This window comes from Achromobacter sp. JCM 18799 (assembly GCF_055395645.1).
The window spans coordinates 1,676,129-1,733,277 of record NZ_AP043866.1; the positions used below are offsets into that span (position 1 = coordinate 1,676,129).

General features: G+C 67.5%; 48 protein-coding genes (2 of these 48 running past the window's edge). 27 read left to right on the forward strand and 21 right to left on the reverse strand.

The annotated features are described in order from the left end of the window. The 10 genes from ACZ5YA_RS07980 to ACZ5YA_RS08025 all read left to right on the forward strand — a co-directional run. Positions 1-1,215: the 3' portion of a GGDEF domain-containing protein gene (locus ACZ5YA_RS07980; protein ID WP_251881471.1), read on the forward strand. The gene continues 387 nt to the left of window position 1, outside the view; 1,215 of the gene's 1,602 nt are visible here — the last part of the coding sequence; its start codon lies off the left edge, out of view; the stop codon is at positions 1,213-1,215. Between the two features lie 15 nt (positions 1,216-1,230). Continuing rightward, complete coding sequence (locus tag ACZ5YA_RS07985) at positions 1,231-2,013, forward strand: bestrophin-like domain (RefSeq protein ID WP_118932119.1); 783 nt, start codon at positions 1,231-1,233, stop codon at positions 2,011-2,013. A 60-nt stretch (positions 2,014-2,073) separates the two neighbouring features. Further along, positions 2,074-3,045: a hypothetical protein gene (locus tag ACZ5YA_RS07990; protein WP_165867804.1), complete on the forward strand. Its 972-nt coding sequence runs from the start codon at positions 2,074-2,076 to the stop codon at positions 3,043-3,045. Between the two features lie 145 nt (positions 3,046-3,190). Further along, positions 3,191-3,967 (forward strand): DUF899 domain-containing protein, encoded by a 777-nt coding sequence (locus ACZ5YA_RS07995; protein WP_464092339.1) that lies wholly within the window; start codon positions 3,191-3,193, stop codon positions 3,965-3,967. A 221-nt stretch (positions 3,968-4,188) separates the two neighbouring features. After that, a complete protein-coding gene (locus tag ACZ5YA_RS08000; protein ID WP_464092340.1) occupies positions 4,189-4,758 on the forward strand; it encodes a hypothetical protein in 570 nt (189 codons plus the stop codon). A gap of 102 nt (positions 4,759-4,860) precedes the next feature. Beyond that, positions 4,861-5,346 carry a nucleoside deaminase gene (locus ACZ5YA_RS08005; protein ID WP_280016550.1) on the forward strand — a complete coding sequence of 162 codons (486 nt, stop codon included), beginning with the start codon at positions 4,861-4,863 and terminating at the stop codon, positions 5,344-5,346. Positions 5,347-5,445: 99 nt separating this feature from the next. Further along, positions 5,446-5,934 (forward strand): hypothetical protein, encoded by a 489-nt coding sequence (locus ACZ5YA_RS08010; RefSeq protein WP_118932115.1) that lies wholly within the window; start codon positions 5,446-5,448, stop codon positions 5,932-5,934. Positions 5,935-6,019: 85 nt separating this feature from the next. After that, entirely contained in the window at positions 6,020-7,321 is a 1,302-nt protein-coding gene (locus ACZ5YA_RS08015) for a UDP-N-acetylglucosamine 1-carboxyvinyltransferase (RefSeq protein ID WP_059373348.1), read from the forward strand. 205 nt (positions 7,322-7,526) lie between these two features. Continuing rightward, the gene (locus tag ACZ5YA_RS08020) at positions 7,527-8,918 is read left to right on the forward strand and encodes an FAD-binding oxidoreductase (RefSeq protein ID WP_464092341.1); all 1,392 of its coding nucleotides are present in this window, start codon (positions 7,527-7,529) and stop codon (positions 8,916-8,918) included. Positions 8,919-9,041: 123 nt separating this feature from the next. Next, positions 9,042-9,959, forward strand: a complete 918-nt coding sequence (locus ACZ5YA_RS08025; protein WP_464092342.1) for a polysaccharide deacetylase family protein — start codon at positions 9,042-9,044, stop codon at positions 9,957-9,959. A gap of 14 nt (positions 9,960-9,973) precedes the next feature. On the opposite strand, the gene ACZ5YA_RS08030 is transcribed toward ACZ5YA_RS08025, so the two are convergent. Continuing rightward, positions 9,974-10,396, reverse strand: coding sequence for a DUF1801 domain-containing protein (locus ACZ5YA_RS08030; RefSeq protein ID WP_306637109.1), 423 nt, complete (start codon positions 10,394-10,396; stop codon positions 9,974-9,976). A gap of 136 nt (positions 10,397-10,532) precedes the next feature. Here ACZ5YA_RS08030 and ACZ5YA_RS08035 point away from each other — a divergent pair, with 136 nt between their 5' ends. Together ACZ5YA_RS08035 and ACZ5YA_RS08040 are read left to right on the forward strand one after the other, a co-directional pair. Beyond that, positions 10,533-11,930, forward strand: coding sequence for an HdeD family acid-resistance protein (locus tag ACZ5YA_RS08035; RefSeq protein WP_059373356.1), 1,398 nt, complete (start codon positions 10,533-10,535; stop codon positions 11,928-11,930). A gap of 27 nt (positions 11,931-11,957) precedes the next feature. Next, positions 11,958-12,995: an Lnb N-terminal periplasmic domain-containing protein gene (locus ACZ5YA_RS08040; RefSeq protein WP_464092343.1), complete on the forward strand. Its 1,038-nt coding sequence runs from the start codon at positions 11,958-11,960 to the stop codon at positions 12,993-12,995. Here the strand turns inward: ACZ5YA_RS08040 and ACZ5YA_RS08045 are convergent. Both ACZ5YA_RS08045 and ACZ5YA_RS08050 read right to left on the reverse strand, forming a co-directional pair. Next, positions 12,956-14,539 carry an FAD-dependent monooxygenase gene (locus tag ACZ5YA_RS08045; protein ID WP_118932110.1) on the reverse strand — a complete coding sequence of 528 codons (1,584 nt, stop codon included), beginning with the start codon at positions 14,537-14,539 and terminating at the stop codon, positions 12,956-12,958. The genes ACZ5YA_RS08040 and ACZ5YA_RS08045 overlap by 40 nt on opposite strands. Positions 14,540-14,698: 159 nt before the next feature. Then, positions 14,699-15,604, reverse strand: coding sequence for a LysR substrate-binding domain-containing protein (locus tag ACZ5YA_RS08050; protein WP_118932109.1), 906 nt, complete (start codon positions 15,602-15,604; stop codon positions 14,699-14,701). Between the two features lie 111 nt (positions 15,605-15,715). On the opposite strand from ACZ5YA_RS08050, the gene ACZ5YA_RS08055 reads away from it, so the two are divergent. The 3 genes from ACZ5YA_RS08055 to ACZ5YA_RS08065 are packed head-to-tail and all read left to right on the forward strand — an operon-like array spanning position 15,716 to position 18,836. After that, a complete protein-coding gene (locus tag ACZ5YA_RS08055; protein ID WP_464092344.1) occupies positions 15,716-17,398 on the forward strand; it encodes an alkaline phosphatase family protein in 1,683 nt (560 codons plus the stop codon). A 10-nt stretch (positions 17,399-17,408) separates the two neighbouring features. Beyond that, a complete protein-coding gene (locus tag ACZ5YA_RS08060) occupies positions 17,409-17,861 on the forward strand; it encodes a cupin domain-containing protein (RefSeq protein ID WP_054456254.1) in 453 nt (150 codons plus the stop codon). Between the two features lie 3 nt (positions 17,862-17,864). Then, the gene (locus ACZ5YA_RS08065; protein WP_464092345.1) at positions 17,865-18,836 is read left to right on the forward strand and encodes a Bug family tripartite tricarboxylate transporter substrate binding protein; all 972 of its coding nucleotides are present in this window, start codon (positions 17,865-17,867) and stop codon (positions 18,834-18,836) included. Between the two features lie 37 nt (positions 18,837-18,873). Here the strand turns inward: ACZ5YA_RS08065 and ACZ5YA_RS08070 are convergent, their stop codons facing one another. From ACZ5YA_RS08070 to ACZ5YA_RS08090, 5 genes are all read right to left on the reverse strand, one after another. Continuing rightward, complete coding sequence (locus tag ACZ5YA_RS08070; RefSeq protein WP_464092346.1) at positions 18,874-20,172, reverse strand: alpha/beta fold hydrolase; 1,299 nt, start codon at positions 20,170-20,172, stop codon at positions 18,874-18,876. Positions 20,173-20,181: 9 nt separating this feature from the next. Then, positions 20,182-21,168 carry a Bug family tripartite tricarboxylate transporter substrate binding protein gene (locus ACZ5YA_RS08075; protein ID WP_118932105.1) on the reverse strand — a complete coding sequence of 329 codons (987 nt, stop codon included), beginning with the start codon at positions 21,166-21,168 and terminating at the stop codon, positions 20,182-20,184. A 226-nt stretch (positions 21,169-21,394) separates the two neighbouring features. Continuing rightward, the gene (locus tag ACZ5YA_RS08080) at positions 21,395-21,952 is read right to left on the reverse strand and encodes a DUF1415 domain-containing protein (protein WP_059373378.1); all 558 of its coding nucleotides are present in this window, start codon (positions 21,950-21,952) and stop codon (positions 21,395-21,397) included. A gap of 69 nt (positions 21,953-22,021) precedes the next feature. Beyond that, on the reverse strand, positions 22,022-23,494 hold the full coding sequence (locus tag ACZ5YA_RS08085; protein ID WP_118932104.1) for a M20 family metallopeptidase: 1,473 nt from the start codon (positions 23,492-23,494) through the stop codon (positions 22,022-22,024). 224 nt (positions 23,495-23,718) lie between these two features. Further along, complete coding sequence (locus ACZ5YA_RS08090) at positions 23,719-25,344, reverse strand: methyl-accepting chemotaxis protein (RefSeq protein ID WP_464092347.1); 1,626 nt, start codon at positions 25,342-25,344, stop codon at positions 23,719-23,721. Between the two features lie 170 nt (positions 25,345-25,514). Between ACZ5YA_RS08090 and ACZ5YA_RS08095 the strand changes: the two genes are divergently transcribed. The 3 genes from ACZ5YA_RS08095 (at position 25,515) to ACZ5YA_RS08105 (ending at position 29,479) form a co-directional block, all read left to right on the forward strand. Beyond that, positions 25,515-26,021, forward strand: a complete 507-nt coding sequence (locus tag ACZ5YA_RS08095) for a sigma-70 family RNA polymerase sigma factor (protein WP_419343736.1) — start codon at positions 25,515-25,517, stop codon at positions 26,019-26,021. Further along, positions 26,018-26,980 (forward strand): FecR domain-containing protein, encoded by a 963-nt coding sequence (locus ACZ5YA_RS08100; RefSeq protein WP_464092348.1) that lies wholly within the window; start codon positions 26,018-26,020, stop codon positions 26,978-26,980. The genes ACZ5YA_RS08095 and ACZ5YA_RS08100 overlap by 4 nt, the downstream gene beginning before the upstream one ends. A 102-nt stretch (positions 26,981-27,082) precedes the next feature. Further along, a complete protein-coding gene (locus ACZ5YA_RS08105) occupies positions 27,083-29,479 on the forward strand; it encodes a TonB-dependent siderophore receptor (RefSeq protein WP_464092349.1) in 2,397 nt (798 codons plus the stop codon). An 82-nt stretch (positions 29,480-29,561) separates the two neighbouring features. On the opposite strand, the gene purL is transcribed toward ACZ5YA_RS08105, so the two are convergent. Further along, positions 29,562-33,611, reverse strand: a complete 4,050-nt coding sequence (gene purL, locus ACZ5YA_RS08110; protein WP_464092350.1) for a phosphoribosylformylglycinamidine synthase — start codon at positions 33,609-33,611, stop codon at positions 29,562-29,564. 358 nt (positions 33,612-33,969) lie between these two features. On the opposite strand from purL, the gene ACZ5YA_RS08115 reads away from it, so the two are divergent. From ACZ5YA_RS08115 to ACZ5YA_RS08125, 3 genes are all read left to right on the forward strand, one after another. Then, the gene (locus ACZ5YA_RS08115) at positions 33,970-34,518 is read left to right on the forward strand and encodes a TRAP transporter small permease (protein ID WP_059373394.1); all 549 of its coding nucleotides are present in this window, start codon (positions 33,970-33,972) and stop codon (positions 34,516-34,518) included. Then, a complete protein-coding gene (locus ACZ5YA_RS08120; protein WP_059373396.1) occupies positions 34,515-35,813 on the forward strand; it encodes a TRAP transporter large permease in 1,299 nt (432 codons plus the stop codon). The genes ACZ5YA_RS08115 and ACZ5YA_RS08120 overlap by 4 nt, the downstream gene beginning before the upstream one ends. Before the next feature lie 94 nt (positions 35,814-35,907). Then, on the forward strand, positions 35,908-36,936 hold the full coding sequence (locus ACZ5YA_RS08125) for a DctP family TRAP transporter solute-binding subunit (RefSeq protein WP_059373398.1): 1,029 nt from the start codon (positions 35,908-35,910) through the stop codon (positions 36,934-36,936). Between the two features lie 118 nt (positions 36,937-37,054). On the opposite strand, the gene greB is transcribed toward ACZ5YA_RS08125, so the two are convergent. From greB to ACZ5YA_RS08140, 3 genes are all read right to left on the reverse strand, one after another. Then, positions 37,055-37,606: a transcription elongation factor GreB gene (gene greB, locus ACZ5YA_RS08130; protein ID WP_059373400.1), complete on the reverse strand. Its 552-nt coding sequence runs from the start codon at positions 37,604-37,606 to the stop codon at positions 37,055-37,057. 71 nt (positions 37,607-37,677) lie between these two features. Continuing rightward, positions 37,678-38,523 (reverse strand): 3',5'-nucleoside bisphosphate phosphatase, encoded by an 846-nt coding sequence (locus ACZ5YA_RS08135; protein WP_059373401.1) that lies wholly within the window; start codon positions 38,521-38,523, stop codon positions 37,678-37,680. A 65-nt stretch (positions 38,524-38,588) separates the two neighbouring features. After that, positions 38,589-39,524, reverse strand: coding sequence for an alpha/beta fold hydrolase (locus tag ACZ5YA_RS08140; RefSeq protein ID WP_464092838.1), 936 nt, complete (start codon positions 39,522-39,524; stop codon positions 38,589-38,591). A 283-nt stretch (positions 39,525-39,807) separates the two neighbouring features. Between ACZ5YA_RS08140 and cfa the strand changes: the two genes are divergently transcribed. Further along, positions 39,808-40,992, forward strand: coding sequence for a cyclopropane fatty acyl phospholipid synthase (gene cfa, locus ACZ5YA_RS08145; RefSeq protein ID WP_118932097.1), 1,185 nt, complete (start codon positions 39,808-39,810; stop codon positions 40,990-40,992). A gap of 71 nt (positions 40,993-41,063) precedes the next feature. Here cfa and ACZ5YA_RS08150 read toward each other — a convergent pair whose 3' ends face one another. Further along, a complete protein-coding gene (locus ACZ5YA_RS08150) occupies positions 41,064-42,668 on the reverse strand; it encodes a GMC family oxidoreductase (RefSeq protein WP_306637091.1) in 1,605 nt (534 codons plus the stop codon). A 206-nt stretch (positions 42,669-42,874) separates the two neighbouring features. Here ACZ5YA_RS08150 and ACZ5YA_RS08155 point away from each other — a divergent pair, with 206 nt between their 5' ends. The 3 genes from ACZ5YA_RS08155 to nirD all read left to right on the forward strand — a co-directional run bounded on the left by ACZ5YA_RS08155 (position 42,875) and on the right by nirD (position 46,969). Continuing rightward, positions 42,875-43,762, forward strand: coding sequence for a LysR family transcriptional regulator (locus ACZ5YA_RS08155; RefSeq protein ID WP_059373670.1), 888 nt, complete (start codon positions 42,875-42,877; stop codon positions 43,760-43,762). A gap of 307 nt (positions 43,763-44,069) precedes the next feature. Continuing rightward, the gene (gene nirB / locus ACZ5YA_RS08160; protein ID WP_464092351.1) at positions 44,070-46,619 is read left to right on the forward strand and encodes a nitrite reductase large subunit NirB; all 2,550 of its coding nucleotides are present in this window, start codon (positions 44,070-44,072) and stop codon (positions 46,617-46,619) included. Beyond that, positions 46,619-46,969, forward strand: coding sequence for a nitrite reductase small subunit NirD (gene nirD / locus ACZ5YA_RS08165; RefSeq protein ID WP_464092352.1), 351 nt, complete (start codon positions 46,619-46,621; stop codon positions 46,967-46,969). The genes nirB and nirD overlap by 1 nt, the downstream gene beginning before the upstream one ends. Positions 46,970-46,986: 17 nt before the next feature. Here nirD and ACZ5YA_RS08170 read toward each other — a convergent pair whose 3' ends face one another. After that, positions 46,987-49,038, reverse strand: coding sequence for a transcriptional regulator (locus ACZ5YA_RS08170; protein WP_464092353.1), 2,052 nt, complete (start codon positions 49,036-49,038; stop codon positions 46,987-46,989). A 125-nt stretch (positions 49,039-49,163) separates the two neighbouring features. On the opposite strand from ACZ5YA_RS08170, the gene ACZ5YA_RS08175 reads away from it, so the two are divergent. After that, positions 49,164-50,012, forward strand: a complete 849-nt coding sequence (locus ACZ5YA_RS08175; RefSeq protein WP_464092354.1) for a class I SAM-dependent methyltransferase — start codon at positions 49,164-49,166, stop codon at positions 50,010-50,012. Positions 50,013-50,231: 219 nt separating this feature from the next. Here ACZ5YA_RS08175 and ACZ5YA_RS08180 read toward each other — a convergent pair whose 3' ends face one another. The 7 genes from ACZ5YA_RS08180 to ACZ5YA_RS08210 all read right to left on the reverse strand — a co-directional run bounded on the left by ACZ5YA_RS08180 (position 50,232) and on the right by ACZ5YA_RS08210 (position 56,476). Continuing rightward, positions 50,232-51,092, reverse strand: coding sequence for a D-amino acid aminotransferase (locus ACZ5YA_RS08180; RefSeq protein ID WP_251881513.1), 861 nt, complete (start codon positions 51,090-51,092; stop codon positions 50,232-50,234). A 25-nt stretch (positions 51,093-51,117) separates the two neighbouring features. After that, a complete protein-coding gene (locus tag ACZ5YA_RS08185; RefSeq protein WP_059373418.1) occupies positions 51,118-51,846 on the reverse strand; it encodes an amino acid ABC transporter ATP-binding protein in 729 nt (242 codons plus the stop codon). A 27-nt stretch (positions 51,847-51,873) separates the two neighbouring features. Next, complete coding sequence (locus ACZ5YA_RS08190) at positions 51,874-52,557, reverse strand: amino acid ABC transporter permease (RefSeq protein ID WP_464092355.1); 684 nt, start codon at positions 52,555-52,557, stop codon at positions 51,874-51,876. Then, positions 52,554-53,309, reverse strand: coding sequence for an amino acid ABC transporter permease (locus ACZ5YA_RS08195; RefSeq protein ID WP_059373422.1), 756 nt, complete (start codon positions 53,307-53,309; stop codon positions 52,554-52,556). Before ACZ5YA_RS08195 ends, ACZ5YA_RS08190 begins: the two co-directional genes overlap by 4 nt. Before the next feature lie 81 nt (positions 53,310-53,390). After that, entirely contained in the window at positions 53,391-54,299 is a 909-nt protein-coding gene (locus tag ACZ5YA_RS08200) for a transporter substrate-binding domain-containing protein (protein ID WP_251881518.1), read from the reverse strand. A gap of 101 nt (positions 54,300-54,400) precedes the next feature. Next, positions 54,401-55,300 carry a LysR family transcriptional regulator gene (locus ACZ5YA_RS08205; protein ID WP_059373425.1) on the reverse strand — a complete coding sequence of 300 codons (900 nt, stop codon included), beginning with the start codon at positions 55,298-55,300 and terminating at the stop codon, positions 54,401-54,403. Between the two features lie 114 nt (positions 55,301-55,414). Next, positions 55,415-56,476 (reverse strand): LacI family DNA-binding transcriptional regulator, encoded by a 1,062-nt coding sequence (locus ACZ5YA_RS08210; RefSeq protein ID WP_059373427.1) that lies wholly within the window; start codon positions 56,474-56,476, stop codon positions 55,415-55,417. A gap of 112 nt (positions 56,477-56,588) precedes the next feature. Between ACZ5YA_RS08210 and ACZ5YA_RS08215 the strand changes: the two genes are divergently transcribed. Next, on the forward strand, positions 56,589-57,149 hold the 5' portion of the coding sequence (locus ACZ5YA_RS08215; protein WP_054456226.1) for a TRAP transporter substrate-binding protein. Its footprint extends 459 nt past the window's final position; only the first 561 of its 1,020 coding nucleotides appear in the window; the start codon lies at positions 56,589-56,591; its stop codon lies off the right edge, out of view.

Genomic DNA, 57,149 nt, shown 5'->3' on the forward strand with positions numbered 1-57,149 from the left:
CTTGCGGATGCAAAGATCCTCCGTCTTGCCGATCTGGGCGTGAGCGCCCCAGGCTCGGGCGCCTGGGTGACGGAGATACCCGGCGCGCAGGCCGCGGTGCTTACCGTGGCCGAACCCGTGGAAGACGCGGCCGGCGCGCCCCAGGCCTATCTGGCCATTGCCATCACGCTGGATGCTGGCAGCGGCATGGACCGGATCATCGGCGACCGGGACGAAATCGCCGGCATGTCGGTGTTCCTGGTCGGCAGCAACGGCGACGTGCTGTACCGCCGGCACGCCGCGCCCGACACGCTCGATCTGGCCAGCATCGAATCGGCCCGGAACGTCGGCGCCGCCCTGCATCCGAAGGCGGACGGCGGCGCCGTATTGACCGGCTACGCGCCCTTGCCCAAGGGCAATTGGGCGGTGGTGGCGCAGCGTACGCTGGATCAGGTACTGTCGCCGCTGCGCGAATTGCTGGGGGATGCGCTGCGCTCCGCCATCCCGGCCATCGCGCTCACGCTATTGCTGGTGTGCGGCCTGGCCTATGCCATCGCATCGCCGCTGTCGCGCCTGACGCGCGCCATGACCGCAGGCAAGTCGGGCGGCGTGGACCTCGCGCGGCTCAACGCGTGGTACGCCGAGGCCGACACGTTGCGCGAGGCCGTCCGATCGACGCTGGACCAGCATCAGGACGAAGTGGGACGCCTGAACACCCAGGCGCTGACGGATCCGATGACCGGTCTGCTGAACCGCCGGGCCATGACCGAGGTGCTGAACGCCTACGCGGCAGACGGCGCATCCGTGGCGGTCATCGCCATGGATCTGGACCACTTCAAGCGCATCAACGACAGCTTCGGCCACATGACGGGCGACAAAGTGCTGATCGCGCTGACCGAGGTGATCCGCGCCGGCCTGCGCGACCAGGACCGCGCCTTCAGGGTGGGGGGAGAAGAATTCATCGCCCTGTTGCCCACCGGTTCGGCTGAAAAGGCTTGCGAGGTTGCCGAACGCCTGCGCACGGCCGTGGCCCGCCGTCTCATGCCGGACAGCGTGGGCCGCGTGACGATATCCATCGGCGTCGCGCTCTGGCCGCAGGACGGCGAGTCCGCTTCCGAAGTCATACGGCGGGCTGACGAGGCCCTGTACGCGTCCAAGCAGGCGGGGCGCAACCGCGTCACGCTGTGGCGCGACCAGGCCCAGGCTGTGCCGCCGTACCCGACCAACCGCAATTGAACGCGTGGTGACCTGATGAACTATTCCCTTCTGCTGGCGGGTCTGGCGGTCCTGTTCTTCGCGCTGCTGCTGCTTGCGATGCGCATCGGCAAGCGCCTGGGCCATCGCGCCGACGACAAGAGCGGCGCCGGCGCCGCCGCCATCGAGGCGTCCGTGTTCGCGCTGCTGGGCCTGCTGGTGGCTTTCACGTTCTCGGGCGCGGCGCAGCGCATGGCCGAGCGCCGCAACCTCCTGGTGCTCGAGGTCAACGCCATCGGCACGGCCTGGCTGCGGATCGACATGCTCAATGCCGCGGACCAGCCCAAGCTGCGCGAGCAGTTCCGGCGCTACGTGGACGGGCGCATCGAATACTACAGCCACGTTTCCGACCTGGGCCAGCGCGAAGCGATCGCAGGCCGGGTAGGCGCGCTGCAGAAAGAAATCTGGACCACGTCGATGAGCGCCGCCCGCAATACCGTGCCGCCCTTCGCGGCGTCGTACATCGGCGCGGTCAATGACATGTTCGACGTGTCCACCGCCCAGACCGTGGCGCAAAAGGTCCATCCCCCCGTCGCCACCTACGCGTTCCTGGTGTTTCTGGCGCTGGTGTGCGCCTGCCTCATCGGATCCAAACTGGCTGTCGCCCAGCGCGACAGCATGCTGCACCAGCTGGTCTATGCGGTGGTCATGACGGCGGCGATCTACATCATCGTGGATTTCGAATTTCCGCGGATTGGAACCATCCGCATCGACCAGAGCGACGCTCTGCTGGCAGCCCAGCGCCAATCCATGGTTGACCCGCCTGCCGCCGCCCCCTAGATTGCCTGACGCCCCAAGGCTGGCTGCCGCCATTGGACACGCATTCGTTCCGGAGATGACATGCCCCTGCCCCTGAGCATGGCGAAACGACATATGGGCTGGCTGCTTGCCCTGCTGGCCTGCGCAGCGGCTGCTCCCGCCCTGGCGCAGCAAGGCTTGCGCCTGAGCAAGGACGACCTGCAGAAGCGCGCCAACGGCGTGCTGGCCATCATGTCGTTCTCCATCGTGCCCGACATCACGACCAGCGCCCTGAACATCGGCGCCGGCACTGGATCGGTCTCCGGGTCCAGCGAATTCTCCATGTCGCAGCTGGGCGGCGGCGACACCATTTCCAAATCCGTGCCCATCTACCTTGAAGGCGTGCTGGCCTGGAGCCGCTACGATCCGACTTTCGTCGCCACGCAAGGGGCGGAGTCTCGCACCGTCCCCACCAAGTGGAACAGCGTATCCGCCACGGGCGGCATCGGCTGGGACTTCAAGCTCACGGACGAACTGAAACTGCGCCCCATCTTCAATTTCGCGCTGGGCAATGTCACCAGCGACCTGCGCGCGGCCAGTTGGTATGTGGGACGCCAGACTGGCAAGGACATCGATTTCCTGGACAAGGGTTCGCTCAACGCCTACGGCCTGGGCGGCTCGCTCATGTTGGATTACGAGCACTACCGACCCGGCTACGAGGTCGACGTGGAGCTGCGCTATTCGGACCTGCGCCTGCAGAGCTTCGACAGCTCCGCGGCCGTGCAAGGCCATGCCACGGCGCAATCGGCCAATCTGTGGGCGCGCTACCGCGCCCCCACGGGATTCGTCATGCTGCAACGGCCGCTGCGCTACGTGCTGGAACTGACGCACTCGGAGTTCCTCGGCGACCAGCGCGGCATCCTGGGCTTCGACCGGCTGACCTCGGTGGGCGCCGGCCTTGAGCTGGACTCCAGCGCCTACAACATGATCATCACCCGCACCCGGCTGGTGGGCCGCTATGTGTTCGGCAACAACGTGTCGGGCTTCTCGGTGGGCCTGGCGGTAAGTTTCTGAGCCCGCCGCCGGCGGAATTGCGCCGGATTTGTTACTCCCCCCTCTCTGCCCTGCGATGCCAGACTGTTTCCAGGCCACCGAGCAGCCAGTCTGCGCGCAGACCCTTGCGCCAGGGCGCCGGCCCGCGATAAGGAGGTAGGAAATCATGACTGCATCAAGCAATGGCATCCCCATGCGCACGCCCCCGGTCGTCTCGCCCCAGGACTGGGAAACCGCCCGCCAGCAGTTGCTGGTCAAGGAAAAAGCCCACACCCGCGCCCGCGACGCGCTGGCCGCCGAACGCCGGCGCATGCCTTGGACGGAAGTGGCCAAGACCTATGTGTTCGAGGGCCCCTCGGGCACGCTCGCCCTGCCCGACCTGTTCGATGGCCGCCGCCAACTGATCGTCTACCGCGCCTTTTTCGAACCGGGCGTGTACGGCTGGCCGGAACATGCCTGCCGCGGCTGCTCCATGGTGGCGGACCAGGTCGCTCATCTGGCGCACCTGAACGCCCGCGACACCACGCTGGTCTTTGTTTCCCGCGCGCCGCAGGCGGACATCGCGCGCTTGAAAGCGCAGATGGACTGGAAAATGCCCTGGTACACGCTGACCGACGGCTTCGATGCCGACTTCGGCGTGGACGAGTGGCATGGCACCAACGTGTTCTACCGCGACGGCAGCCGCATTTTCCGCACCTACTTCCTCAACAACCGCGGCGACGAGCAGATGGGCGGCACCTGGAACTACCTGGACATCACGCCGCTGGGGCGCCAGGAAGCCTGGGAGGACTCGCCCGAGGGCTATCCGCAGACGCCGACCTACAAGTGGTGGAACTGGCACGACAGCTATGTGCCGGACGCCGCGCCCGACAGGAAATGGGTCGAGATTTCCGATGCGGGCGAAGCCGCCTTCCGGGCGCAGAGCGCAGCCGCCAAACAATGAGTGGGCGGGGGGCATGGACTGGCGCGGCGTCTGGCGGTATTCATTGGTAATGCAAATAACCAATGGATACACAAGCTCAAACAACAGCAATTATCGGGGTCCGATGACCATGCTAAGTTATGCGCCCGCCGACCCTCGGCCCAGGCGCATCCCTGGCGGCGTCCCCGTCAGGTTGCCCGGACCGGGCGGCCGCGCCCTCCTACCCTTACTTGACGAGAACCATGCACAAGAACCTCGAGCGCGACACCCCCATCGCCCTGGGAAAAAAGCGGATGTCCAGCCTGCTGCTGGCGGCAAGCCTGGCCATGGCCGCGGCTGTGCCGACCATGGCTGCGGCCCAAGTGAGGGCGCATCAAGGCGCTTCTGCCCCGACCGCTGCGGCTGCGGCCCCGGCCGCGGCCGCGCCCTCGGGTTCGGTGCAGAAGACCGACATCCAGAACCAGGCCGCCTACGAGCGCCTGATGAACAACAGCGGCATCACGCTGCAATGGCTCTGGTCCGCGCAGCGCGGCCACCTGACCGCGACGGATGAAAACGACGTGGTCCGCATCGAGGGCACTCAGGCCAACCACGAAGGCACGTTGAAGATCAAGGGCGATATCGTCTCCATCGCCAGCGACCGCTTCATCTTCCGCGGCACGATCCTGATCCTGGACGCGCCGGACAAGGGCCGGCGCTGCGAGCGCAACGGCGAATTCGAGTTCCGCGCGTCCGGCAAGCGCAAGTACTGGCGCCTGCAGCAGATGGAAGCCTGCGGCGGGCTGACGGACTACGTGGACGTGTATTACTGAGCCAGCCTGCAACAAGGCTATGCTTGCGGATGCATGCCGGCGGCCTCCCCACCCACAGCCGCCGGTCCCCACGCGCCGCGCGGCATACACAAGGAGGCTCGCATGATTACAGAAACGGACAAGAAGCACCTGGCGCGCTGTATCGAACTCGCCAGACAGGCGCTGGAAGCTGGCGACGAGCCCTTCGGCTCGGTCCTGGTCTCGCCCGACGGCGTGGTCCTGTTCGAAGACCACAACCACGTCTCCGGCGGCGACCGCACGCGGCATCCGGAATTCGAGATCGCGCGTTGGGCCGCCAGCAATGTGCCGGCGGCCGAGCGCGCCGCCTGCACCGTCTATACCTCGGGCGAACACTGCTCCATGTGCGCGTCGGCGCATGGCTGGGTCGGATTGGGCCGCATCGTCTATGCCAGCTCCTCCGCGCAATACCGTGAATGGCTGCGGGAATGGGGTGTCGCCCCCACGTCCAAGGTGCGGCCGCTGGCCATCGCCGAGGTCGTGGACGGCATTCCCGTCGAAGGACCGGTGCCGGAGTTCGCCGAACAGGTCAGGCTGCTGCACCAGGAAAGAATGCGGCGCCGGCCCTAGGCGGCGGCGCCTTGCCCGGATCGCGGTTACCGCCGGTCTCAATCGTCAGCAGCAATCCGCAGTATTCTCGCTGCACCGCATTATGAACAGGACTCCCGCATGCCCTCTGCCCTGACCAAGTGGCTCACCAGCATCGCGTTCGGCCTGCTCGTCGCCTGGGCCAGCGGCGGCGTCGTCAATCCGGTCATGCAGCACGCGTTCGGGCTGGCGGACTTGACTGGGCTTGCCTACATGGCAGCGCTGGACAAAATGCTGATCACGACGGGCATCGTGTCGCTGCTGATAGGCTTGGCGCTCGTCGCGGCGCTGGTCCGCATTCCCAATTTCCGCCGCCTGATCGGCTGGGGCTGCGCCATGCTCGGCCTGGCCGTCCTGCTGAACCTGCTCGGCGCCCTGCTTGCAATGGAACCCGGCATCTTCAATCCGGCCACCGGCGGCAAGCAGGCGGCCAACGACGCCTATACGGCGCTGTTTTTCTGGGCGCTGATTTTCGGCTTGCCTTATTTGGGGGCCGGTCTGGCACTGACCATAGGCGGCTGGGTCCTGATCCGCAAGAATCCCGGCCCCGGCGCCGCCAAGCCGGCATGACACGGGTGCCACGCCCCCTTACAGTGTGAATTTACCGGGAGCCTTGGCGGCTCCCCTCCCTCTTTCTTTTCGTCCTACTCGCTCCATGTCCAACCTCATCGTCCACGGCGGCACCCCATTGCGCGGCCGCGTCATCCCTTCGGCCAACAAGAACGCGGTCCTGCCGGTGCTGTGCGCCACCCTGCTGACGGACCAGCCGCTGCGGCTGCACGGCGTGCCCGACATCACCGACGTGCGCAAGATCCTGGACATCTTCCGCACCCTGGGCAGCGAGGTGCGGCTGGACGAGTCCACCCGCACCCTGGACCTGCACCACCGCGACACCGCCTTCGACGCCGCGCGCCACCGGCTGCCCGAGGAAATGCGCTCGTCCATCATGCTGGTGCCGCCGCTGCTGGCCCGCTTCGGCGTGGCGCGGCTGGAAGACAACGTCAAGGGCTGCACCCTGGGCGTGCGCGAGATCGACCCGCACGTGGACATCTTCCGCTCCTTCGGCGGCGAAGTGGAGCGCGCCAGCGGCTCGCTGCTGGTCCGCAGCAGCGGTCCCCTGAAGCCGACCCACCACTGGCTGGACTATGCCTCGGTGACGACCACCGAGAACTTCGTGCTGTGCGCCGCCGCCGCGCAGGGCGAGTCGACCCTGACCAACGCCGCCTCCGAGCCGCACGTGCAGGAGTTCTGCCGTTTCATGGCGATGATGGGCGCGGACATCGACGGCATCGGCACCTCGCGGCTGACGGTGCGCGGCGGCGCCCGCCTGGGCGGCGGCGAATTCACCTTCGAGGAAGACTTCCACGAGATCACCACCTTTCTCGCGCTGGGCGCGATCACGGGCGGCGACGTGGTGGTGCGCAACAGCACGCCCGCGAACTTCCCGCTGATCGACCGCACCTTCGCCAAGTTCGGCGTGCAGATCGTGCACGAGAACGGCTGGTCGCGCGCGCTGCGCTCGGGCCCGCTGAAGGTGCAGACGCCCTTCACCAGCAATGTGCTGACCAAGGTCGAGGCGGCGCCGTGGCCCTATTTCCCGGTGGACCTGCTGCCCATCTTCATCGCGCTGGGCGTGTGCGCCGAAGGCAATGCCATGTTCTGGAACAAGGTCTACGACGGCGCGCTGGGCTGGGCCGGCGAACTGTCCAAGTTCGGCGCGCACGTGTTTTCGTCCGATCCGCACCGCCTGATCACGTTCGGCGGCCGGCCGCTGACGCCTGCAGTGGTCGAAAGCCCCTACATCATCCGCGTCGCCATCGCCCTCTTCATGATCGCCAGCAGCATCGACGGCCGTTCGGAAATCCGCAACGCCACGCCGATCCGCCGCGCCCATCCGCGCTTCGTCGAAAACCTGCGCAGCCTCGGCGTGCAGGTGGAATGGACCAGCGAGGAGTAAGCTTTCCAGATACGCACGCCACGGCGCGCAAAACGGGAGCGGGCCGACCGGCTCCCGGCGCGGCGCGCCGCCCTTTCCGGGTCATGGCCCTCTACCCAGGAGGCGTCTCCCATGCCGCGCCCGAACCCATAGGCGGCCAGGGCCTGCTACGCAGGCCCCAGTTTCAGAGGTTGTTCACGAAGCAGCACCTTCAAGGAGGTGTGTGATGAGCAAACTTTCCGATAGCGCCCTGGATGATCTGAAAGCCTCGGCCCGAGGCCAGGTCCTCTGCCCGGGCGACCCCGGCTACGACGACGCCCGCAAGATCTGGAACGCGATGATAGACCGCCGGCCGGCGGTGATCTTCCGATGCGCGGGCGCGGCCGACGTGCGCCGCGCCGTGGATTTCGCGCGCAACAACGGCCTGGTCCTGTCCGTGCGCGGCGCGGGCCACAACATCGCTGGCACCGCGGTCTGCGACGACGGCATGATGATCGACCTGTCGCCGATGAAGTCGGTGCGCGTCGATCCCTTGCGCGCCCGGGCCTATGTGGAGCCCGGCGCCACGCTGGCCGATTTCGACCACGAAGCCCAGGCCTATGGCCTGGCCACGCCGCTGGGCGTGAATTCCACCACCGGCGTGGCCGGGTTGACGCTGGGCGGCGGCTTCGGCTGGCTGACCCGCAGGTTCGGCATGACCATCGACAACCTGCTCTCGGCCGACGTCGTCACCGCGGACGGCAAGCTGCTGCACGCCAGCGAGCAGGACAACCCGGACCTGTTCTGGGCGATCCGGGGCGGCGGCGGCAATTTCGGCGTAGTCACGATGTTCGAATTCCAGCTGCATCCGGTCGGCCCCGAGGTGTATGGCGGCCTGGTGGTGCTGCCGCTGGAACAGGGCAAGCAAGCGCTGTCGAAGTACCGCGATGCGCTGGCGACGCTGCCCCAGGAACTGACGGTCTGGGCCGTGCTGCGCCTGGCGCCGCCGCTGCCCTTCCTGCCTCAAGATGTGCATGGCAAGCCCATGGTCGCCTTCGCCATGTGCTATACGGGCGATCCGGCACTAGGTCCGGCCGCGGTCGAAGTGGTGCGCGGCTTCGGCACGCCTTATGGCGAGCATCTGGGCCCCATGCCCTACACCGCCTGGCAAAAGGCCTTCGACCCGCTGCTTACGCCCGGCGCCCGCAACTACTGGAAGTCGCACAACCTGGGGGGCCTGGAAGACGGGCTGATCGACGCCATCGTCGCCGCGGTGGAAAACCTGCCGTCGCCGCAATGCGAGATCTTCCTGGGCTACATCGGCGGCGTGGCCGCGCAGGTGCCGGTGTCCGCCATGGCCTATCCGCACCGTGCGGCGCAATTCGCCATGAACGTGCACGGACGCTGGGACTTTCCGGAAGAAGACGAGCGCTGCATCGCCTGGGCCCGGACGCTGTTCCGCACCACCGAGCCTTATGCGCAAGGAGGCGTGTACGTGAACTTCCTGACGCAAGACGAACCGGAGCGGCTGGGCGCGGCCTACGGCCCGAACTTCGACCGGCTGGTCCAGGCCAAGACCCGCTACGACCCGCACAACCTGTTCCGGCACAACCAGAACATCAGGCCGGCGGGGGCCTGACATGATCGGCGCGCCCGTTTGCCCTGGCTGCTATCCTGATGCCCCGGCATCCGCCGGGGCACGGGACGCCAGGGTGGAATTCCTGGCGTGCGTGGCAACGACATCCGAGGTTTGCTTCCCTGCATGGCTTCCCGCTTTTCCCTACGCCGCATTTTTGCCGTCGGCTTCTCTCTATGGGCGTCGTGGTGCTCCGCCCAGACCGTGGCCCTGACCTTTGACGACGGACTCGATCCCGATAAGCAGCCCCAGGCCGCGCTATGGAATTCCCAACTGCTGGAGGCCTTGCAGAAGCACGGGATCCAGTCCGCGCTGTTTCCCGCGTTGCGCAGCATAGGTGGCGCCGACGGGCTCGCGCTGGTGGCGCAATGGTCGAGGGCGGGACATTGGGTTGGCAACCATACGGCCAGCCACCGCAGCCTTGCCGACCCCAAGGTGTCGCTGGAAGCATTCATTGCCGATGTAAAAAGCGCCGATGCCGCCCTGCGGAGCCTGCCTACCTTCGTGCCGATGCTGCGGTTCCCGTACCTGAAAGAAGGCGATACGCAAGCCAAGCGGGACGGCATGCGGGACTGGATGGCGCAGAACCGCTACAGGAACGGGCTGGTATCCATAGATGCCAGCGACTGGTACTACAGCCGCGTCTATGCCGATCACATGAAGGCGGGCGACACCGCCCGGGCCCAGCGCGTGAAACAGCGGTACGTCCGCCATTTGCTGGACCGGGCGGCCTATTACGACGGGCTGGCCCGCGAGGTGCTGGGCCGCAGCCCCAAGCATGTCATGCTGCTGCACACCAACCAGCTCAATGCGGCAGCCCTGCCGGACATGATTGCGGCGCTGTACGCCCAGGGCTGGACGATCGCCCCGGCGAGCGCCGCATTTGAAGATCCGCTGTACGCCCAGGCGCCCGACACGCTGCCCGCCGGCGAAAGCATCGTCTGGGCGCTGGCCAAGGCCGGCAAGCTTGCGGACCTGCGATATCCGGCGGAAGGCTCCGAGTATGAGGAGCCGCTGTTGCGAGAGGCCGGGCTGTTGCCCTGAACCTCAGGCGCGAGCTATTTTTTCGCGCTTGCCGATTTCCCCGCCGCATTCAGGCGCACCGCGGCGCGGATCAGCGCAGCCAGGGCCGTTTCGTCCAGGGTTTCACCCTGGCGGATATCGATGGCGCGCCGCGTGTTGCCGTCCAGGCTGGCGTTGAACAGCCCGGTGGGGTCCTCCAGCGCCGCACCCTTGGCGAAGGTCAGTTTCACGGCGCCTTTATAGGTTTCGCCAGTGCAGATGATGCCGTCGCGCGACCACACCGGCACCCGCCACTTCCATTCCTCTACCACGCCGGGATCGGCCTGCCTGATGATGGCCCTGACCCGCGCGAGCGTCTGGCCGCGCCAGTCGTCCAGTTCGCGGATCCTGGCGTCTATCAGGCTGGAGGGTGTCTCTTGCGTTGCCTCTTTTGTTGCGCGGCTGGTCTTGGTGTTCATGCCATGTCCCGGGAAAGATCGCAGACGGATGCGTCAGGAAGAATACCTGCATAGCTGCCGGAAAATTTGTTAACTTGGTTAGCAAACCAAATATCTAGCACCGTAACGGGGTCACGGAAGAGGAGGATCAAGCGCAATGGCCAATCTGGTTTTGCTGCTGCTGGGCGTGGACTATCTGCGCAAGCGCGCCCGCGGGCTGTATATCATCGGCGGCCTGCTTTGCATTACAGGCGTCACGCTGTTCATCGACGCGCTCGACAACGCCGTCTATTTCCCGCTGAATTTCTTCGCGGCGCTGCTGGTCATCGAAGGCCTGGCCACGCTGATGATCGCCAAGTCCGGCGTGGGCGGGCAGCGGGTGCTGCGCTATGCCAAGGGCGCCATCGTGCTGACGGCCGGCAGCCTGGTCCTGATCGGCCACCATCACGGGCATTTCGCGCTATCCATGCTGTTCGGCCTCATGTTCCTGGTGGACGGCCTGATCCAGTGCACCGCCGCCTACGTGGTGCGCTACGAGCGCTGGCGCTATGTCTTCGCCTCGGGCGTGGCGGAAATCCTGCTGGCCATTTTCTTTTTCCAGCCCTACCCGACCCATTACGTCGGCACGGTGCCATACTGCCTGGGCCTGTTCCTGGCGTTCACAGGGCTGCGGCTGCTGTCGCTGGCGCGCCGCGTCCGCCACCTGGACTCCAACCCGGCGCTGGACGTCAATCCGCATCCGGACTTCATGCCGACGCGCGCCGACGCGCCCGCGCAGACGGTGTTCGACGGTCCCCCGCTGGAATCGGAGCGCGCGCTGACCGTCCACGTCTGGACGCCGTCGGGCTCGGCCAAGACCGAGACGCGCAACTACCCCGTGGTCAATCGCTACATCGCCGCCGTCGACATCAACGGCGTGGTGTCGACCGGCCACGCCGCGCTGGAATCGCCGGAAGGCGTGTACATCAGCCTGTATCCGGCCCGGGAGATCGACCACTCTCCGGAACAGTTCGGCACTCTGCTGCGCGCCACCGCCGAGAACAACGTGCCAGGCGTGTACCAGCCCGACTACGCCACCGAATCCAAGGCCTGGACGCCGTCCACGATGCGAGTGCGCATCCGCAACTACGACGCGGCCAAGCTGCAGGCCTTCTGGAACGAGTACCGCAAGACCGAGATCTACAACCTGACGCACCGCAACTGCTCCAGTTCGGTGTCCAGCGCGCTGGAAGCGGCGCTGGACGGCGTGGTGGGACGCCTGCATGGCCCGAAGGCAGGATGGCGCGTGCTGCTGCGCCTCTTGCTGACGCCTGAACTGTGGGTGGCCGCGCAGATCCGCAAGCGCGCGCTGACCATGGCCTGGACCCCGGGCCTCACCCTGGACTATGCGCGCGCGCTCAGCATGCTGGCCGACCCGCGCCCGTTCGGCTGGTGGAAGATGTCGCAGGACGCGCTGCGCCAGATCGCCCGCATGCGCGCGGGCTGGCGCAAGCAGGACCGCAAGGCGCAGGCCCGCAACGCGGAGCAGGCCGAATCCTCGCAAGGGGCGCAATGACGGCCCCGCAACGCGCCTGAAGACGCCATGATTGCGCAGATCGTAGGCGGAGTGGCCATCGTGGCCGGCGCGGCCTGGGGCGCGGCGGCGCTCTGGTTCCAGTCTCCGTTCCCCGGCCGCGCGCGCGCCGTCCCGCCGGCGGCATGGCTCGCGCTCGCGGCCGCCGCGCTGGTCGGACTGTCCATCGGAGAGTCCCGGCCTGCCTGGCTGTTCGGCGTTCTGCTGCTGGCGCTGTTGGCCTGGTGGCGGCTGGGGGTGCGTCCATCCAACGACCGTCAGTGGATGCCGGAAGTGGAGCGCCAGACGCAAGGCACCATCGAGGGCGACATCGTCACCTTGCGCAACGTGCGCAATTTCGACTGGCGCACGCGCACGGACTACGACGTGCGTTGGGAGACCCGCCGCTACGATATGTCGCGCCTCGCCTCGGTGGACCTGGCGCTGTCCTATTGGGGCCGGCCCGCCATCGCCCACGCCCTGGTGTCGTTCGGCTTCAGCGACGGCCAATACGTGGTGTTCTCGGTGGAGATCCGCCGCAAGCTGCACGACGAGTTCTCGGAAATCGGCGGCTTCTTCCGCCAGTATGAGCTGTCCGTGCTGGCCTCGACCGAGGAAGACAGCCTGCGCGTGCGCACCAATGTGCGCGGCGAGGAAGGCTATCTGTACCGCGTGCACATGCCAGAGGGCGCGGCCCGCAAGCTGTTCCTGTCCTATGTGGACACCGCCACCCGGTTGGCGGACAAGCCGCGCTTCTACAACACGCTGACGGGCAACTGCACCACCATCGTGTACCGGTTGGCCGACCAGATCGTGCCGGGGCTGCCGCTCGATTACCGCGTGCTGTTCTCCGGTTATCTGCCCGAGTACCTGTACCGCCTGGACGCCCTCGCAGGCGCGGACAGTCCGCAGGCCTACCGGCAGGCGGGCCATTACACGCAGCGCGCCCGCGCCACCGTGGATGCGGCCGAATTCTCGCGCAACATCCGGCGCGGCGTGCCGGGCGTGGCGCAGGCGCCCGCCCCCGATCAGGATGCCGGCGCAGGCGTGCGCAGCCGCGCTACGTAAGCCCCCAGGGTCTCCGCGTGGCGCTCTTCCGAGCGCAGCCCGACATGGCCGTCCGCCCTGACGGCCAGCACCAGGATATGCCGCACGCCCAGCCTGCCGGCCATCGAGAGATCCAGATAACCGTCCACGCCGCCGATATCGCCGTTCGCCGTCAAGGCGACCACGGCCTCGATGATGGCGCCGTCGGATAGCGGTTCGATTGCGGCGCGGACCTGGGCGAGCGCGTCCGCGGACGTCCGCGGACCGCCCAGGATGAAGACCGTATGGCCCTTGCGGTGGGTGCGTTCGTGCAGCATCCCCGCGCCGCCCGCCGCAAGGCGGATCGGGATCTGGTCCGGCAGCCGCTGGCCGGGCGAAACCGGATCGTGCCGGTCTCCCATGACGATGGGCGAATCGCGGTAGTCGATGTCCAGCTCCGCCTCGGCCACCGCCTCGTGATGCTGCGAGGCGCCGTCCTCGAAGGCTTTGCGGATGGCGGCATTGCGCTCGCGCAGCACGTCGGGGTCCGTGGCCAATTGGGCGCTCTCGGCCTCGTCGCCCGATGCCAGCACGCGCTGCGCGGCCGGCCGGCGCTCCGCCTGGTAGCTGTCGAGCAGCCAATCCGAGCACTGCCCGCCGCAGACCAGCGCAAGCTTCCAGGCCAGGTTGACGGCGTCGTGCAGGCCGCTATTCATGCCATGGCCCTGGGCCGGGCTGCAGGTATGCGCGGCGTCCCCGGCCAGCAGGATGCGGCCGGCCCGGAATTGCCGCGCGACTTTGGTGTAGCAACGGAAGCGCGCCGGGTGGGCCACGTCTTCGAAATTGGCCTGGGGCAGATAGCGCCGCAACGTGGACAAGGCATCGGCCACCAGATCGGAATCTTCGGCGCTGGGCCGCAGGTACACGCGCCAGCGCTGGCCCGGCAGCGCCGTCAGGATCACCGGGGTCCGGTCCAGGTAGGCGTAGTTGGCCTCGAAAATCTCGGGCCAGCCGCTGATTGCGGCATCGAACACCGCCCAAGGCTGGCTGATGTCGTGGCCGTCCTGTTCGATGCCGGCCAGTTCGCGCACCGTGCTGTGGTGGCCGTCGCAGCCTATCACCCACTCGGCCAGCACTTCGATATCGCCGTCCGGCCGTTCGATCCTGGCCAGCATGCCGTCCGGCCGTTCCTGCAGGTCCACCAGCTTGCTGGCCCGCTGCACGCTGCCGCCGTGGCTGGCCAGATAATCGGCGAGGATGGACTCGGTGACCTCTTCCGAAATCCCGATGTTGTAGGGGTAGCGGCTGCCGCAAAGGTCCAGGTCGATCTCGCCCAGCACCTTGCCGTCGGCATGGATGCGCGCGCCGCGCTGCTTCACACCCGCGGCCAGCAGCGGCTCGACGATGCCCAGCGAGTCGAAGATCTCCAGCGAGCGGGGATGGACCACGGTTGCGCGGTCCCATTCCAGCGGCCGCTCGTGCGCATCGATCAACAGGCATTGGACGCCGCGCCGTTGCAGCTCGGCGGCGGTGAGCAGGCCCGCCGGACCGGCGCCCACCACCAGGACTGTCGTTGCAATCACCATGATGTCGCCTTGGAGAATGTCGAGGCGGCGTGGATTGCGCCTCGGCAGGAATCCAAAAAAATAAGGCCGCGCATGGCCAACCGTCAAAGATATTGAGGCTTACGCCGCTGGCATGGCGTCTGCGGCGCGCCTCAACCGTTTGGACCGATCCGTTACGGCTCAGGGGTGGGCAGCCAGCTGCGCGGCCTCGCCCAGCAGCGCGTCCAGCAGGCGGCGCGCCGGCACGGTCAGCGGCGCATCGGCGCGGTGCGTCACATAGATGACGGTCTTGGGCAAGGGATCGGCGATGGCCAGCCGGACCAGGCCCAACGTCGGCCCGTAGCGGTCCAGGAACCCCTGGGGCATGATGCCGATCAGGTCCAGCTGCGGCATCAACGCCAGCAGCGTGGAAAAAGACTCGCATTCGAGCTGCAGGTGCAACGCGCGCGCCTGCGTTTCGTCGGCATACAGCGCCCTGGGATCGCCCGGCCCCTGCGCCGGCCCCGTCAGCACCCAGGCCGCCTCGGCCAGCTCGCTCAGATGCCGCGCGCCTGCCAGCGGATGCGATGCCCGCGCGACGATGACCGACTGGCTTTCGAACAGCGGCTGCACGGCCAGGTCGCCGCCGCCGCCCGTCTCGGGCAGCGGCCCCAGCGCCATGTCCAGTTCGCCGGAACGGATGCGCTCCAGCGCCTGCGGATACAGCGTGTCGCGCACGCGCAGCCGCACCTGCGGCCAGCGCGCGCCATAGCGCGCCACCGCGCCCGGCGCCAGCAGGATCGCGGCCGCGGGCGATACGCCCAAGGTCACCTGGGCTTCGGCGCCGCGCAGGTGCCAGGCCAGGTCTTCGCGAGCCTTTTCGATTTCGCGCATGACGACCGCGGCGCGTGCCGCGAGGATCTCGCCTGCCTGCGCCAGCCGCACGCCCTTGGGCGTGCGCACCACGAGCTCGGCGCCGACCTCTTCTTCCAGCTGGCGCAGCGACTTGGTCAACGCCGGCTGCGACACGTTCAGCACCTGCGCGGCGGCGCGCATGCTGCCGGTCCGGGCCAGGGTGAGCAACAGGTTCAGATGCTGGAGTCGCAAACCGCCTCTCCGGCCGATTACCTGGGGTAATCGACATCAAAACAATTCAAGGGATGCGCGCGCAGGCCGTCGATAGAATTCCTGCATGCCCATCGGAGACAGGAGCCTAGCATGACCCGAGGCGTGAAGAACATTCTCTTCATCATGTGCGACCAGCTGCGCTACGACCATCTTTCCTGTTTTGGCCATCCCAGGCTGAAGACCCCGAATCTGGACGCGCTGGCCGCGCGCGGCGTGATCTTCGACCGGGCGTTCGTGCAGTCGCCCGTTTGCGGCCCGTCGCGCATGAGCTACTACACCGGGCGCTACGTGCATGCGCACGGGGCCAGCTGGAACTTCGTGCCGCTGAAGGCCGGCGAGATGACCATAGGCGACCATCTGCGGCCCTTGGGCGTGCGCTCGGTGCTGGTGGGCAAGACCCACATGCGCGCCGACACGGCCGGCATGTCGCGGCTGGGCATAGACCCTGCCTCCGTCATTGGCCGCCGCATTGCCGAATGCGGCTTCGACGCCTACGAGCGCGACGACGGCATCCATCCCTATTCGGGCCACGATCCGGACCCGCGCTACAACGACTATCTGCGCGCACAGGGTTATGGCGGCGACAACCCCTGGGAAAGCTGGGCCAATTCCGCGGTCGACACGGACGGCAGGGTGCGCTCGGGCTGGTTCCTGAAGTATTCCAACCTGCCCGCGCGCGTGCCCGACGAGCATTCGGAAACGCCCTACATCACGCGCCGCGCGATGGACTTCATCACCGAGGCGGGCGAGCAACCCTGGTGCCTGCACCTGTCCTACATCAAGCCGCACTGGCCGTATCTGGCGCCGGCGCCCTACGCCGGCATGTACAGCGCGCAGGACGCGCTGCCGGTGGTGCGATCGGAGGCCGAACGCGCCGACCCGCATCCGGTGTATGCGGCGATGATGCAGCATCGCGTGTCGGCGACCTTCTCCGAGCCTGGCGTGCGCGAGGCGGTCATGCCCGGCTACATGGGGCTGATCAAGCAGATCGACGACCAGCTCGGCGCGCTGTTCCGCTTCATGGAGGCGCGCGGCCTGTTCGACAACACCATGATCGTGTTCACGTCCGATCACGGCGACTATCTGGGCGACCACTGGATGGGCGAAAAGGACCTGTTCCATGAACCCGTCATCCGCGCGCCGCTGATCGTCTATGACCCGGATCCGCGCGCCGACGCCGCCCGCGGCACGCGCTGCGCCGCCCTGGTCGAGGCGATAGACCTGGCGCCCACCTTCCTTGAGGCCTGCGGCGGCGTGCCGGTGCCGCACATCATGGACGGCCGTTCGCTGCGGCCCCTGCTGTTCGGCCAGACGCCGCCGGATTGGCGCGATCACGTCATCTGCGAGTACGACTACGCCTTCCAGGATTCGCGCATCGCGCTGGGTACGCCCGCGCGCCAGGCCTGGCTGCGCATGGTGCGCGATGAACGCTGGAAGTACGTGCTGGCCGAAGGCTACCGGCCGATGCTGTACAACCTGCAGGAAGACCCGAACGAATTCGTCGACCTGGGCGCCTCGCCCGCGCACGAGGCGGTGCGCAAGCGCATGGAGGACCTGCTGTTCCGCTGGGCCCGCCAGCCGCGCCAGCGCGCCACGGTGGCCGACGGCACCATCGAGTCGATTGAAGTCCAGCCGCGCATTTCCGAAGGCGGCATCCTGATCGGCTACTGGGACGAAGCCGACCTGGCCCGCGCCAGGCAGACGTTCAAGCCCCGTTTCGCATCATCCAACCCGCTAGTGAAGCCGACGCTGGATCGGCTGTCGCAATCCTGAGGAGTGCAGCATGATTCTCGAAACCCCCGACATCACCCGCGCCCAGGCCGGCCTGGACGGCGTCTCCTGGAACATCCTGGGCCAGGTGTACGTGCCCAAGCAGGTCAGCCTGGACAGCATTTCCTGGCACGCCACGTTTCCGGAAGAGAGCTTCGTGCCGCCGCACGTGCATCCCAATCAGGACGAGTACATCTTCGTGCTGGACGGCCGCATCGACCTGCTGCTCGATGGCAAGAAGACCTCGGCCGGCCCCGGCGACCTGGTGCGCATGCCCCGTGGCGTGCCGCATGCCTTCTTCAACAATTCCGGCGTCGCCGCCACCGCGCTGTTCTGGGCCGCGCCCGCGGGCAAGCTGCTGGAGCTCTACCGGCGCATCCACAACATGTCGAGTCCGGCGGAGGTCGTTGCGGTGGCGCCGGAGTATGACGTGATCTTCATGCCGCCTGTCTCGTCCGCGGCCTGAACCATGCGCCGCCGCACGCTACTGAAGGGCCTGTCCGGCGCCCTGGCCTGTACCCTGCCCTGGGCCGCCCGCGCCGCGTACCCGGACAAGCCCGTACGCATCATCGTGCCGCTGCCCGCGGCCAGCCCGCCCGACGTGCTGGCGCGCGTGATCGGCGAAAGGCTGCAGCGCCTGTGGGGCCAGCCGGTGGTGGTCGAGAACCGGCCCGGCGCGACCGGCATGATAGGGCTGGACGCGGTCGCGCGCAGCGCGCCCGACGGCTATACCGTGGGCATCATGTTCCTGACGCATACCGTGCTGCCGGCGCTGTTCGGCAAGGTGTCGTACCGCACGGATGGCGACTTCGCGCCGATCGCGAATCTGGTCTGGCTGTACAACGCCCTGCTGGTGGCGCCGGGCAGCGAATACGCCGACGTCCGCGGCCTGGTCGAACAGGCGAAGCGCCAGCCCGGCAAGCTCAGCTACGGTTCCGGCGGCAATGGTTCGCCTGCCCATCTGCTGGGCGCGGCCTTCTGCCAGGCGGCCGGCATAGACATGCTGCACGTGCCGTTCAAGGGGCCGGCGGAAGCGGCGCAGGCGCTGATGGGCGGCTACGTGCAGACCATGTTCGCCACCGCATCCGTCGCGGTGCCGCTGGCGCAGTCCGGCAAGCTGCGCGCCCTCGCCGTCACGCGCGATGGCGGCATGGCCGCCCTGCCCGGCGTGCCCACGCTGGCCGAGGCCGGGGTGCCTGCATTCAATCTGAAGGAATGGGAGGGAATCGTCGCGCCCGCGGGCACGCCGCCTGACCTGATCGCCAAATGGAACGGCGCCATGCAGACCATCCTGGCCGACGCCGAGGTGCGCGAAAAGCTTGCCGGCCTGGGCATGGAAGCCGCCCAGGCCAACACCCCGGTCGAGTTCGCCGGGCTGATACGCGGCGAGCTGCAGCGCTGGTCGGCGTTCGTGTCGGAACAGAAGCTGCGCAACGGATGACGGCCGGGCGGACTAGCCCGGCCGCCCGCCTGGCCGCCTACTTCGCCACGCCCCCCACCCTGCCCAGGAACTCCAGCACCGCCAGATAGGAGCCTTCGTTGCCCGCCGCGTTGGCGCTGGGCGTGCCGCCCGCGTCCAGCAGCAGGCCGGACATGGCGTGCGGCTTGCTGATCAGGGTCGCGGGCAGGCAGGGATAGTGCACGTGATGGCCCGCGCCCATGCAGACGTGGTGGAACGTGGGCAAGCCATGTTCCTGGCGCCGCCGCATGACGATTTCCGAGTAGGCGGTGCTGGGCCAAAAGCCGTCGTCCGACGCGCTGACCAGCAGCACCGGGCCGGGATAGTTCTCGACCGGAATGCGGGCGCGCTCGAACGCCGCGCTGTCGCGCGTGGCGCTGAGGAAGGCGTGCGTCTGGCGGTACGGCGGCTGGGACGCGTAGGCGGCGTCCCAGTTGGCGCTGGTGTTGTCCTGCCACAGATGCGGCAGCGGTTCGCCGCCCTTGGTCCAGACCTGCGCGTCGCGGCCGGTGCCGGGCGCACCGGCGCTGACCACGCCATGCATGACCGGCGACGGCACGTAGGCGACCACCGCGCTGACCAAGTCCGGGTAATGCGAGGCCACCAGCAGCGAGGTCTCGCCCCCGCGGCTGATGCCGGACAAGGCCACGAAGCCGTCGCGCGGCGTAAGCTCCGCGCGGGCCCAGCGCAACACATGCTCGAAGTACTCCAGCGGCATGTCGTTCAGATACTTGGGGCGGCCCTCGTAGTTGAAGATGGCCAGCGCCAGGCACTGGTAGCCACGGGACGCGAACAGCGCCGCGCGCGGCGCGTTGACGCCGCCGGACGAGCCGTTCATGTAGATCACCAGCGGGTGCGGGCCGGGGCCGGCGGGCGTATAGAGTTCACCCGACAGCGTCATGCCGCCAACCTGCTCGCGCACGCTGCGGTGCGTGACGCCTTCGGCCTGGAATTCCTGCACCAGGGTCGCCGCGGCGGACTGGCGGCCGTCGCTGGCTTCGATGCGGATGACGAGCGACTCGGTCCGGTCCGGCGGGAACACCACGCTGGCCACGTCCTCGCAAGCCATGGACCAGACGATGCCCATGGCCGCGGGCTCGGCATAGCTGCCGGACACGGGGCAATCGCGGGCCAGGTCCAGGCTGCCGTCGTGGCCGGCCACGAATACGGCTTGCGAGCGCCATGGCGCGCCGCACATCGTCATGCTGGCCGTGACGGTGATGAAGGCATAGGCCGGAAAGCCGTTCACGCGGATCTCGCGCGCCACGTCGATCAGGGCGCGTTCCGGGCTGACGGTGATGCTGGGTTGTTCTGCCACGGTGGCTCCTTAGCTCTTCAGGTCGGTCTTGGGCACGCCATTGGCCTTGATGACCTGGGCCCACATGGCGGACTCGTCGGCGATGACCTTGTCCAGGTCGGCCGACGAAGTGAACTCCACGGTCACGCCCTGGTCCGCGAACTGCTGCACCAGGCTGGGATCGCGCGTGCCTTCGCGCACGGCGTTCTCCAGCGCCGCGACCACCGGCGCCGGCATGGCGGCCGGACCCGAGATCATCATGCGGGTATAGAGTTCGAAGCCGTCCAGGCCAGCCTCCTTCATGGTCGGGACGTCCGGCAGGCTGGAGAGGCGCTTGTCGGAGGTCACCGCCAGCACCTGCAACTTGCCCGACTTGATGTTGGGCAGCGCCGAGGTCGGGAAGTCGAAAGTGCTCTGCACCGTGCCTGCCATCAGGTCCAGCAGCGCGGGACCGCTGCCCTTGTAGGGCACGTCCTGGAACTGGGTGCCGGTCTTGGACTGGAAGTGCAGCAGCGCCAGGTGGTTGATCACACCGCGGCCGGCGTGCGCGCAGGTGATGTCGCCCGGCTTCTTCTTGGCCAGCGCGATGAATTCCTGCACGTTCTTCACTCCCAGCTCGGGATGCACGATCAGCAGCATCGGCGACTTGCCCATGGAGCCCAGCTGCTTGAAGTCCGATGGCTGGTAAGGCAGGTTGTTGTAGAGCAAGGGGTTCAGGATCATGCCATTGGTGCCGGCAAAGCCCAGCGTGTAGCCATCGGGCTCGGCGCGCGCCACCGCCACCGTGGCGATGATGGCCTGGCCGCCGGGACGGTTTTCCACCACCACGCTCTGCTTCAAGGTCTTGCCCATGCGCTCGGCCAGGGCGCGCGCCGCGATATCGGTCAGCCCGCCAGGGGCAAAGCCCACCAGCAGGCGCACGGGGCGGGTCGGAAAAGTGTTCTGGGCCCAGGCGGGGCGCGAGATCAGAGGCAGCGCGGCGAGCGCGCCCAGGGCATGGCGGCGGGTAAATCGCATACAACTCTCCAGGCAAGGACAACGCCCCCGCGCCCGGGAGAGGCCGCGGGGCAAAGCAATCGAAGGGAAAGGACGCACGGGCCGCTCACCTTACGGCGAGCTGTCACGGCGTCAGTATGTTGTATGCAATACCGCGGACGGGCTATCTAGGGATATCCCGAGGCTTACCAGGAGACGATGAGCACTTTATTCCGAGCAGCGGTATTTGGTATGCGATCCGATGGCGTCAGGCCTTGGTCATCAGCTTCTTCCAGCCTTCCAGCCCCAGCCGCTTCATCGTATCGATGTTCTTCTCGTAGATTTCGGCGGCATCCGGGAAGGACTCCACCGCGCGGTCGATGCTGTCTTCGCGCAACAGGTGCAGGATCGGGTACGGCGACCGGTTGGTGTAGTTCTCGATGTCGTCCGGCTGCGTGTCGGCGAACTGGAACTGCGGATGGAAGGTCGCCACCTGCAGCTCGCCCACCAGGCGCATGCGCTTGAGCAGACGGTCGGACAGGTCTTCGAAGTCATTGAAGTCCATGAAGTCGTCCAGCGCGTCGGGGATGATCAGCAGCGTGGTGTCGATCTTTTCCGGATCGGTCTCGGCCAGCAGCGCCAGTTCGTCCTGCAGGTCGGTGAGTACGCCTTCGGCGTCGGTGGCGTCGCTGACGGCAAAGCGGATCTGGTCCTTGACCTGCACCGCCTTGGCGAAGGGACAGAGGTTCAGGCCGATCACGGCCTGGTTCAGCCAGTGCTTGGTCTCAGCGACCACGTTGGCATAGGCGTCGGAAGTGGAAATCATGGGTGTCCGTCCTGGAAAAAAGAAAAGCGCGGGCGTTGCGGCCCGCGCTTTGAAGAGCGTCGCCGCCGCTTACGCGGCCGGCATGGCGGCCATGGTCTGGGCCACGGCTGCGGTCAGTTTCTTGCCGTAGGGCACGTGCAGGAATTCATTGGGGCCGTGGGCGTTGGACTTGGGGCCCAACACGCCGCAGACCATGAACTGGGCCTTGGGGAAGCCCTTCTGCAGGATGCTCATCAGCGGAATGGTGCCGCCCTGGCCGATATAGCCGCAGGACGCGCCGTAGTACTGCTGCGAGGCCGCGTCCAGCGCCTGGGTCAGCCAGGGCGCGGAGGCCGGGGCGTTCCAGCCGGTGGCGGCGCCTTCGTTGGCCTTGAAGATCACCTTGGCGTTATAGGGCGCGTCGGCTTCCAGCAGCGCCTTGATTTCTTGCGAGGCGGCCACGGCGTCGATCAGCGGCGGCAGGCGCAGCGACAGCTTGAAGGCCGTGCGCGGACGCAGCACGTTGCCGGCGCTGGACAGCGGCGGCAGGCCTTCGGCGCCGGTCACCGACAGCGTCGGACGCCAGGTGCGGTTCAGCAGCGCCTGTTCGGGTTCGGTCGTCATGGGCAGCACGAAGCCGCCGTCGGCGCCACAGCTCCAGGGGAAACGGCGCCAGACTTCGTCGCCCAGGATGCGCGCGGTGGCGTGCACTTGTTCCACGCGTTCGGCGGGGATCTCGCAATGCAGGCTCTGCGGCAGCAGGCGGCCGGTGCCGCTGTCTTCCAGGCGGTCCAGCAGATGGCGCAGGATGCGGAACGAGGACGGCACCACGCCGCTGGAGTCGCCCGAGTGCACGCCTTCGTCCAGCACCTGCACTTCCAGCGTGCCCGACACCATGCCGCGCAGCGAAGTCGTCATCCAGAGCTGGTCGTAGTTGCCGGCGCCCGAGTCCAGGCACACCACCAGGGCCACGTTGCCCAGGCGGTCGCGCAGCGCGTCGACGTAGGGCAGCAGGTCGTAGCTGCCGGATTCCTCACAGGTTTCGACGATGCCCACGCAGCGCGGGCGCGGAATGCCCTGCTTGTCCAGCGCCATGATGGCGGTCAGCGAGGCGTACACGGCATAGCCGTCATCGGCGCCGCCGCGGCCGTAGAGCTTGCCGTCTTCGAGCTTGGGGGTCCAGGGGCCGAGGCCGGCGCGCCAGCCTGAGAATTCGGGCTGCTTGTCCAGGTGGCCGTACAGCAGCACGGTGTCGCCGTTGTCGCTGCGGGTGGCGGGCGCGTCAAAGAAGATGACGGGCGTGCGGCCCGGCAGGCGCACCACTTCCAGCTTCAGGCCCGAGACCTTCTGTGCCTCGACCCACTGCGCGGCGTCGCGCACCACGCGCTCGATGAAAGCGTTCTTTTCCCAGTCCGCGTCGAAAGCCGGGCTCTTGGCCGGGATGGCGATGTAGTCGGTCAGCGCCGGGATGATCTCGTTGTCCCATTTTTCGTCGACGAAAGCCTGCAAGGCCTTCGGGTCCAGGGTGGGAGGAAGAGCGTCTTCGGGGATGCGTGCGTTCATGGCGCGGGATCCTGTGTGCGGGAGGGGGTAGGCAATCCGCTATTTTATGCCTGTGCGGCGCGGCTGGCATCTTTTGTCCCTGATTGTCATAGGCGCCGGGAAATGGTGCCGCCACACGGACCGCACATCCGGCCCATGGACAAAGCCCCCAGTCGCACACGCGCTGGGGGCTTTGTTCCCGTTCACGGCCAGCCATCCGGGCCGGCCGCCATGCGCTGGCGCGTTCAGGCGCCGAGCAAAGCCGGTTCGCCGTTGCGACCCACGGCCGGCGCATCGGCATCGATCACTCGGCCGGTCTGCAGCTTGAACACGGCCACCGCTTCGCGCAGGCGCTGCGACTGGGTTTCCAGGGATGCCGCGGACGCCGCGGCCTGCTCGACCAGCGCCGCGTTCTGCTGCGTCACGCTGTCCATCTGCGACACGGCCTGGTTGACCTGCTGGATGCCTTGCGACTGCTCCTCGGACGCGCTGGAAATTTCGTTGATGATGTCCGTCACGCGGCGCACCGAGGTCACGATTTCCTGCATGGTGGCGCCGGCGGCTTCAACCTGGTCGGAACCGATCGATACCTTCTGCACGGAGTCGTCGATCAGGCCCTTGATTTCCTTGGCGGCGGCGGCGCTGCGCTGCGCCAGGGCGCGCACTTCGCTGGCCACGACCGCGAAGCCCTTGCCCTGCTCGCCGGCGCGCGCCGCTTCCACCGCGGCGTTCAGCGCCAGGATGTTGGTCTGGAAGGCGATGCCGTCGATCACGCCGACGATGTCGGCGATGCGGTTGGAGCTGTCGGCGATGCCGCGCATGGTGCCGACCACGTCGCCCACGGCCTGGCCGCCGCGCGTGGCCACTTCGGATGCCGCCACGGCCAGTTCCGAGGCGCTGCGCGAGCTTTCCGCGTTGTTGCGCACGGTGGACGACAGCTCATCCATGCTGGCGGCGGTTTCCTCCAGCGAGGCGGCCTGCTGTTCGGTGCGCGAAGACAGGTCGATGTTGCCCGCGGCGATTTCGCGCGCGCCGGTGTGGATCTCTTCCACGCCCAGGCGCACGGCCGACACGGTGCGCGCCAGGCTGTCCTGCATGCGCTTGACGGCGGCGTAGAGCACGCCGATTTCGTTGTTGCCGCGTTGCTCGATGCGGTTGGTCAGGTCGCCGCCGGCAATGCGGTCGAACAGGCGCCCGGCTTCATGCAGCGGACGGAACACCGCGCGGCCGAACACCGCGTACAGGCCCAGCACCAGCGCGGCCACGACGACCAGCAGGCCGACCAGGACGGCGATCGCGCCGTTGATGCGGGTGGAGGCGTCACGCGCCACGCGCTGGCCGACCTCGTCGGCATAGTCCACGTATTTCTGGATGGCGGCGGTAAAGGTCAGGCCCAGCGGCGTGACTTTTTCCAGGTTGAGGCGATTGGAATCCTGCGCGTTGCCGGCGCGGATGGCCGCAATCATGGGCACGATGGCGTCGCGGTGATAGACGTCGTAGGCCGCCAGGGCCGCGTCCAGCAGGGGCTTGCCCTGGGCCGAGGTTTCGGGGGTCTTGCGCACCAGGTCGATCAGCTCGCCGGCCTTTTTGGTATAGCCGTCCAGGCGCTGCATGCTGGCCAGGTTGTCCAGGCTCTTGCCTTCCATCAGCGCGGTCTGCGCGGCCAGCAGCACCAGGCGGGCGCGCAGCAGTTCGGTGCCGGCGCCGTTCACGGCATTGGCGCGGACCAGGTTGGTGTCCAGCAGCACTTCGATGGAATTGCGGTTGGACGTCAGCTGCTGGTGGACGGCGATGCCGGTTAGCAGGAAAAGCGCGAAGAAAACGGCTAAAGCGGTCGTCAAGACCGCGCGAATACTGAGATTCTGGAACATTGGGGTCACTCCGGGTTGCGTATAGCGGCTACCTATGCTTTACGACAGGTTGCAATGAAAAGTTAAACATCTCATTTGATTGCATGCCGCATTTCCTGCAGTGTCGCCCTTGTCCAACACAATTAACAACGATTATCATTTGCAATCTTTGGACCTGACGGAAACCCATCGTGACGGCGGCCACCCAGCCCACGGCGCAACATGCCTTGAACCTGCTCTACCGCGACCATCATGGATGGCTGGCGGGCTGGCTGCGGCGGCGGCTGGGTTGCGCCCATGACGCGGCCGACCTGTCGCACGACACGTACGAGCGGCTGCTGAACTCGGGCCGCCTGCCCGAAGCCGGCCAGGCGCGCGCCTTCCTCACCCAGATCGCCCGGGGCCTGGTGGTGGACCTGTACCGCCGCCGCGCGCTGGAAAGCGCCTATCTGGACGCCCTGGCCAGCCTGCCCGAAGCGCACATGCCTTCGGCCGAAGCGCGCGCGCTGGCGCTGGAAACGCTGATGGCGGTGGACGCCGCGCTGGACGCCCTGCCCGCCCGCGCCCGCCAGGTCTTCATCCTGTCCCGCTTCGAGGGCCGGACCTATTCCGACATCGCGCAAAGCCTGGGCGTGTCGGTGGCGCTGGTGCGCAAGCACATGCTGCGCGCCGCCCAAGCCTGCCTGGCCGCGCTGTGAGCGCCCGGCACGGGGACATCCCCGAACCGATACTGGCGCAAGGACTGGAATGGCTGGTCATCCTGTGGTCCGGCGAAGCCAGCGCCGACGAACGCGCCGCCTGGCAACGCTGGCGCGCGGCCCATCCGGACCATGAACGCGCCTGGCAGCAGGTGCAGCGGATCGACACGCGGCTGATGGACGTTTCGCCCGAGGCATCGGCCCAGGCTCTGGCCCGCTCGGGCCGGCAGGCGGGACGCCGCAAAGCCCTGCGCCTGATGGGCTGGGCGGTGCTGGGCGCCGGCGCCGCGGGCCTGGCGGCCCAACGCCTGCCTTGGCAGGCCTACGCCGCGGACTATCGCAGCGCGGCAGGCGAACGGCGCGAAATCATGCTGGCCGACGGCACCCGGCTCATACTCAACGGCGCTAGCGCCGTGGACATGGAATACACCGCCGAGGCGCGCCGGCTGGTCCTGCGGCGCGGCGAGATCTACGTGCAAACCGGCCACGGCCCGGCTGCCGCGGGCCGCCCCTTCTTCGTCGCCACCGCCTATGGCGATGTGCAGGCGCTGGGCACCCGGTTCACCGTGGAGCAGCAGCGCGACCGGATACGGGTCGGCGTCTACGAAGGCGCGGTGGAGATCCAGCCCTCGCGGGGCCACCCCCTGCGCCTGGACGCGGGCCAGTCCGCCGCGTTAACGCCGCTGGCGGCCGAGCCGATGCCGGACGCCCTGCAGCAGGCGCCGGCCTGGCTGCGCGGCCAACTGGTGGCCGAACGGCTGCGCCTGGCGGACTTCCTGGACCAGGTCGGGCGCCACCGGCGCGGCGTGATCCGCTGCGACCCGCGCGTGGCCGACCTGATCGTGTCGGGCGTGTACGCCCTGGACGACACGGACCGGATCCTGGCCTCGCTTGCAAGAGCCCTGCCGCTGCGCGTGTCGCGCTACACGGCTTACTGGGTGGTGGTGGAACCCAGATAGCCCTCTACAAAAAAAATTCGCGAAAACCGTAGCACTTTTTATTTCTCGTTCGGGATACCTGCATATCCGCAGCATTCACGTCCGCAACGAGGAACCCACTCCATGCAAGCCCGCTCCACTCCCAAGCCCGCCCGCAGCACGCTGGCGCTGGCCCTGACCGCCCTGGCGCTGGCCGCGCCCCCCGCCGCCATGGCCGCGGGACCAGGCTCCCCCTCGCCCCAGGAGCGGGCCGCCAGGAGCTACGACATTCCCGCCGGCCCATTGGACCAGGTGCTGAACGCCTACTCCCAGCAGGCGGGCGTGACCATCGCCATCGACGGCGCCCTGACCGCGGGCCGCCGCAGCCCCGGCCTGCGCGGCGCCTATGGCCTGAACGCGGGCTATGCCGCGATCCTCGCCGGCAGCGGCCTGGCCGCGCGGCAGGAAGGCGGCGGCTACGTGCTGCGTCCGCTGCCGCCCGGCGCGGCAGGCATTTCCACGCTGGAGCCGGTCACCGTGCGGGCCTCGAGCGTGGCGCCCGACAGCTACGTGGCCGAGGAAACCCGGGCCGGCACCAAGACCGACACGCCCATCCTGGAAGTCCCGCAGTCGATCTCGGTGGTGACGCGGGCGCAGATGGAAGCGCAGAACGCGCAAAGCGTGACCGAAGTGCTGCGTTACGTGCCCGGCGTGACGGTGGAAACGTATGGCGTGGATCCCAAGGGCTTCGATTGGGTCATGCTGCGCGGCTTCAACGCCCAGGCCACCAGCGACTACAAGGACGGCCTGCGCCAGGCCACGTCCGGCTACACCCTGTTCCGCAGCGAACCCTACGCGCTCGATCGCATCGAAGTGCTGCGCGGCCCCTCTTCCGTGCTGTACGGCCAGGGCGACGCGGGCGGGGTCATCAACCGCGTGAGCAAGCTGCCCTCGGCCACGCCGCACTACGAGGCCGAGCTGGAGTACGGCAGCTTCCAGCGCAAGCAGGCCGCGGTCGATCTGACCGGCCCCGCGACCGAAGACGGCACGCTGATGTACCGCATCATCGGCGTGGCGCGCGACGCCAACACGCAATTCACCTACCCCAACGGCGACCGCATTTCCGACGACCGCCTGTTCCTGGCGCCTTCGCTGACCTGGGCCCCTTCCGCCGCGACCCGCTTCACGCTGCTGACGGAGTACCTGCGCGACCGTTCCGGCGGCACCATCGGCACGGTTACGGTGAACGGCAAGCCCACCAATCTGCGCAACGGCGATCCCAATTTCAATCGCTACGACCAGGACCAGAAGAGCATCGGGTATCTGTTCGAGCATCGTTTCAACGACACGCTGCAGGTGCGGCAGAACCTGCGCTACGGGCGGGTCGATTCGATCCTGGACAACATGTTCCTGGCCGGCCTGACGCCCACCGGCATCGCCCGCACTGCCCGCCGCTACGACGAAAGCATGACCGCGCTGGCGTTGGACAACCAAGCCCAGTTCGACCTGCGCACCGGTCCGCTGGCCCATACGCTGCTGCTGGGCCTGGACTTCAACCGCAGCAGCGCGGACGTGTCGCGCACCATGGGGCCCGCCCCCAGCCTGAACCCCTTTGATCCAGTCTATGGCGTGGACGTGCCCACGCCGACCATACCGCTGGCCAACTACCTCGAGCGCACGCACCAGACCGGCCTGTATCTTCAGGATCAGGTCCGCTTCGACGAGCGCTGGGTGCTGACCCTGGGCGGCCGCTACGACTGGTACAGCCAGAAGACCGAAAACCGGATCCTGAACAACGACTCCGATCAAAGCGGCAGCCGCTTCAGCGGCCGCGCCGGCCTGAACTACGTCATGCCCAACGGCGTCGCGCCCTACGTCAGCTTCGCCCAGTCCTTCCTGCCCAATACCGGAACCTCGGCGCCGGCCAATGGCAGCTCTCCGTTCGCGCCCTCGCGCGGACGTCAATGGGAAGGCGGCATCAAGTTCCAGCCGCCCGGGTCGAATGCGCTCTACACGCTGGCGGTCTTCGACATCAAGAAGAGCAACGTACTGACCAATGACCTGCAAAACCCCGGATTCCAGGTCGCTTCGGGCGAGGTGCAATCGCGCGGCGTGGAACTGGAAGGCAAGTTCAGCCTGGGCGACGGCTGGGACTTCACCGGTTCCTATACCTATGTGCGCGCCCGCATCACGCGCGCCAACAACGGCACGGAAGGCAACCGCCCTGCCCTGGTGCCCGAGCATAGCGCGTCGGGCTGGCTGAACTACACGGTGCGCAACAGTGCGCTGGCCGGACTGAGCCTGGGCGCGGGCCTGCGCTACGTGGGCTCGACCTACGGCGACAACGCCAACACGCTGGAGATCGCCGGGCGCACGCTGGTGGACGCGGGCGTGTCCTATGCGGTGGACAAGCACCTGACGCTGTCGGTCAACGCCACCAATCTGTTCGACAAGGAATACCTGGCGACCTGCTCCGACCTGAGCGATTGCTATCCGGGCAGCCGCCGCAGCGTCATCGGCCGGGCGAAGTACCAGTTCTGAGCGCCACAATGAAAACGCCCCGCCAAGTAGCGGGGCGTTTCGCGCAAGCGCCGGGAAGCAAGCCCCGGCGCCAGCGTTTGGCTTACTTCAGCCAGACGCGCGCGTTGCGGAAGATGCGCATCCAGGGGCTGAACGCGCCGCCGGCATCCGCCTTGCCCCACTTCTCGGGCGCCCAGGACATCATGACGTTGCGCGTCACGCGTTCCGGGTGCGGCATCATGACCGTGAAGCGGCCGTCGGCGGTGGTGACCGAGGTCAGGCCGCCCGGGCTGCCGTTCGGGTTGAACGGATAGGCTTCCGTGGCCTGGCCGCGGTTGTCGATGTAGCGCGCGGCGGCCAGCAGGCGGCTGGCTTCGCCCTGCTGCGAGAAGTCCGCATAGCCTTCGCCGTGCGCCACGGCCACCGGAATGCGCGCGCCTTCCATGCCGGCGAAGAAGATCGACGGCGACTTGGCCACTTCGATCATCGCCAGGCGGGCTTCGTATTTTTCCGACAGGTTGCGCGTGAAGCGCGGCCAGAATTCTGCGCCCGGAATCATCGGCGCCAGCGCGGCCATCATCTGGCAGCCGTTGCACACGCCCAGCGCGAAGGTATCGGGACGCGCGAAGTAGGCGGCGAACTGATCCGACAGCTTGCTGTTGAAGCGGATGGTGCGCGCCCAGCCTTCGCCAGCGCCCAGCACGTCGCCGTAGCTGAAGCCGCCCACGGCCACCAGGCCTTGCACCTGCGCAAGATCCACACGGCCGGACAACAGGTCGGTCATGTGCACGTCGATGGCTTCAAAGCCGGCGGTGTCGAAGGCCCAGCCCATTTCCACCTGGCTGTTGCAGCCCTGCTCGCGCAGGATCGCGACGCGCGGACGCTTGCCGGTGTTGATGAAGGGCGCGGCCACGTCTTCCTGGGGGTCGAAGTCCACGTTGGGGCTCATGCCCGGATCCGTGACGTCGTTCCAGACGTCGAGCTCGGCCTGGGCGCAGGCCGGGTTATCGCGGCGCGACATGATGCGGTAGGACACTTCGCTCCAGGCGCGGCCGAGTTCGGCGCGCGGCTGGCCCCAGACCTTCTTGCCGTCGCGGTAGAACTCGACTTCGTCGGCGCCATTCAGGCCGCCGATCACATGCGAATGCGCCGACAGGCCCGCGCCGCGCAGCACCTGCATGACGGCGTCGCGCTGGGCGGCCGGCACCTGGATGACGGCGCCAGCTTCTTCGGAGAACAACGCCTTGAGCGTCAGTTCCTCGCGCTGCACCGCCACCTGCTCGGGACGGATCTTGTAATCGCCCCAATCCGCCGATTGCGGATCGAAGGTCAGCATGTCCAGGTTGACCGAGATGCCGGTGCGGCCGGCGAAGGCCATTTCGGTCAGGGTCGCGAACAGGCCGCCGTCGGAACGGTCGTGGTAGGCCAGGATGGTGCCGGCTTCGGCCAGGGTGCGGATCGTGACGAAGAACGCGCGCAGGTCTTGCGGCGCGTCGATGTCCGGCACGGTTTCGCCGACCTGGTTGTAGGCCTGCGCCAGGATCGAGCCGCCCATGCGATGGCGGCCGCGGCCCAGGTCGATCAGGATCAGCACGCTGTCGCCGGCGTCGGTGCGCAGCTGCGGGGTCAGGCTGGCGCGCACGTCCGCCACGGGCGCGAAGGCCGTGACGATCAGCGACACCGGCGCCACCACCTGGCGCTGTTCGCCGTCCTGTTCCCAGGACGTCTTCATGGACAGGGAATCCTTGCCCACCGGGATCGACAGGCCGGTGGCCTGGCACAGTTCGCTGACGGCGGACACGGTGTCGTACAGCGCGGCGTCCTGGCCGGCCACGCCGCAGGCGGCCATCCAGTTGGCCGACAGCTTGATGTCTTCCAGCCGCGCCACGTCGGCCGCAGCCAGGTTGGTCAGGGCCTCGGCCACGGCCATGCGGCCGGAGGCCGGCGCGTCCAGCATGGCGATCGGGGTGCGTTCGCCCATGGACATGGCTTCGCCGCGGAAGCCTTCGTAGTCGGCCAGGGTCACGGCGCAGTCAGCCACCGGCACCTGCCACGGACCGACCATCTGGTCGCGGCTGGACAGCCCGCCCACGGTGCGGTCGCCGATGGTGATGAGGAAGGACTTGTTGGCCACCGTGGGGTGGCGCAGCACGCGGTAGGCGGCTTCGGTCAGGTCGATGCCGGCCAGGTCCAGCGGCGCGGACACGCCGGGCAGGCGCGTGACGTCGCGGGTCATGCGCGGCGGCTTGCCCAGGATGACGTCGATCGGCACATCCACCGGACGCACTTCGGCTTCGCCCTGCGGACGGATGGTGTCCAGGCCCGGCAGGCCCTCGCCGTCCACCACGCGCAGCTGGCGCTCTTCGGTGGCCACGCCCACCACCGCGTAGGGGCAGCGTTCGCGGCGGGCGATGGCGTCAAAGCGTTCCAGGTCCTTGGGCAGGATCGACAGGACGTAGCGTTCCTGGGATTCGTTGCTCCAGATTTCGGCGGGCGACAGGCCCGATTCTTCCAGCGGCACGCGCTTGAGGTCGAAGATGGCGCCGCGGCCGGCGTCGTTCACCAGTTCCGGGAACGCATTGGACAGGCCGCCCGCGCCCACGTCGTGGATCGCGATGATGGGGTTGTTCTCTGCCTGCTGCCAGCAGCGGTCGATGACCTCCTGGGCGCGGCGCTCGATTTCAGGGTTGCCGCGCTGGACGGAATCGAAGTCCAGTTCGGCCGAGTTGCTGCCCATGCTGATGCTGGAGGCGGCGCCGCCGCCCATGCCGATGCGGAAGCCCGGGCCGCCCAGCTGGATCAGCAACGCGCCCGGAGGAATCACGTCCTTGTGCGTCAGGCCGGCATCGATGCTGCCCAGGCCGCCCGCGATCATGATGGGCTTGTGGTAGCCCCAGCGCGTGCCGCCGGCGGTCTGTTCGAACGAACGGAAATAGCCCAGCAGGTTGGGACGGCCGAATTCGTTATTGAACGCCGCGCCGCCAATGGGGCCGTCGATCATGATGGACAGCGGCGAGGCGATGCGCTCCGGCAGGCCGTGATGGTCGGCTTCCCAGGGCTGCAAGGCATCGTCAAAGCGCAGGTGCGACACGGTGAAGCCGGTCAGGCCGGCCTTGGGCTTGGAGCCGCGGCCGGTCGCGCCTTCGTCGCGGATCTCGCCGCCGTTGCCGGTCGAGGCGCCGGGGAACGGCGCGATCGCGGTCGGGTGGTTGTGGGTTTCCACCTTCATCAGCGTGTGCACGGTGGTGTTGCGGCGGATGTACTTGGCGCCTTCGACGCCCTCGCCCGTCACGCCCGGCACGCCGGCCTGGAAGCGCTGCGCGGGGCCGCCTTCCATGATGGCGGCGTTGTCCGAATAGGCGACCACGGTGCCCTCGGGCTGCGCCTTGTGGGTGGCGCGGATCATGCCGAACAGCGTGTTGGGCTGTTCCTGGCCGTCGATCACCCACTGGGCGTTGAAGATCTTGTGGCGGCAGTGTTCGCTGTTGGCCTGGGCGAACATCATCAGTTCCACGTCGGTGGGATCGCGGCCCAGGTCGCTGAAGGACTTGGCCAGGTACTCGATTTCATCGTCCGACAGCGCCAGGCCCAGCGAGACGTTGGCCTCGGCCAGGGCTTCGGCGCCGCGCGCCTGCACGTCGACCGTGCGCATGGGCTTGCCGGCCAGCGGCTGGAACAGCGCCTGGCCGTCGAAGCTGGCGTCCACCACGGTTTCGGTCATGCGGTCGTGCAGGCAGTCGGCCGCGCGCGCCAGCATGGCGTCGTCGAAGGACTTGGTACCCAGCAGGCCGCGCTCGGGGGTGATCACGTAGCGCACGCCGCGCTCGATGCGGTGCACGGACGCCAGGCCACAGTTGTGGGCGATGTCGGTGGCCTTGCTGGCCCAGGGCGAAATCGTGCCCAGGCGCGGGATCACCAGCAGGGACAGGCTCTTGGCCGGCGCGTCGCCGGTGGCGGGGGTGCCGTAGTCCAGCAATTGGGTCAGGTGTTGCTGCTGTTCGGCCGTCAGGGCCGCGTCGGTGCTGACGAAGTGCTCGTAGCGGGCGGATATGTCGGCCACCGGCAGGCCGGCTTCCTTCAATTGCGCCAGGAGGCGATCGCGACGGAAGGAGGACAGGACGGAGGAACCAGGCAGATGCTGAACTAGGGACACGATGCGGGCGCCGTATAAAGAGAAGGAGAGCAAAACGTGATTTTACCCGTTTAGGGGGTTTTCCCGGAGAGCTTGTTCCACCGACCTCGGATGGCCCGATTTCGACCACTGTTACAAAAGAATTCCAGGCATCCCGCGATTTGATGGTGCAGAGCAATATCGACGACAAATTCCCGCCATTGCGAACCTTTCCCAACACCAGCCGCGCCGCAAGCCCAGCGCTTATGCGGCGGCGCAACATGTTGCGCTTATCCCGCACCGCGGGAAAACACGAACTTCCGGCCCCACGGCGCAACGGTAGGATGCAGCGACCCCCATTAATGCATGGCGCCTACCCGCGCGCTGGCCGCTGCCTCACATGTCCCGCCCCGAAGCCCCCGCCGAGCCTGTCGAACCGATCATTCCCACCGAATCAGATCCCGCAGTCAAAGTGCCGCTGGCCATCGAGGACTGGCTGGCCGTGATCCTGCTGGCGACCCTGGCCATCATTACCTTCCTGAATGTGCTGGTGCGCTACTTCACCGACCAGTCCTTTGCCTGGACGGAAGAGATCTCGGTGTTCCTGCTGATCGTGCTGACCATGGCCGGCGGCAGCGTGGCTTTCGTGCGCAACCACCACATCCGCATCGAGATCCTGGCGGACTCGGGTTCGCCGCGCCGCCAGCGCATCATGGCGCTGATCTCCAACAGCTGCGTGCTGGCCTTCTTCCTGCTGCTGACCGTGCTGTCGGTGAAGCTGGTTTCCGACGAGTACATCTACGAAGAGACCTCGCCCGCCATCGGCGTGCCGACCTGGTGGTATTCGATCTGGCTGCCCGTGATGGCCGCGGCGATCTCGCTGCGCACCATCGGCACGCTGCGCCGCATCGCCAAGAGCGGCCGCGCCGCCGGGCAGGATCAGCAATGATCGCCGCCATCCTCTTCACCGTCTTCATCGTCCTGATGCTGATCGGCGTGCCGGTCGGCGTGGCCCTGGGCCTGGGCGGAACCGTGGCCATCGTGCTGTCCAACCTGGACACGCCCTGGTATGGCCTGCTGACCGTGCCGCAAAACTTCTACGCCGGCCTGGCCAAATATCCGCTGCTGGCCATCCCCATGTTCGTGCTGGTGGGCTCGATCTTCGACCGCTCCGGCGTGGCCAAGCGGCTGGTGGATTTCGCCATCGCCATCGTCGGCCGCGGCCCCGGCATGCTGCCGCTGGTATCGATCGCCGTGGCCATGTTCCTGGGCGGCATCTCCGGCTCCGGCCCGGCCTGCGCCGCCGCGGTGGGCGCGGTGATGATCACCGCCATGTCGCGCGCCGGTTATCCGGGCTCGTTCTCCGCTGCCGTGGTCGCGGCCGGCGCCGCCACGGACATCCTGATCCCGCCCTCGGTGGCCTTCATCATCTACTCGGTGCTGGTGCCTGGCGCATCGGTGCCGGCGCTGTTCGCCGCCGGCATGATCCCCGGCATTCTGGCAGGCTTCGCGCTCATCATTCCGGCGGTCTGGCTGTCGCGCAAGTACAAGATGGGCGCGCTGGAAGCCCACCTGCCCCGCCCGCCTTTCTGGGCCAGCCTGCGCGAAGCCTCATGGGGCCTGGCCGCGCCGGTGCTGATCCTGGGCGGCATGCGCATGGGCTGGTTCACGCCTACCGAAGCGGCCGTGGTCGCGGTGTTCTACGGCCTGTTCGTGGGCATGTTCATCCACCGCACCATCAAGCTGCGCGACCTGTACACCATCCTGCGCGAAGCCGCCGAGCTGTCCGCCGTCATCATGCTGGTGGTCACGCTGGCCGGCATCTTCGCCTGGGCGCTTTCCACCCTGAGCGTGATCGATCCCATCACCCACGCCATCGTCAACTCCGGATTGGGCGAATGGGGTGTGCTGGCGCTGCTGATCCTGCTGCTGATGACGGTAGGCATGTTCCTGGACGGCATCTCCATCTTCCTGATCTTCGTGCCGCTGCTCATGCCCATCGCCAACGCCTATGGCTGGGATCCGGTGTGGTTCGGCGTGATCCTGACCTTGAAGGTCGCCCTGGGCCAGTTCACCCCGCCGCTGGCCGTGAACCTGATGGTGTCGTGCCGCATCGCGCGCGTGCCGATGGAGTCGACGGTGCGCTGGGTGGTGTGGCTGCTGGGCGCGATGTTCCTGGTGCTGGTCGCGGTGCTGGTGTTCCCGCAGCTGGCGCTGTGGCTGCCCAAGAAGCTGGGTTATTGAAAGGGCCAAACGGGACGCCCCCAAGGGGCGACCCCAAGGCCGGCGGTACCGGTATTCACTACAACAACAGACACGCAAAGAGAGGAGACGCAACATGAAATTCCGCAACCTGATCGGAGCGGCCCTGTGCGCGGCGGCCGTCGTCGGCATGGCGCCTGCGCATGCGCAGAACTACAAGCCCGAATACAAGCTCTCCATCGTGGTCGGCACCACCTTCCCGTGGGGCCAGGGCGCTGAAATCTGGTCGAACCTGGTGCGCGAGCGCACGCAGGGCCGCATCAACATCAAGGTCTATCCCGGCACCTCGCTGGTCCAGGGCGACCAGACGCGCGAATTCACCGCCATCCGCCAGGGCGTGATCGACATGGCCGTGGGCTCCACCATCAACTGGTCGCCGCAGGTCAAGCAGCTGAACCTGTTCTCCCTGCCCTTCCTGATGCCCGACTACGCCGCCATCGATGCGCTGGTGCAGGGCGACGTGGGCAAGGAAATGTTCAAGCTCATCGAGAAGGCCGGCGTGGTGCCGCTGGCCTGGGGCGAGAACGGCTATCGCCAGCTGAGCAACTCCAAGCACGAGATCAAGAAGCCCGAGGACATGAAGGGCCTGAAGCTGCGCGTGGTGGGCTCGCCGCTGTACATCGACACCTTCACCGCGCTGGGCGCCAACCCCACGCAGATGAGCTGGGCCGATGCCCAGCCGGCGCTGGCCAGCGGCGCGGTGGACGGCCAGGAAAATCCCCTGTCGATCTACACCGGCTCCAAGCTCTACACCGTGGGCCAGAAATACCTGACGCTGTGGAACTACGTGGCCGATCCGCTGATCTTCGTGGTCAACCGCGAGGTCTGGAATTCCTGGTCCGAAAAGGACCGCGACATCGTGCGCCAGGCCGCGCTGGACGCCGGCAAGCAGCAGATCGTGATCGCGCGCAAGGGCGTGACGCCTGAAGACCCGTCGCTGCTGAAGGAGATCGCGGGCCACGGCGTGACCGTGACCTCGCTGTCGCAGGCGGACCACGAGGCCTTCGTCAAGGTGACCAAGCCCGTCTATGACAAGTGGAAGAAGCAGATCGGCGAAGACCTGGTGAACCTGGCTGAAAAGTCGATCGCCAATCGCAAGAAGTAGGCCGCAAAGAACAAGCAGCAAGCCCCAGGGGAACGGCGGCGCAAGCCGCCAACCGAGGCAGGGACGTCAGATCCCGCCCACCAACGGGCGCCGGCCACAAGCTGGCGCCCGTTTTCTTTTATGCGGGATAGCTGACTTCCAGGATGTCCAGCTCTTCGATCCCGCCGGGCGTGCGCAGCACCACGGTGTCGCCTTCCTTGGCCTTGATCAGCGCGCGCGCCACCGGCGAAATCCAGCTGATCTTGCCCGCCAGCGGCTCGGCCTCGTCGACACCGACGATGGTCACGTTGTGTTCCTCGCCGGCCTTGTCGGAATACAGCACCGTGGCACCGAAGAAGACCTGGTCGCGGTTGGGCTGCGCGGCCGGATCGACCACTTCGGCGATATCCAGCCGCTTGGTCAAGAAGCGCATGCGGCGGTCGATTTCGCGCAGGCGCTTCTTGCCGTACAGATAGTCGCCGTTCTCGGAACGGTCGCCGTTGGACGCGGCCCACGACACCACCTGCACCACGGAAGGACGCTCCACGTTCATCAGGTGCGTGAGTTCGCCGCGCAGGCGCTCATAGCCGCCGGGCGTCATGTAGTTCTTGGTGCCGGCAGGCAGGGCCTGGGCTTGCGGCAGATCGTCGTCGTCCTCGTTGTCCGACTCTTTGACAAAGGCTTTGTTCATGGCGGTTGCGCCGTCTCGGCGCGGTCACAGTCGATAGCTTGAAGGGCAAGGCGGCCCGGCCGCCGCCCGCGTCAGAACCAGTCGTGCCAGACCGGTTTAAGGTCGGGCGGCAAGGCCGGCAAGCGGCCCAGGTCCACCCGGCTTTCCTTCGGACTATGGAAGTCCGAACCGCGCGACGCCAGGAATCCATAGCGGCGCGCCACATCCGCATAATAGCGGGCCTCTTCCGGGGTATGGCTGCCGGTGTTGACCTCGATGCCCAGGCCGCCCAGCTGCAGGAATTCGTCGAACAGCGCGGCAAACTGCAGCGGCGTGTACTTGTAGCGGCCGGGATGCGCGATGACGGCGATGCCGCCCGCGCCGCGGATCCAGCCCACGGCTTCCGCCAGCGTGGCCCACTGCATGGGCACGTGGCCCGGGCGGTCATCGCCCAAATGCTTGGTGAACACGGTCTGCACGTCGGGGCAATAACCGGCTTCGACCAGATAGCGCGCAAAGTGCGTGCGGCTGATGAGTTCGGGGTTGCCTGCGAACGGCAGCGCGCCTTCATAGGCGCCGGGCATGCCCATTTCCGCCAGGCGTTCGCCGATGCGCTTGGCGCGTTCGGCGCGGCCGGAGCGGGTCTTGCGCAGGCCTTCGATCAGGGCAGCGTTCTCGGGGTCGAAGCGCAGGCCCACGATATGCACGGTCACGCCCGCCCAGGTCACGGAGATCTCGACGCCGGTGGCGAAGTCCATGTCCAGCTCGCGCGCCGCGCGGGCCGCTTCGGCCACGCCGCCGATTTCGTCGTGGTCGGTCAAGGCCCATACGTCCACGCCGTTGGCATGCGCGCGCTGCGCCACGTCGCGCGGCGCGAGCGAGCCGTCCGAGACGGTGGAATGGCAATGCAGATCGATGTTCAGTGTGCGCGCGTTCATCCAGCTATTGTAGAGAAGGCCCGGCAGCGTGGATAGCGCCGAGCCGTCCCCTGTTTACGGCGCGGTCAGGACAGCAGAAAGGACGCGACCGGATCCACCTGCTCGTCCGCGATCAAGGTGGGCGCATGGCCCACGCCGGCCACTTCATGGGCCTGTGCGCGCGGATTGCGCTTGAGCATTTCCTCGACGGTGGCGCGCGTCAGCAAGTCGGATTCCGCGCCGCGCACGATCAGCACGGGGCACGGCAGGGAATCATACGAACGCCACAGGATCTGTTCGCCGGCCGCCAGTTCCTCTGGGGTCTGCGCGGCCAGGGCCTGCGACAGCGCCAGGTCGTAATGCTTGACCCACTTATCGCCCTGCCGGGGATACAGATAGCGCGCCAAGTCCGCCCACTGCGCGTCGGTATGCGGGCCGAACGTGGTGGAGTTGGCGCGCATGGTGGCCACGGCCTCTTCGAAGCTTGCGAACTCGCCGGGTTCGCCCACGTACTGGCCGATGCGCGCCAGGGCGCCCGTCTCCAGGCGCGGCCCGACGTCATTGAGCACCAGCTTGTCGAGATGGAAGCCTTGCTCGGGCGGCAGCATGCCCGCGTGCGGACGCATGGCCAGCATGGCGCGCGCGAACACGGCCGCGCCCGACAGCGCCAGGCCGATCAGGCCGCCCATCGACGTCCCCACCCAGGCCAGCCGCGCCGGCTTCAGGCGCGCAAGCAGGGTCACCATGTCCGAGACGTACTGCGGCACCGTGTAAAACGCGGGATTGGCCAGCCAGTCGGAGCGGCCACGTCCCACCACGTCCGGGCAGACCACGCGATAACGCCCCGCCAGCCTCCGCGCCAGCGTATCGAAGTCCCGCCCGCTGCGGGTCAGGCCGTGCACGCAGACCAGCACCTGGTCGTTGGCCGGGTCGCCCCATTCCCAGTAGGCCATGCGGTGCAGTCCCGCCGGGCTGGCGCATGTGACGAAATTCAAACGGGGTTCCAGGCTGGCGTCCACCATCGATACACTCCACAAGTCGTTGCGCGCCATGGCGAAGGCGCGCCAGGCCGGTATCTTATAGGACGGCGGGCTGCGCCGCCGCAACACCCCGGCCGTGGGGTTCTGGACTATCGGCCCGGTCGTCGCTACGATCCTGGCATCCGGATCGCACCGCCGCCGCGGAATTGCCATTGCCTATCGAGGCGATCCAATCATTAAATTGGAGTTGCGGACCTGTTAGGATCAGAGTCGGAAGTTTCAAGCATTGCCAGATCAGTCATCCCAAAATTGATATGGAGTCCGTATGCAGCAGAGCAGTCCTTCCTCGCCGCTGGCCGCCACCGGCCATCAATCCGCCAGTTCCCCTCCCCCCGAACCTCCCAAAGTGCTCCAGGACATCCTGGCCCGGGCCGACGTCCGCATCAACGGCAACCGCCCCTGGGACATCCAGGTTCATGACAAGCATATGTACGACCGCGTCTTCGCCAGCTGGTCGCTGGGCCTGGGCGAATCCTACATGGACGGCGAATGGGACTGCGACCAGCTCGACGAACTGTTCACCCGCCTGCTGCGCGCGGACATGGGGTCGGCGGCGCTGGGCCTGGCGCGCGTCAAGCTGATCGCCGAACACCTGCGCCACAAGCTGTTCAACCTGCAGTCCAAGCACCGCGCGTTCGAGGTCGGCGAACAGCACTACGATGCGGGCAACGATGTGTTCGAGGCCATGCTGGACAGCCGCATGATCTATTCCTGCGCCTACTGGGAAAACGCCCAGACGCTGGAAGAGGCGCAGCTGGCCAAGCTGGAGATGATATGCCGCAAGCTGCAGCTGCGCGAAGGCGAAACGCTGCTGGATATCGGCTGCGGCTGGGGCGGGCTGGCGCGCTTCGCCGCCGAACGCTACGGCGTCAAGGTCACGGGCGTGACCGTGTCCAAGGAGCAGTTGGCGCTGGCGCAGGAACGGGTCAAGGGCCTGCCGGTGCAACTGCTGCTGCAGGACTACCGCGACCTGCAGGGCAGCTTCGACAAGGTGGTGTCGGTGGGCATGTTCGAGCACGTCGGCCCCAAGAACTACGACACCTACTTCAGCAACGTGCAGCGCCTGATGGCACCGGACGGCGTGTTCCTGCTGCACACCATCGGCATCGCCGCCACCAGCCAGAGCACCGACCCCTGGATCGACCGCTACGTGTTTCCCAACGGCAAGCTGCCATCGGCCCGGGAGATCGCCACCGCCGTGGAAAGCCGCTTCATCATTGAAGACTGGCATAACTTCGGCGCGGATTACGACCGCACCCTGATGGCCTGGTGGGACAACTTCGAGCGCGCCTGGCCCGGCCTGGAATCGCGTTATGGCAACCGCTTCTACCGCATGTGGAAGTACTACCTGATGTGCTGCGCGGGCTTCTTCCGCTCGCGTGAGGGCCAGCTCTGGCAAGTGATGCTGACCCACCCGCAACGCCAGGAGATGTACCGCTCGCTGCGCTGAAGGCAGTGACGTCATCGCCAGCAAGCCGCCCCAAGAGGGCGGCTTTCTTTTCTGCGGCGCCCGGCGTCGTTTCAGCGGGCCGCGGCATCCTCGCGGATCATGTCGGCAGCCCGCTCCGCGATCATGATGGTCGGCGAATTGGTGTTGCCCGACGTGATCAAAGGCATCACCGAGGCATCCGCGACGCGCAGGCCTTCCAGGCCGTGGACGCGCAGCCGCGCGTCCACCACCGCCCCGCCGTCCGCGTCGCGTCCCATGGCGCAGGTCCCCACCGGATGGAAGATGGTGGTGCCGATCTTGCCGGCTGCTTCCCGCAGCTCGGCGTCCGTCTGGAACGCGGGTCCCGGCAGCCATTCCTGCGGCTGGTAGCGCTGCAAGGCCGGCGCCGCCGCGATCCGCCGCACCAGGCGGATCGAGTCCGCCGCCACGCGCAGGTCTTCGTCGGTGCTCAGATACCTGGGCGTGATGGCGGGCGCGCCCTGCGGCCCCTGCGCATGCACGCTGCCGCGCGAGGTCGGCCGCAGATTGCACACGCTGGCGGTGAAGGCGTCAAAACCATGCAGCGGCTCGCCAAAGGCGCCCAGCGACAGCGGCTGCACGTGGAATTCGACGTTGGCGCGCGCCTGGCCCGGATCCGACTTGGCGAACGCGCCCAGCTGCGACGGCGCCATGCTCATCGGGCCGCTGCGTTTGAGCAGATACTCCAGGCCGATGCCGGCCTTGCCCAACCAGGTGGAGGCGATGCGGTTCAGCGTCTTCACGCCCTGCACCTGGATGATGACGCGCAGTTGCAGGTGGTCCTGCAGGTTCTCGCCCACGCCCGGCAGGGCATGATGCAAGGCGATGCCGCTTTCGCGCAGGCGCGCGGGCTCGCCCACGCCGGAGAGTTCCAGCAGATGCGGCGTATTGACCGCGCCTGCCGCCAGCACCACTTCGCGGCGCGCGCGCAAGGTCGCGCTCTGGCCGTTGCGGCGCAGTTGCACGCCGACGCAGCGCTTGCCCTCGAATACCAGTTGCTCGGCATGGGCGCCGGTCATCACGCGCAGGTTCGGGCGCTTTTGCACCGGCCGCAGGAATGCCTTGGAGGTATTCCAGCGCCAGCCGCCGCGCTGGTTCACTTCGAAATAGCCGCAGCCGAAATTGTCGCCGCGGTTGAAGTCCTGCACGCGCGGAATGCCCTCCTGCTCGGCCGCGCCGGCGAAAGCTTCCAGGATGTCCCAGCGCAGGCGCTGCGATTCCACGCGCCACTCGCCGCCTGCGCCATGGAACTCGTCCGCGCCGCGGTGATAGTCCTCGCTGCGCTTGAACACCGGCAGCACCTGGTCCCAGCCCCAGGCGGGATCGCCGGACAGTTCGGCCCAGTCGTCGTAGTCCTGGCGCTGGCCGCGCATGTAGATCATGCCGTTGATCGATGAACTGCCGCCCAGCACGCGGCCGCGCGGATAGATCAGGGAACGGCCGCCCAGACCGGCTTCCGCCTCGGTGCGGTACATCCAGTCCGTCCTGGGGTTGCCGATGCAATGCAGGTAGCCGACCGGGATATGGATCCAGTGGTAGTTGTCGTTCCCGCCCGCCTCCAGCAGCAGCACCTGCACGGCGGGGTCGCGGCTCAGGCGGTTGGCCAGCACGCAGCCGGCCGAGCCCGCACCGACGATGATGTAGTCGTATGTCTCCATAAGCTCTTCTTATCTTCTTGCCGGGGCGGTACGCCTACGGACTGGGTGAGCCGACCCGGCTCTGGTGACCTTGCACGCGCCGGGCATCTACCGTGACTCTCGCGCAGCCGGGCGGAACTGTCCAATGAATTGTTGAAAAACGGTTTATAAGCAACTTAAATAATGCTCAGCCCCTTTTGCTGGCCGCCTACTCCGGGAACCGCCCCATGGACCTGAAGCACATCCGCACTTTTGCCGCCGTGGCCCGCGAGGGCAACCTGACGCGCGCGGCCGAACATCTGCACCTGACCCAGCCCGCGCTCAGCCTGCAGTTGAAGAACTTCCAGGAAGCGCTGGACCTGACTTTGTTCTCGCGCACGGCGCAGGGCCTGGCGCCCAATGCCGACGGCCGCGCGCTGCTGCCCTCGGCGCAGCGCATCCTGGACGCCCTCGACGACTTCCAGCGCGCCCTGGGCGCCTTGCGCGACACCGTCCAGGGCGATCTGCGCATCGGCACCATCCTCGATCCCGAATTCCTGCGCCTGGGCGCCACGCTGCAATACCTGGTGGAGCACTACCCCAAGATCCGCCCCACCCTGCGCCACGGCATGTCCGGATCGGTGGCGAAACAGGTGCGGGCGGGCGAGCTGGACGTGGGTTTTTCCCTCGGGCCGCAAGGGCGCGACGCGGCTCCCGCCGGGCTCGAGGCGCTGCCGCTCGCCTCCTTCGCCTATTTCGTCGTCGCCCCCAAGGGCTGGGGCGCGCAGGTGGCCGGCCGCGACTGGGCCGCGATCGCCGCCCTGCCCTGGATCTGGACGCCGCCGGATTCGGTGCACCACAGGCTGCTGTCGGATAAGTTCGACGCGCTGGGCGTCGCGCCCAACGCCGTGGCCGAAGTGGACCAGGAAGCCTCGATGCTGGACCTGGTGCGTTCGGGCGTGGGCCTGTCGCTGGCGCGCGACTCGATCGCGCTGCGCGAGTCCCAGGCCAGCGGGCTGGTGCTGGTCAAGGGGCTGGCGATCCAGGCCGAACTCGCCTTCATCACCCAGGCCTCCCGCCGCGACGATCCCCTGGTCGCCGCGGCCTTCGCCGCCGTCCAGGCGGCGTTTGCCTAGGTCCATCCGCTGCGCCAAACGGGTGCAGCGACGCACGGCAATATGCACCGCCTTGACGCACGCCGCCTGCAGCTGCGCGGCGCGCGACACGCGCGCCAAAAGCCATCCTGGGTCCGCTTCCCCTATGAAGATCCGCGCGCGCCGATGGTCATCGGCATCCCTGGCACAGACTTTGCTTGATGGTTCATGCGCGGGCCGCAAGGCTGGCGAGACAACTTGAGCAGCAACGGCAATGGCGCCCCGACCGCAAGGTCCAGGGCGCCTTTGCGTTTTCTGAAACCCGAATACCCAAGCCCGGGGACATCCCATGAAAGTAGCGGCCGCATCCGATTCTCTGCAGACCCTCGTCGTCATCGGCAACGGCATGGTGGGTCACCATTGCGTCGAGCAACTCATCGCCGGCGGCGCGCTTGCGCGCTACCGCATCCACGTCTACGGCGAGGAAAGCCGCCGCGCCTACGACCGCGTGCACCTGTCCGAATACCTGAACGGGCGCGACGCGGAATCGATGGCGCTGGGCGATGCCGCGCTGTATGAACACGAAGGCGTGACCCTGCACCTGGGCACACCCGTGCTGGAGATAGACCGCCGCCAGCGCGAAATCGTGACCGCCAGCGGCCGCAGCGCCTACGACAAGCTGATACTTGCCACGGGCTCCTATCCCTTCGTGCCGCCGATCACGGGCGCGGAAGGCGCATCGCGCCTGGTGTACCGCACGCTCGACGACCTGGACCTGATCCGCGAGGCCGCCCGCGGCGCGCGCCGCGGCGTGGTGGTGGGCGGCGGCCTGCTGGGGCTGGAAGCCGCCCATGCGCTGAAGTCGCTGAACCTGGAGGCCCACGTGGTCGAGTTCGCGCCGCGCCTGATGCCGGTGCAGCTGGACGAGCAAGGCGGCGCGGCGCTCAAGGCGCGGATCGAGGCGCTGGGCGTGGGCGTGCACCTGTCGCGCGCCACCCAGGACATCAAACCCGGCACGCAGTACCGCTACCGCATGCGCTTTGCCGAAGGCGCCCCGCTGGAAACCGACCTGATCGTGTTTTCGGCCGGCATCCGGCCGCAGGTGGCGCTGGCGCGCAAGGCCGGGCTGACGCTGGCCGAGCGCGGCGGCGTGGCCATCGACGACCAATGCCGCAGCAGCGATGAACACATCTACGCCATCGGCGAATGCGCGGCCTGGAACGGCAGCGTGTTCGGGCTGGTGGCGCCTGGTTATCAGATGGCGCGCACGGTGGCGGCGGCGCTTTGCGGCAACGCCGATCAGGCCTTCAGCGGCGCCGACATGTCCACCAAGCTCAAGCTGCTGGGCGTGGACGTGGGTTCGATCGGAGACGCCCACGGCGCCACGCCCGGCGCGCGCAGCTACCGCTACATCGACGAGGCCGGCGCCGGCTACCGCCGCCTGGTGGTGTCGGCCGACGGCAAGCGCGTGCTGGGCGCGGTGCTGGTGGGCGACAACAGCTACTACGACACGCTGCTGCAATACGTGCAGAACGGCATCGCGCCGCCCGCGGACCCGGCCAGCCTGATCCTGCCGCAGGGCCAGGGTGCGCCGCTCCTGGGCGTGGATGCGCTGCCCGCCGCCGCCGCCATCTGTTCCTGCCATAACGTGAGCAAGGGCGCGGTCTGCGCCGCGATCGACGGCGGCTGCGCGGACCTGGCCGCGGTCAAGAGCTGCACCAAGGCCGCGTCCGGCTGCGGCGGCTGCGCCAGCCTGCTCAAGCAGGTGGTCGAGCACGAACTGGCCAGCCGCGGCGTGGCCGTGGACAAGAGCCTTTGCGAACACTTCCCTCACACCCGCCAGGAGCTGTACGCCATCGTGCGCGTCAACGGCATCGAATCCTTCGACGAGCTCCTGGCCAGCCACGGGCGCGGCCAGCAGGGCTGCGACATCTGCAAACCCGCGGTGGGCTCCATCCTGGCCTCCTGCTGGAACCGCCCGATCCAGGATCCCCACCTGGTGCCTCTGCAGGACACCAACGACACCTTCATGGCCAACATGCAGAAGAACGGCACCTACTCGGTCGTGCCGCGCATCCCCGCGGGCGAGATCACGCCCGACGGCCTGATCGCCATCGGCGCGGTCGCCAAGAAGTACCAGCTGTACACCAAGATCACCGGCGGCCAGCGCATCGACCTGTTCGGCGCGCAGCTGCATGAACTGCCGGACATCTGGGCGGAATTGATCGCCGCCGGGTTCGAGACCGGCCATGCCTACGGCAAATCCACTCGCACCGTGAAGTCCTGCGTCGGCAGCACCTGGTGCCGCTACGGCGTGCAGGACAGCGTCAAGATGGCGCTGGACATCGAGCACCGCTACAAGGGCCTGCGCTCGCCGCACAAGCTGAAGTTCGCCGTGTCCGGCTGCACCCGCGAATGCGCCGAGGCGCAAAGCAAGGACATCGGCGTCATCGCCACCGAAAACGGCTGGAACCTCTACGTCTGCGGCAATGGCGGCATGCGCCCGCGCCACGCGGAACTGTTCGCCACCGACCTGGACGACGCCGCCCTCATCCGCACCATAGACCGCCTCTTGATGTTCTACATCCGCACCGCCGACAAGCTGCAGCGCACTTCGGTGTGGCGCGAATCGCTCGAGGGCGGCCTGGACTATCTGAAGCAGGTGGTGCTGGAGGACAGCCTGGGCCTGTGCGCCGAGCTGGAAGCACAGATGCAGCTGGTGGTCGATCGCTACGAATGCGAATGGGCCAACGCGCTGAACGATCCGGAAAAGCTCAAGCGCTTCCGCACCTTCGTCAACGACGCCAGCGCCGACCCCGGCATCCAGTTCGTGCAGGAACGCGGCCAGCCCCGGCCCGCTCCCGCGCGCGTCATCGCCATCACCGAGGAGATTGCCTAATGGACGCCCTGATCCGCGAACCCCAAGACTGGCGGCCGGTATGCCGGCGCCAGGATCTGGTGCCCAATTCCGGCGTGGTGGCGCTGGTGGATGGCGCGCAGGTCGCCTTGTTCTACGTGCCGCAAGCCGCCGGCGACGGCGTCTATGCCATCGATAACCGCGACCCCAAGTCCGGCGCCAACGTCATCGGCCGCGGCATCGTCGGCCACGTGGGCGGCGAACTCATCGTGGCCTCGCCGCTGTACAAGCAGCACTTCCGGCTTGCCGACGGGGTATGCCTGCAATACCCGGAGCAGCGGCTGCGGACCTGGCTGGCGCGCTTGAACGGCGATGCGGTGGAGATCGCCTGAAACGCGCCGCCGCCGGCTCAGCCCAGTCCGATGCGCCGGGCGCCCGCCCTGAACAGCGCTTCGGCATCGCCGGCCAGGCGGAAGGCCGCCAGGAAGTCGTCCACGCGATATGCGGGATGCGTTTTGCGTATCGCGGCCAGCAGGCCGGAGGTTTCATCGTCCTTGCCGGCTATCGCCAGGCAGCAGGCCGCGATCGCCAGGATGTGCACGTGGGCGTTGGGGCGGGCCGCCGCCTTCAGCGCCCAGCCGGCGGCTTCCTCGAACCGGCCCAGGCGCACCAGCGCCAGGGCGCGCACGGCCAGCATGCCGAACAGCAGCGGGTCGTAGGGACTCAGTTCGCGTGAATGGTCGGACCAGCCTATCGCGGCCTCGGCGTCGCCCGACTGGCAGTGGACGAAGCCCAGGGTGTAGTGCGCCAGCGCGAAGTTCGGGCTCAGGTCCACGGCGCGCGTCAACTCGGCCAGCGACTGATCCTGGCTGCCGCGCAGCCATAGCGCCCGGCCCATGGCCCAATGCGCCGCCGGGTCGCGGTCGTCGGCGATCAGGCCCTGGCCGGCGGCTTCGAACGCCAGGTCGATGGCCGGCGCTTGTGCGCCCCAACGCTGGAACGCATCCTGCCAATGGGTGAACGACAGGCCCGCGTAGGCCCGCGAGAACGTCGGGTCCAGCCGCAAGGCCATTTCGAAAAAGTGCCGCGCCTGCTCGTTGTCGGCCCGGTTGAAGCGGTACATGTGCCACAGGCCGCGGTGATGGGCCTGCCAGGCGTCCAGGGAGTTCGGCGGCTTCAGAATGGCGCGGTTGCGCTCGGCGGCCTCGATTTCGATGTCGATGGCGGCCACGATCCGGTTGCCGATTTCGTCCAGGGCCAGCAAGGCATCGCCCAGCTGCCGGTCGTAGACATCCGCCCACACGATGCGCGCGGTCCGGGCTTCTATGAGTTCAACGGCCACGGCGATGCGGTCTTGCCGGCGCTGCAGCCACCCGCTCACCACGTAGTCCACATTGAGCGTGCGGCCGGCCTCGTCCGGCCCCACGTTGCGCTGGTCCAGCGCGAACACCGTGCCTTGCGCTATGACGAACAGGCTGCGCAGCTTGGCCAGCCGGGCGATGATGTCATAGGCCAGGCCATCGGCCAGCCCGCCGCGCACGCCGGCCAGCGCCGAGCGGTCCACGAACGGCATCACCGCGATCGAGGCGCGGCCCCCGCGCTGCGCGGGCGGCTCCTCGGGCGGCTCTCCTGGCGCGGCCTCCGGCTGCGGCGCCTGGCCCGTCCGCCCCCTCAACGCCCGCCACGCGTCGCGCAAGGGCCGCCAGTCCAACCCGTCCGCCTCGAAGGCCCGCACCGCGGCGGCCAGATGCTCCTCGCCTTCGCGCCACTGGCCGCGCTGCGCCAGCAGGCCCAGCAACAGCTCGTGCGCACGCCGGTCGAAGGGCGCGAGCTGCAGCCACTTGTCCAGGCAGGCGAAGGTATCGCCTGACCCTGCCGGGAGGCTGGCCGCCAAATGCTCCAGGACGGCGGCATGGCAGGCTCTCAGCCGCCGGCGCTGCGCGGTCAGCCAGTTGTTGAAGAAGGGATTGCGGTCGATCTCCAGCCCCTCGAGGAAATCACCCGCGAACAGCCCGGCCAGCGCTTGCAACCGCCCGCAGTCCAGCTGGGCGATGCCCTGCTGCATCGCACTGCCGATTTCGATGGCATCGACATGGCAGTCGGCCAGGTCCAGCCGCACCGTATCCTGCGCCGTCTCGACCCTGCGCCGGCCGGGCTCGTCCAGCAGCGCGCGGGCCTTGCTGAGGCACCAGCGCAGTTCGCCGCGCGGATCGTTCGGAACGTCCCACAGCAGTTCGCACAGATGCGCGCGCTGCACGGGCTGCGGGGCAAGCGCCAGATAGGCGACAAGCGCGCGCAGCTTGCGCGACGGCGGCAGCGACAAGGCCGCGCCCGCCCGGCTGATCGCCATGGGTCCGAGCAGGCGCAGCCGGACCTCGCCGCCGGGGACGGAACCGGCCGGCTGCGCGGGGCCGGCCGAACCCTCGGCCGATTCCACGCCGGCTACCACGCCCGCCTCCATGGCCCGCTCTTAACTTGGATCTCGGGATGCACGGTGCGCGCAAGCCTGCGCGGCGCCGGTTGCGATTCCCCGGCAGGCCGGTATCGCGCGCTGCCGCATACACAGAGCCTTAACGGAGACAGACCATGTCCATTTCCTCCCTCGCCACCAGCCCCGTGCGCGATTCCGCGCAGCCCGACCTGGCCGCCTTGAAGACACGCCAGCAAGGCGCCTGGGCTTCCGGGGACTATGCCGTAGTCGGCACCACGCTGCAGATCGTAGGAGAACAGCTGTGCGAATCGCTGGATGTCCGCGCCGGACAGAAGGTGCTTGATGTCGCCGCTGGCAACGGCAATGCCTCGCTGGCCGCCGCCCGCCGCTGGTGCGATGTCGTTTCGACCGACTACGTGCCGGCGCTGCTGGGCCGCGGCCGCGAACGCGCCGCCGCCGAGCACTTGAAAATGGAGTTCCAGGAAGCCGACGCCGAGGCCCTGCCGTTCCCGGATGGCGGATTCGACGCGGTCGTCTCGACCTTCGGCGTGATGTTCACGCCCGACCAGGACCAGGCGGCGGCCGAACTGGTCCGCGTCTGCCGCTCCGGCGGCAAGATCGGCCTGGCCAACTGGACCCCCGAGGGATTCATCGGCCAGGTCTTCAAGACCATAGGCAAGCATCTGCCGCCGCCCGCCGGCGTCAAGTCGCCGGCGCTGTGGGGCACCCGCGCGCGCATCGAGGAAATGTTCGGTCCGCACGCCTCGTCGATCCAGACCCAGCCCCGCCACTTCGTGTTCCGTTACCGCTCCCCGGAACACTGGCTGCAGGTCTTCAAGACCTATTACGGCCCCCTGCTCAAGGCGTTTGGCGCATTGGATCCGGCCGCCCAAGCCGCGCTGACCAGCGATCTCATGGTGCAGATAGACCGGTATAACCGCTCCGGCGACAGCGCGATGGTCGTACCCAGCGAATACCTGGAGATCGTGGTGACGCGCCGGTGACCGGACCTTGATGCCTGGCTTGGGCCGGTCCGGGCCATCCACGCGGACAGCGGACGGGAAGCGATCCATGGCGCAACGCCTTCACGGCCGCCCGCGGAATGGCCCGGGCGGCCGATGTAGACCAACCATACGATGAGATAGGCAATGGCGTGCCGGCCATTGCCGGACGGGGTGCGAGCCCTTATGCGGAATCATACGCCCGCCCTGGCTCGCGCGCCGCTACAGCGCGGAAGCCAGCGCGTACTCCATGTAGAGCTGCCGCAGCTCGCGGCACACGGGTCCGGGCTGACCCGTGCCGACGCGCTGGCCGTCCAGCTCGATGACCGGCAGCACGAAATGCAGCGCCGACGTCAACACCAGCTCCGTCGCCCGCCGGCATTCGTCCAGCGTGAACTTGCGCTCCTCCACCGCCACCCCGCGCTTGGCGGCCAGCGCCAGCACCGCCGCGCGCGTGCAGCCCGGCAGTATCTCGCGCGACAAGGGCCGCACCACGATCCGTCCTTGCGCGTCGACCAGCAGCGCGCTCGACGAGGCGCCTTCCGTCACCACACCGTCGGCATCGACCATCAACGCCTCGAACGCGCCCGAGGCCTGCGCGGCCTGCTTGGCCAGCACCTGGGCGATCAGCGACACGCTCTTGATGTCGCGCCGCTGCCAGCGCATGTCCGGCACGCTGGCCACCCGCACGCCAGATTCCGCCAGCGGATTGACGCGCAAGGACTTCTCGCTGACGTACATCATCACGGTGGGCTCGACGTCGGCGGGAAAGGCGAAATCGCGCTTGCTGTCCGTGCCGCGCGTCACCTGCACATAGACGGACCCTTCGCGCAGGCCGTTGCGCAGCACCAGTTCGCGGCAACGCGCCAGCAGCGTGTCGCGCGGCAGCGGATTGCGGATGCCGACTTCGGCCAGGCTGCGCGCCAGGCGGGCGGCGTGCCGCTCGAACTCCAGCAGCAGGCCGTCGATCACCGCGATCACCTCATAGACGCCGTCGCCGAAAAGAAAGCCCCGGTCCAGCGCCGGGATGACGGCCTGCTCGGCCGGAACAAGATTGCCGTTGATATGGAAAATGGAAGACATGGATGCCTAGGGGGAGTGAAGGAAATCAGTGGCTGATGATGCGGGACAGGAAAGCTCGCGAACGCGCCGACGCGGCGTTGCCGAAGAACGCCTCGGCGCTGGCATCGTCGACGATCTCGCCGGACTCCATGAACACGACGCGGTCGGCGACGCGGCGCGCGAATCCCATTTCATGCGTGACGACCATCATGGTCATGCCGTCGCGCGCCAGCCCCGTCATCACGTCCAGCACTTCACCGATCATTTCCGGGTCCAGCGCCGAGGTCGGCTCGTCGAACAGCATCACCACCGGGTCCATGGCCAGCGCCCGCGCAATCGCGACCCGCTGCTGCTGCCCGCCCGATAGCTGTCCCGGGTGCTTGCCGCCATGCGCCGCCACGCCGACGCGTTCCAGCAGCGCGGCCGCCTTCTCCAGCGCTTGCGCGCGGCTGCGGCCCAGCACGCTGACCTGCCCCAGGCAGACGTTCTCCAGCACCGTCAGATGGGGGAACAGCTCGAAATGCTGGAACACCATGCCGACGCGGGCGCGCAGCTTGGGCAGATCCGTGCCGGGCGCGCCGACGTCGGTGCCGTCGACCACGATGCGGCCCGCATCGAAAGGTTCCAGACGGTTCACGCACTTGATCAGCGTGGACTTGCCCGACCCGGACGGCCCGCAGACCACCACGACCTCGCCGCGCTGCACGCGCAGCGAGCATTGCTTGAGCACCGGCAGATCGCCGTAGCGCTTGCCGACCTGTTCGATCTCGATCATGTATGTAGACTCCTCATGGAAACAGCTTCAGGCCCCGATCCGGGCGCGCAGCGCCCGCACGCCGCGCGAGGCGGTGAACGAGATCACGAAAAACACCAGCGCCACCAGCATGTACATTTCCACCAGGCGGTTGTCGCGCTGCGCGATCTTGGTCGCGGCCCCCAGAAAATCCGTGAGCGACAGGACGTAGACCAGCGCCGTTTCCTGGAAGATGACAATCACCTGGGTCAGCAGCACCGGCAGCATGTTGCGAAACGCCTGCGGCAGGATCACCTTGCGCAGCACTTGCGCATGCGTGAGGCCCAGGGCGCTGCCGGCGGCATACTGGCCTGGCCCCACGCTCCCGACCCCGGCCCGGATGATTTCGGAAAAATACGCGGCTTCGAACAGGATGAAGGTGATGAACGCCGACCCCATGGCCCCCAGCACGATGGGCCGCTCAGCCCCCGTGAGCGCCTGCAGGGCATACGGCAGGATGAAGTAGATCAGGAAGATCACCAGCACCAGCGGCAGCGAGCGGAACAGGTTCACATACACCGTGGCGGGCCACGCCAGCAGGCGGCCGCCATACAGCCGCGCAATCGCCAGCAAGGTGCCCAGCAGCACGCCGCCCACGGTCGACGTGAAGGTCAGCAGCAGGGTAAAACGCAGGCCCGACAGGATCAGGTACGGCAACGCGTCAACGATGGCTTGCAGGTCGAAATCCGTCATGCCCTGCCCCCTTTCGCCGCGCGCCCGCCGACCGCGCGCCCCGGAATGCGCAACTTGTATTCGAGCGCCCGCATCACCACGATCACAATCAGGTTGAGCGCCAGATAGGCCATGGTCGCGGTCAGGAACGCCTCGAACACCTGGAACGAAAACTCCTGCATCGCATGGGCCTGGGCGGTCAGTTCCGCCAGCCCGATGGTCAGCGCCACCGAGGTGTTCTTGATGGTGTTCAGGCAGTCCGACGTCATGGTGGGCAGGACCGTGCGCAGCGCATTCGGCAACAGCACGTGCCAGTACAGCTGGGGCAGGGTCAGCCCCAGCGCCAGGCCCGCGTTGCGCTGCCCCTTCGGCAGCGCTTCAATCCCGGCGCGCAGCTGTTCGCCGATGCGCGCCGACATATACATGCCGATGGCCAGCGCCGCCGTGTAGAAGGACGCGTCGGGCAGTTGCTTGATCCAGTCTCCCGCCGCCGTCGGCAGCAGTTCCGGCAAGACGAAGTACCACAGGAACATCTGCACGATCAGCGGGATGTTCCGGAACACTTCCACGTAGACGGCCGCCGCCGCGCGCACCCCGCGATACGGCAGCGTGCGCGCCACGCCGACCGCCAGGCCCAGCGCCAGCGCGATCAGCCACGCCAGCGCCGCCGTCTTGACCGTCACGCTCAATCCATCCAGCAGGGTTTGCAGATAGGTTTGCCCGCCATCGGGCGACGGGGCCAGCAGCACGCCCCAGTTCCATTGATATGCCATGCTTTTCTCGATGATCAGGCCGCGCGCGGTCCCGGCCCCGGGGCGGGGCCGCGCATCGGCGTATTGCGGCAGGTTCCGGGCCTAGCGGTAGGCGGCCGGATCGCCCGAGTCGGTGGGAGTGGCGACCACGCGCTTGAGCGCCTCGCTCATCGCCACGTTCAGGTTGATGCCCTTGGGCGGCAGCGGGCTGCGGTACCAACGGTCGTACAGGGCCTGGAACTCGCCGCTGGCATAGAGCGCCTTGATGGTGTCGTCCACCAGCGCCTTGAACTGCGGATCGTCGCGGCGCAGCATGATGGCGTAGGGCTCGATCGACAGGGACTCGTCGGACACCTCGTAACGGTCGGGCTGCTTGGCGTTGGCGATCAGGCCGTACAGCAGGATGTCATCCATCACGAAGGCGGCGGCGCGGCCGGTCTCCACCATCAGAAAGCCTTCCGCGTGCTCCTTCACGGGCACGATGCGCATGCCCAAGCCCCGCGTTTCATTCAGCTCGTTGATCTGACGGATGTTCGCGGTCCCGGAGGTCGACGCCACCACCTTGCCCTTCAGGTCGTCGATGGAACGCAACTTGGACGACTTCTGGCTGAGGAACCGGTTGCCGGTGACGAAGGTCGTGACCGAGAACGCCACCTGCTGCTGGCGGTCCAGCGTGTTGGAGGTCGAGGCGCACTCCAGGTCTATGGTGCCGTTGCCCATCAGCGGAATGCGCGTGGCGGAGGTGACGGGCAGGTATTTGACCTGGATGTCGCTGCGCTTCAGACGGGCCTGCACCGCGCTGACGATGCGATTGCAGATGTCGATGGAGTAGCCGACGGGTTTCTGGTTGCCGTCGTAATAGGAAAACGGAATCGAGGTCTCGCGATGGCCGATGGTGATCGCGCCGGTGTCAGCGACCTTCTTCAGCGTGCCGTCGAGCTGCTGGGCCGCGACGGGGCCCGCCATTGCAACCGTCAATGCCGCGATCAATGCCTTGATGGAAAGTGCCATGCTTTTCTCCTTGGGATTCATGTACTTGTGGGGTGCTGCGCAGGACTCGCCGCCGAGCGCGCCCGTCTCCCGCCCGTGGCGGGAGTGGCGGGCGCGGCCAGTCAACGTTGGGTATACAGGTTGAACACGCGCTGCACCGGCTCCTGGGCCGGCCCCTGGCGGCGCGCATACATGCAGATCTGCATCGGGACGGCGCAGCGCCGGTCCTTGATCGCTACGATCTCTCCCGCGTCCACCGACGCCCGGGCGCTGGACTCGGGCAGCCACGCCAGCCCGACGCCGGCGCTGACCAGCGTGCGCGCGCCGTCCACGAAATCGGTTTCGCAGACGCGCTGCAGGACGGGACGTTGCAACAGGTCGCCGCAAGACAGGTCTACCAGCCGCCGGAAATAGGCGCCCTGGGCATGCGACACATAGGGGTAACGCGCCTGGGAATCGGCGTCGTACAGCGCGGTTTCGTCCACCGGCATCGCGGCGGGGCGGAACAGGCGCAGGAAGTCGGGTTCCATGCCGGTCCGCATATAGGCTTGCGGATCCAGCTGTATGTCTTCCGCGGCGTGGCGAAAGCACACCAGCAAGTCCACCACGCCGGCCGCCAGCCACTCGACCGAATCGTGCACATTGCCCACATGCAGGCGCAGCGACTCGACCCCGCTCTCTTCCTTCCAGCGGACGCACCAACCCGGGAAGTGCGAGGTCGCCAGGCAATGCGGCATCGCCACCCTGAGGACCGCGCCGTCATGGCCGGTGACGCTGGCCTCGCCGCGCGCATCCACCACCTTGCGCACGATCTCGGCGGCATTGGAACGGAATTGCTCGCCCGCCACCGTCAGCCGCAAGGGAAAGCAGCCCCGATCGATCAGCGCCGCGCCCGCCCAGGTTTCCAGGGACTGGATGCGGCGGCTGAACGCCGACTGCGACACATGCCGCAGCTCGGCCGCCGTGGTGAACTGCCCGCATTCCGCCAAGGTCAGGAAATCCTGGAACCAACGTAGATCCATTGCAACCGCCGCGCCGTCAGAGTGAATGCGAGGCAGTATAGGGACCGCGCCCGGCGGGCTTATGCATAGTTTGCATAACGCGCCCGCAGTCAGGGTTACTCCCGACTCCTCCGCCTAGGGCAGGTTTTCCCGGAAGATCACCTGGCTGCGCGCCAGTTCCACCCCGTTCATCGGGCTGCGCTTGTCGCGCAGGTTGCAGAAGATGCGCACGCAGCTCATCAGCGCCTCCATCGGGCTTTGCGTGATGACCGCGTCCATGGTGCCGTCGATCAGCAGCGCGCGGGTGTCGGGCGTGAGGCCGTGGCCGATGAAGACCACCCGGTGCTGCTGCCCGGCTTCCTTCAGCGCGCGCGCCACGCCGTCGGACGCGCCGCCGATGTTGTAGATGCCGGCCAACTGCGGATATTGCTCCAGCAGTTGGCGGGTCTGTTCGTAGTTGCGCTGCGCGTCGTCGTAGCCTTCGCGCAGGTCCACCACCTGCATGGCCTGGAACTGTTCGGCGTACAGCTGCAGGAAGCCGCCTTCGCGCTCTTCGTGGGCGCGGTAGTGGCGCGACCCGGCGATCAGCGCCACGTGCGCCGCGCGCGACCCGATGAAGCGCGCGATCAGGTAGCCCGCGGTGCGCCCGGCGGCGCGGTTGTCCAGGCCCACATAGGCCACGCGGGCGCTGTTGGCCAGGTCGGAGATCAGCGTCACCGCCGGCACGCCCTGCTGCGCCAGCAGGTTGACCGCCTCGCGCACCGCGGGGTGCTCCAGCGCCATGAACGCAATGCCGTCGGCGCGCTTGCCATGCTTGGCCAGCGCCTGCGCCAGCGCGTCCGGATTGAAGCTCTCCACGTACTCGACCTGGCACCTGGCGTTGAGCGGCGCGAAGTGCTCCTGCGCATAGCTGACGGTGTCGCCCAGCATGCGCAAGTAGCGGTTGCTGCCTCGCGGCAGCAGGAACACCAGCCGCAAGGGTTCGGGCGCCGCGGCCGCGCGGACCTCCTGCTCCGGCAGGTAATCCAGCTCGATGGCCGCCTTGAAGACTTTCTGGGCGGTGCTGGCGCGCACGCCCGGCCTGCGATTCAGGACCCGGTCGGCGGTCGCGGTCGACACTCCAGCGCGCTCCGCCACATCGGCCAGGCGTGCCAGCTTGCGTTCGGGAGGCGTTCGATTCACATCAAAATCCATCATTAATCAGGTTTGACGATGTCGGCAACGATTCACTATTGTCCAGTCTGCCGCATGGTACTGGCGCTGTTGTGGCACATCAAAAAACATCATAACCAAGATTATGGAGACAAGCATGAAGCTGCTGACACGCCGTAGCGCCCTGCGCCGCCTTTGCGCGGTTCCCGCCGTCGCCCTGACCTCGGGCTTTCCGCTGATCGCCCGCGCCGCCGACTACACGCTCAAATACGGCAACAACCTGCCGGTCACGCACCCGCTGAACATCCGCGCCCAGGAGGCCGCCGAACGCATCCTCAAGGAAAGCAACGGCCGCGTGGACATCAAGATCTTCCCGAACAACCAATTGGGCGGGGACACCGACATGCTGGCCCAGGTGCGCTCGGGCGGCATCGACTTCTTCACCCCGTCCGCGCTGGTCATCGCGACCCTGGTGCCGGTCGCGGCGATCAACGCCGTAGGCTTCGCCTTCAAGGACTACAACCAGGTCTGGAGCGCCATGGACGGCGCGCTTGGCGCCCACGTGCGCGCCGCCATCGCGCAGCGCCGCCTCTACGCCTTCGAAAAAATGTGGGACAACGGCTTTCGCCAGACCACCAGCAGCAAGGCGCCGGTCAAGTCCGCCGCCGACATGGAAGGTCTGAAGATCCGCGTGCCGGTCAGCTCGCTGCCGATCTCC

Excerpts from the sequence above, each read along its gene's own strand:
- ACZ5YA_RS08085 (WP_118932104.1), bottom strand. The coding sequence starts at position 23,494 with ATGAACGCACGCATCCCCGAAGACGCTCTTCCTCCCACCCTGGACCCG.
- ACZ5YA_RS07985 (WP_118932119.1), top strand. The coding sequence starts at position 1,231 with ATGAACTATTCCCTTCTGCTGGCGGGTCTGGCGGTCCTGTTCTTCGCG.
- ACZ5YA_RS08005 (WP_280016550.1), top strand. The coding sequence starts at position 4,861 with ATGATTACAGAAACGGACAAGAAGCACCTGGCGCGCTGTATCGAACTC.
- ACZ5YA_RS08090 (WP_464092347.1), bottom strand. The coding sequence starts at position 25,344 with ATGTTCCAGAATCTCAGTATTCGCGCGGTCTTGACGACCGCTTTAGCC.
- ACZ5YA_RS08210 (WP_059373427.1), bottom strand. The coding sequence starts at position 56,476 with ATGATGGATTTTGATGTGAATCGAACGCCTCCCGAACGCAAGCTGGCA.
- ACZ5YA_RS08010 (WP_118932115.1), top strand. The coding sequence starts at position 5,446 with ATGCCCTCTGCCCTGACCAAGTGGCTCACCAGCATCGCGTTCGGCCTG.
- greB (WP_059373400.1), bottom strand. The coding sequence starts at position 37,606 with ATGAACAAAGCCTTTGTCAAAGAGTCGGACAACGAGGACGACGACGAT.
- ACZ5YA_RS08045 (WP_118932110.1), bottom strand. The coding sequence starts at position 14,539 with ATGGTGATTGCAACGACAGTCCTGGTGGTGGGCGCCGGTCCGGCGGGC.
- ACZ5YA_RS08195 (WP_059373422.1), bottom strand. The coding sequence starts at position 53,309 with ATGGCATATCAATGGAACTGGGGCGTGCTGCTGGCCCCGTCGCCCGAT.
- ACZ5YA_RS08125 (WP_059373398.1), top strand. The coding sequence starts at position 35,908 with ATGAAATTCCGCAACCTGATCGGAGCGGCCCTGTGCGCGGCGGCCGTC.
- ACZ5YA_RS08150 (WP_306637091.1), bottom strand. The coding sequence starts at position 42,668 with ATGGAGACATACGACTACATCATCGTCGGTGCGGGCTCGGCCGGCTGC.
- ACZ5YA_RS08105 (WP_464092349.1), top strand. The coding sequence starts at position 27,083 with ATGCAAGCCCGCTCCACTCCCAAGCCCGCCCGCAGCACGCTGGCGCTG.
- ACZ5YA_RS08185 (WP_059373418.1), bottom strand. The coding sequence starts at position 51,846 with ATGATCGAGATCGAACAGGTCGGCAAGCGCTACGGCGATCTGCCGGTG.
- ACZ5YA_RS08200 (WP_251881518.1), bottom strand. The coding sequence starts at position 54,299 with ATGGCACTTTCCATCAAGGCATTGATCGCGGCATTGACGGTTGCAATG.
- ACZ5YA_RS08035 (WP_059373356.1), top strand. The coding sequence starts at position 10,533 with ATGGCCAATCTGGTTTTGCTGCTGCTGGGCGTGGACTATCTGCGCAAG.
- ACZ5YA_RS08205 (WP_059373425.1), bottom strand. The coding sequence starts at position 55,300 with ATGGATCTACGTTGGTTCCAGGATTTCCTGACCTTGGCGGAATGCGGG.
- ACZ5YA_RS08060 (WP_054456254.1), top strand. The coding sequence starts at position 17,409 with ATGATTCTCGAAACCCCCGACATCACCCGCGCCCAGGCCGGCCTGGAC.
- ACZ5YA_RS08020 (WP_464092341.1), top strand. The coding sequence starts at position 7,527 with ATGAGCAAACTTTCCGATAGCGCCCTGGATGATCTGAAAGCCTCGGCC.
- ACZ5YA_RS08175 (WP_464092354.1), top strand. The coding sequence starts at position 49,164 with ATGTCCATTTCCTCCCTCGCCACCAGCCCCGTGCGCGATTCCGCGCAG.
- ACZ5YA_RS08140 (WP_464092838.1), bottom strand. The coding sequence starts at position 39,524 with ATGGTGGACGCCAGCCTGGAACCCCGTTTGAATTTCGTCACATGCGCC.
- cfa (WP_118932097.1), top strand. The coding sequence starts at position 39,808 with ATGCAGCAGAGCAGTCCTTCCTCGCCGCTGGCCGCCACCGGCCATCAA.
- ACZ5YA_RS08075 (WP_118932105.1), bottom strand. The coding sequence starts at position 21,168 with ATGCGATTTACCCGCCGCCATGCCCTGGGCGCGCTCGCCGCGCTGCCT.
- ACZ5YA_RS08135 (WP_059373401.1), bottom strand. The coding sequence starts at position 38,523 with ATGAACGCGCGCACACTGAACATCGATCTGCATTGCCATTCCACCGTC.
- ACZ5YA_RS08015 (WP_059373348.1), top strand. The coding sequence starts at position 6,020 with ATGTCCAACCTCATCGTCCACGGCGGCACCCCATTGCGCGGCCGCGTC.
- ACZ5YA_RS08155 (WP_059373670.1), top strand. The coding sequence starts at position 42,875 with ATGGACCTGAAGCACATCCGCACTTTTGCCGCCGTGGCCCGCGAGGGC.
- ACZ5YA_RS08055 (WP_464092344.1), top strand. The coding sequence starts at position 15,716 with ATGACCCGAGGCGTGAAGAACATTCTCTTCATCATGTGCGACCAGCTG.
- ACZ5YA_RS07995 (WP_464092339.1), top strand. The coding sequence starts at position 3,191 with ATGACTGCATCAAGCAATGGCATCCCCATGCGCACGCCCCCGGTCGTC.
- ACZ5YA_RS08000 (WP_464092340.1), top strand. The coding sequence starts at position 4,189 with ATGCACAAGAACCTCGAGCGCGACACCCCCATCGCCCTGGGAAAAAAG.
- ACZ5YA_RS08120 (WP_059373396.1), top strand. The coding sequence starts at position 34,515 with ATGATCGCCGCCATCCTCTTCACCGTCTTCATCGTCCTGATGCTGATC.
- nirB (WP_464092351.1), top strand. The coding sequence starts at position 44,070 with ATGAAAGTAGCGGCCGCATCCGATTCTCTGCAGACCCTCGTCGTCATC.
- nirD (WP_464092352.1), top strand. The coding sequence starts at position 46,619 with ATGGACGCCCTGATCCGCGAACCCCAAGACTGGCGGCCGGTATGCCGG.
- ACZ5YA_RS08025 (WP_464092342.1), top strand. The coding sequence starts at position 9,042 with ATGGCTTCCCGCTTTTCCCTACGCCGCATTTTTGCCGTCGGCTTCTCT.
- ACZ5YA_RS08080 (WP_059373378.1), bottom strand. The coding sequence starts at position 21,952 with ATGATTTCCACTTCCGACGCCTATGCCAACGTGGTCGCTGAGACCAAG.
- ACZ5YA_RS08040 (WP_464092343.1), top strand. The coding sequence starts at position 11,958 with ATGATTGCGCAGATCGTAGGCGGAGTGGCCATCGTGGCCGGCGCGGCC.
- ACZ5YA_RS08065 (WP_464092345.1), top strand. The coding sequence starts at position 17,865 with ATGCGCCGCCGCACGCTACTGAAGGGCCTGTCCGGCGCCCTGGCCTGT.
- ACZ5YA_RS07990 (WP_165867804.1), top strand. The coding sequence starts at position 2,074 with ATGCCCCTGCCCCTGAGCATGGCGAAACGACATATGGGCTGGCTGCTT.
- ACZ5YA_RS08170 (WP_464092353.1), bottom strand. The coding sequence starts at position 49,038 with ATGGAGGCGGGCGTGGTAGCCGGCGTGGAATCGGCCGAGGGTTCGGCC.
- ACZ5YA_RS08030 (WP_306637109.1), bottom strand. The coding sequence starts at position 10,396 with ATGAACACCAAGACCAGCCGCGCAACAAAAGAGGCAACGCAAGAGACA.
- ACZ5YA_RS08180 (WP_251881513.1), bottom strand. The coding sequence starts at position 51,092 with ATGTCTTCCATTTTCCATATCAACGGCAATCTTGTTCCGGCCGAGCAG.
- ACZ5YA_RS08115 (WP_059373394.1), top strand. The coding sequence starts at position 33,970 with ATGTCCCGCCCCGAAGCCCCCGCCGAGCCTGTCGAACCGATCATTCCC.
- ACZ5YA_RS08190 (WP_464092355.1), bottom strand. The coding sequence starts at position 52,557 with ATGACGGATTTCGACCTGCAAGCCATCGTTGACGCGTTGCCGTACCTG.